We start from the raw sequence: 57,671 nt of genomic DNA, 5'->3' as shown, positions 1-57,671 counted from the left end.
GCGCCCGGTAGCTGCGGGTGAAATACGACGGCGACTCAAACCCGCAGGCAATACTCACTTCCAGCACGCTCATGTCGCTCTGGCGCAAGAGCTGCCGGGCTTTTTCCAGGCGCAGGCCGAGGTAGAAGTTGCTGGGGGTATCGTTCAAATGCAGACGAAACAGGCGCTCCAGCTGGCGGCGGGTCACTTTGATCGCTTCCGCCAGGGCCAGGGTGCTCAAGGGCGGCTCAGTGTGCTGCTCCATCTCACCAATCACCTGCACCAGCTTTTTGTTGTTGATGCCATAGCGTGTGGCGATCTGCATGCGCTGGTGGTCTTTGCGCGGGCGGATGCGGCCGAGCACGAACTGTTCGGACACCTGGATCGCCAGTTCCGGGCCATGGGCCTGGGCGATCAGGTCGAGCATCAGGTCGATGGAGGCCGTCCCGCCGGCGCAGGTGATGCGGCGGCGGTCGATCTCGAACAGTTCCTGGGTCACGGTGAGCTGTGGATAAGATTCCTTGAAGGCGTCGATGGCTTCCCAATGCAGGGTCAGGCGGTGGCCGTCCAGCAAGCCCGCTTCGGCGAGCACGCAAGCGCCGGTGTCGATGGCGCCCAGGGTCACGCCGTCGTGATCGAGGCGGCGCAGCCAGTGTTCCAGGGCGGGTGTGGCGAACTGCAACGGTTCGAAGCCTGCCACGACTAACAACGTCGCGCCCTTTTTCAGCGGCTCCAGCGCAGCGTCGGCGTTGACCGACATGCCATTGCTCGCCAGCACCGCGCCACCGTCGGCACTCAGCACATGCCAGCGGTACAGCTCGCCACGAAAGCGGTTGGCCACCCGCAGCGGTTCCAGCGCAGAGATAAAGCCAATGGCCGAGAAACCCGGCATCAGCAAAAAGTAGAAATCCTGGGACATGGTGGCGCTCTCGTAGGACGGGCAGCGTGGCACTGTGATACTCCCGTTCTCGGGTGGATTCAAGGGGGCAGGTCGCTGCAGTGCAAGAGCTGGTCGCCGCCGTGCGTTTTGTCGCCCCCAAAGCTACGTAACTTGGCATCACGGCGCACAAAGACGCCGGACCCCACAATAACGACCTGCCGAGGGATCCACCATGAACCGACTGATCAGCCGCTGCGTGCTCGCACTCAGCGCCAGCGCCATCTTGAGCACCAACGTACTGGCCGCCGACGCGGCGTCCTGCCAGAACGTGCGCATGGGCGTGGTGAACTGGACCGACGTAATCGCCACCAGCGCCATGACCCAAGTGTTGCTCGACGGCCTCGGCTACAAGACCAAACAGACCAGTGCCTCCCAGCAAATCATCTTCGCCGGCATCCGCGACCAACGCCTGGACCTGTTCCTGGGCTACTGGAACCCGCTGATGACCCAGACCATCACGCCGTTCGTCGACGCCAAGCAGGTCAAGGTCCTCGACAAGCCGAGCCTGGAAGACGCGCGCGCCACCCTGGCCGTGCCGACTTACCTGGCCGACAAGGGTTTGAAGACCTTCGCCGACATCGCCAAGTTCGAAAAAGAACTGGGCGGCAAGATCTACGGCATCGAACCAGGCTCGGGCGCCAACACCCAGATCAAGGCGATGATCGCCAAGAACCAGTTCGGCCTGGGCAAGTTCCAGCTGGTGGAGTCCAGCGAAGCCGGCATGCTCGCCGCCGTCGACCGCGCCGTGCGCCGTAAGGAAGCCGTGGTGTTCTTCGGCTGGGCGCCGCACCCGATGAACGTCAACGTCGCCATGACCTACCTCACCGGTAGCGACGACGCCCTGGGCCCGAACGAAGGCATGGCCACGGTATGGAGCGTGACGTCGCCGACCTACGCCGAACAGTGCCCCAACGTGCACAAACTGCTGACCAACCTCACCTTCACCGCCGCCGACGAGAGCCGGATGATGCAGCCGTTGCTGGACCACAAGGACGCCATCGAGTCCGCCAAGCAGTGGCTCAAGGATCACCCGCAAGACCAGGCCCGCTGGCTGGAAGGCGTGACCACCTTCGACGGCAAGCCGGCCGCCGCCAACCTGCAATTGACCAGCAAATAACCTGATTCGAATCACCGTTTCGCAGCCGCTCCTGGCTGCGAACGGCACCACTACGCCCGCCTGTAAGGAACCGCCTCATGAACCACGACGTCATCATCACCTGCGCACTCACCGGTGCTGGCGACACGACCAGCAAAAGCCCACACGTGCCGGTCACTCCCAAACAAATCGCCGCCGCGGCGGTAGAAGCCGCCAAGGCCGGCGCCACGGTTGTGCACTGCCATGTGCGTGACCCGCAAACCGGCAAGTTCAGCCGCGACGTGGCCCTGTACCGCGAAGTGATGGAGCGCATCCGCGAGGCCGACATCGACATCATCGTCAACCTCACCGCCGGCATGGGCGGCGACCTGGAGATCGGCGGCGGCGAGAACCCGATGGAGTTCGGCCCCAACACCGACCTGGTCGGCCCATTGACCCGCCTGGCCCATGTGGAAGAGCTGCTGCCGGAAATCTGCACCCTGGACTGCGGCACCCTGAACTTCGGTGATGGCGACACCATTTACGTCTCCACCCCTGCGCAACTGCGGGCCGGCGCCAAACGCATCCAGGAGCTGGGTGTGAAGGCCGAGCTGGAAATCTTCGACACCGGGCACCTGTGGTTCGCCAAGCAGATGATCAAAGAAGGCCTGCTGGACGACCCGCTGTTCCAACTGTGCCTGGGCATCCCATGGGGCGCACCGGCCGACACCACCACCATGAAGGCCATGGTCGACAACTTGCCGGCCAACGCCGTGTGGGCAGGCTTCGGCATCGGCCGCATGCAAATGCCGATGGCCGCGCAAGCGGTGCTGCTGGGCGGCAACGTGCGGGTCGGCCTGGAAGACAACCTGTGGCTGGACAAGGGTGTGCTCGCCACCAACGGCCAGCTGGTGGAACGCGCCAGTGAAATCCTCAGCCGCCTGGGCGCACGGGTCATGACCCCGGCCGAAGGGCGCGTGAAGATGGGCCTGACCAAACGCGGCTGATACCTGTCACAACCGAATCGAAATGTGGGAGCGGGCTTGCTCGCGAATGCGGTGAATCAGTCGATACATTGGATGACTGACACTGCGCATTCGCGAGCAAGCCCGCTCCCACATTGGGTTTTTGGTGTGTTTGTCAGAGCGGGTAGTTTTTCAGTTCCCGGGCAATCACCATCCGCTGAATCTCGCTGGTCCCTTCGTAAATCTGCGTGATCCGCGCATCCCGGTAGTAACGCTCAACCGGGTAATCCTCCAGGTACCCATACCCGCCGTGAATCTGCATGGCCGAGGAGCAGACCTTTTCGGCCATTTCCGAGGCAAACAATTTGGCCTGGGACGCTTCCGACAGGCACGGCTTGCCGGCGCTGCGCAGGCGCGCAGCATGCAGGATCAGCAGGCGTGCGGCATTGAGCCGGGTCTGCATATCGGCCAGCAGGTTGGCAATGCTCTGATGCTCAATGATCGCCTGGTTGAATTGCACACGGTCGCGGGCGTAGGCCAACGCAGCTTCGAAGGCGGCACGGGCGATCCCCAGGGCTTGGGCGGCAATGCCAATGCGACCGCCTTCCAAGTTGGACAGGGCGATGGCCAGGCCTTTGCCACGCTCGCCCAGCAGGTTGGCTTCGGGCACGGTGCACTGGTTGAGGGTGACGGCGCAGGTGTCTGACGCCCGAATACCCATTTTGTGTTCCGTTCGGTCGACCACAAAGCCCGGCGTATCCGTTGGCACCAGGAACGCCGAGATGCCTTTCTTGCCCAGATCCGGGTCGGTGACCGCAAACACGATGGCCAGCTTGGCGCGCTTGCCGTTGCTGACAAATTGCTTGGCGCCGTTGATCACCCATTGGCCGTCGCGCAGTTCGGCGCGGGTGCGCAGGTTGTGGGCTTCGGAGCCGGCCTGGGGTTCGGTGAGGCAGAAGCAGCCAATCGCCTGGCCACTGGCGAGGTCAGCCAGCCAGGTCTGTTTCTGCTCGGTGGTGCCGTAGTTGAGGATCGGCCCGCAACCCACTGAATTATGGATACTCATCAGGGCACCCGTAGCACCATCGCCGGCTGAAATCTCTTCCACCGCCAGGGCATACGCCACGTAGTCGACATAGGTGCCGCCCCATTCCTCGGGAACCACCATGCCCAGCAGGCCCAGCTCGCCCATCTTGGCAACCAGCCCATCGTCGATCCAGCCGGCTTTTTCCCAGGCTTGGGCGTGGGGGGCAATTTCGCCACGGGCAAAGTCGCGCGCCATGTCGCGAATCATCACTTGTTCTTCTGTGTATTCAATGTCTTGCATGTCTTATTGAACCTTTTGCGCGAAGTCGTGAAAGAAGCTCTCGACGTGGGTGGCGTCCAGCCCGTGCAACGTGGGCGGGTTCCAGCGCGGGGTTTTGTCCTTGTCGATGATCAGGGCGCGAACGCCTTCGATCAGGTCGCCGCGCTCGAACCACTGGCGATCCAGGTGCAGTTCCAGGGCGAAGCACTGTTCCAGCGGCAGACGGCGGCCACGGCGGAGCATTTCCAGGGTCACGGCCATGGCCAGCGGGGAACGGGTTTGCATCAGGTCGGCAGTGGCCAGCGCCCATTCGTGGCTGTCGGCAACGGTGACGGCACGCAGTTGCTCGACGATGCTCGGCACGTCCGGCAACGCGAAGAAGTGGTCGATGACGGGGCGCAGGGCGGCGAGGGGCGCGTCCGGCAGTTGTTGCACGGCGAGCTTGGCGAGTACGCCTTGCAAGTCCTTGAGGGGAGAGTCGTGCCACTGCAGGCGGTCGAGTTTCTGGTCAAGCTCGGCGAGTTTGGTGCTGTCGAGAAACCAATCGGCCAACCCGCAATACAGGGCGTCTGCGGCACGAATCTGCACGCCGGTCACGCCGAGGTAAATGCCCAGTTCACCCGGGATACGCGGCAGGAAGTAACTGCCGCCCACGTCAGGGAAGTAACCGATGGCGACTTCCGGCATCGCCAGGCGGCTGCGTTCGGTCACCACCCGCAGGTCGGCACCTTGCACCAGGCCCATGCCGCCGCCGAGGACAAAGCCATCCATCAGGGCCAGCACGGGTTTGCGGTAATGATGGATAGCCAGGTCGAGGGCGTACTCCTCGACGAAGAAGTCTTGGTGCAGGGTGTCGCCACCTTTGAAACTGTCGTACAGGGAGCGGATGTCGCCCCCGGCACAGAAGGCTTTTTCGCCGGCACCGCGCAGGACCACGGCGTACACCTGCGGGTCATCGGCCCAGGCCTGCAGCTGCCGCGTCAGGCTGCGCACCATGTCCAGGGTAATGGCGTTCAAGCCCGCCGGGCGGTTGAGGGTGAGGTGGCCGATATGGTTGCGAACGTCGGCCAGTACCTCGTCTTGAAGAATGTCGGCGCGGCTTGCTTCGGATGAAACCTGAGCAGTCATCTCTAACTCCCTGCTTTTATTGTTCTTTATCAAGATGTTCGTAGGCGAACTCTCTCGCGATCGTACCAGTGCAAATTTGCCCAGTACAACCGTGAATCATGCAGGTCGTTTTTGCATATTTGCAGGGAACTCAAGCGGCCCGATGGGCCAGCACTTCACCGATGCTGCGCCGCCGCGCATGACCTTCAGCCGCGTGGATCAACTGCTCAAGCTCGGTGGGTTCGATGTCGTAGAACTGCTCCATTTCAGCCAGCGCCAGCTTCAGATCAACCGCCGTGATCGTGGGGTCGGTGGCGGGCGCCGGGGTGCCTAACACAACGGCGGGCGATTCTGCGGCGCCTTTTGGGTAGCGTGTACGGGTGGCATTGTTGTAGGCCAGCGCGCACACCAGCAAGGCCGCGGCACCGAGCATGACCGCTGGCAGTTCGTACCAGCCAAGGCTGGCGGACGCCGGGTCGGCCAACACCAGGGTCATGGCCAGCCCGCCTGCGGGTGGGTGCAGGCAACGCAGCCAGCACATCAGCACCACCGTCATGCCCGCCGCCAGGCAGGCGCTGCCCAAGGTGCGCCCCAGCACCCGTGCCACCAGCAGCGCGACAACGGCGGCACACAAGTAGCTGCCGATGATCGACCACGGCTGCGCGAGGGCGCCGGACGACACCGCGAACAGCAGCACTGCCGAAGCCCCGAGAGGCCCGAGCAGGTGCATCGCCACCTCCATGCCAAACACGTGGGCGCAGGCCCAGACACTGAGCATCGTGCCCAGGGCCATGCCGATGGCGGCGCGGCTCCATTCGGCAGGGCGCGTATTGATTGCAGCGGGGATCAGGCGAGCGAGCATTGAAGAGGGTCCATAAACAGCGGGCGAAAAAAAAGGCTTGCCTGGTTTCCCGGAAAAGCCCTTTGAAAGTTCCAACATTTGGGGGAGGAACTTGTGCAGTGTGCCGACCCTGCGAGCAGGGCGCCAATGCATATTAATGAGGGTTCAATGCAATAATAATGCAGTTAAAGGGCCGCACCAAACGGAATCAGGCGTACGCTGTGCAAGGTTGGAATGTTTACCTTGCCCAGTACCCGTCTATCCGTTTCTTCGTTGAACAGGTGTTTTTGCAGGTTTTCCCTGAGTTCTGGGTCATCCGCCAACGGCCCCTTCAACGCCACCAGAGCATCGCGCAAGCCCATCAGGCGATCCAGCGAAGGCACCGGCAGGGTCACTCGTTCATCTCCCACAGTCTTCTCCTCTCAGTCAAAAACCATCACGGCAGGGATGGCCTACAGCGTCCTTGTTGTTATGCGGGTGCGCTAAAACAGGCCCATCGAGAGGCTCTCTTATGGCCGGGTGGTAGATAGTTAAGGCACCTGGCGAAAGAGTCTACAGCCGGGTTTTGGGTGCCGGAAGAGGCGGGTCCCCAGCCATTACGCATAGGGCTGTAGGATGATTCTTGGCGATAAGAATGCAAAACGCCCACTCCGTGAAGAGTGGGCGCTGTTTCTCACAGAGCCACAGGAAACGCCTTTATGGCGGAGTGGTTTTAGCCAAGTGCAGCAACACATAAGGGTTCTTGTCGAACTCCCCGGTGAGCGTCGGCGTGATGGAGCGAAAGCGCGGATCTTGCAACTCCTCGTAATCCTCCTGGCTCATCACCAGCCAGGCCGGGCCTTGCACCGGTGCGAGCTCGGCAGGCAACTGGGTGAACAGCGGCACCCGGTCGCAGTCGAGGTTGACCATCAGCTTGATGGCCTTGGCATCTTTACCCAGGGCATGCAACACCACCGGCGCCGGCTGGCTGTTGATCTGCGCCTTGACCGCCAGGCTGAAGGTGCGCGTGTCATAGAGGCTGCGCTCAAGGGGCTCGACCACCACGATATAGGTCGCCCAGATTGCCAGTACCGCCGCCAACGCCGGGCCTGCCGGGCGCAGCCGAGCCTTGAACAACGCCAGCAATGCGAGCACTTGCAGTACGCCAAGCACGGCCAAGATCGGTGTCAGGCTACCCAGCTGCTCTGCGTAACGGCGACGCGCAACCAGCAGGCCGATGGCCAACAGCGCGGGCAACAACGTCCAGATACCCAGCATCAGGTTGCGCAACCCGGCAAACAGCCGCCCCTGGGTGACCTGGAACGGGTACGCCGCAATGATCGCCGCCATGGGCAGCATTGGCAGTATGTAGCGGGCTTTCTTCGCTTGGGGAACCGACAGGCCGAGCATCACCAGCAAACCTGCTGCTGCGCAGTACAACACCAGCTGCAGCGCCGGATCGGGTGCCCGTCGCCCACTTGCCGCCACCGCCAGCAGCACCAGCAGCGCCACCGGGTAGGCCAGGGCGTAGTTGCCGATCGAGCTGGTGAAGTAATACAACACACCGCTGGAGCCTTCGGTGCCGTCCATGCGCCCCAGAAACTGCATGCGAATCACATCCCGCATGAAGTCTTCACCGCCGCTCATCTTGGCCAGCAGCAACAGCAGGCCGACACAGGCCGCCAGCAGGGCCAGGGCCAGCAGGCCGAAGCTGAACAACTGACGCCATTGGCGGTTGATCAAGTAATAGCTGCACAGCACGCCGGTGGGAATCACCAGGCCGATGGGCCCACGGATCGCAAAGCCGACGATCAGCAGCAGGAACAGCCAGTGCAGGCGTTTGCCCGCGCCGAAGTGGTCATGGGCGTAACCCAGGTAGAACACCGTCAACGCCACGGCCGCGAGCATCTGGTCGAGGGACACCGCACGGGTTTCGCTGATGAAGGTGCTGCTGAGCAGCAACATCGCCACGCTCAGCAGGCCCCAACGCGGAGAGTAGGGCGCCGTGAGGCGGTACACCAGCACCACGATCAGCGCCGAAGCGATGGCCGTGGGCAACCAGGCCGTAAAGCTGGTGACCTGCCCCAGGGGCAGGGAGAACAGCCATGTCAGCAGGGTCGAGGTGGCCAGGTAGTCGGCGTAGGGTTGTCCGTAGGTGGTCGGGAAAAAACTGGGCCCATGGCGCAGCATTTCCTGGGCGAACACCACAAAGCGTGAGTCGAACCCGATGATTGCCTGGTGCCAGTTACCGGCAATGAACAGCAGCAGCGCCAAGAGCCCGAGCCCCAGCGACTGGTGGCGGACCGTGGCAGTGAGCCGGGACGGATGAGCTTTGTTCACGTATCAGGCTTCCTGAACCTGCGGCACCCACTGTTGCTGGGGGATTGGCAATTCACAGGAGTCACCACGCCCAATCGGGAAGTACTTGAAGCCTTTGCGCGACAGGCGCTCGCCGTCGTACAGGTTGCGGCCGTCGAAGATCACCGGGGTTTTCAGGCGCTGGTGGATCAGGTCGAAGTCCGGGGCCTTGAACTGCTGCCATTCGGTGCAGACGATCAACGCGTCGGCGCCGCTCAGTGCCGATTCCGGGGTGCCCAGCAGCGTCAGGCGCGATTCGTCGCCGTAGATGCGCTGGGTTTCCTGCATGGCTTCAGGGTCGAAGGCACGTACATTGGCGCCGGCGGCCCACAGGGCTTCCATCAGCACGCGGCTGGGCGCATCGCGCATGTCATCGGTGTTGGGCTTGAACGCCAGGCCCCACAGGGCGAAGGTCTTGCCCTTCAACTCGCCTTTGAAATAGGCGTTGATGCGTTCGAACAGCTTGCTCTTCTGGCGCTGGTTGATGGCTTCGACGGCTTCCAGCAGGTCGCTGGAGCAGTTGGCCTCTTTGGCGCTGTGGATCAGGGCGCGCATATCCTTGGGGAAACACGATCCGCCGTAGCCGCAGCCCGGGTAAATAAAGTGGTAGCCGATGCGCGAGTCGGCACCGATGCCCAGGCGCACGGCTTCGATGTCGGCGCCCAGGTGCTCGGCCAGTTCAGCGATCTGGTTGATAAAGCTGATCTTGGTGGCCAGCATGCAGTTAGCAGCGTACTTGGTCAGTTCGGCGCTGCGCAGGTCCATGAAGATGATGCGGTCGTGGTTGCGGTTGAACGGCGCGTACAGGTCGCGCATCACCTCGCGCACCTCTTCACGCTCACAACCGATGATGATCCGGTCCGGACGGCGGCAGTCGGCAACGGCCGAGCCTTCCTTGAGGAATTCCGGGTTGGAGACGATATCGAAGTCCAGGTGACGACCGGCCACGCGCAGGTTCTTCTCAATGTGCGCGCGCAGGGTGTCGCCGGTGCCCACGGGTACGGTGGACTTTTCTACCAGGATCACCGGTTCCACACGGTGACGGGACACCGCGTCGCCGACCGACAGCACGTACTTCAAGTCGGCCGAGCCGTCTTCGTCGGAGGGTGTACCCACGGCGATGAACAGCACTTCACCGTGTTCCACGGCGAGTTTTTCGTCGTGGGTGAAATGCAGGCGCCCGCTTTCCAGGTTTTCCTTCACCATCGCGGCCAGCCCCGGCTCGAAGATGGTCACATGGCCTTTTTGCAGCGATTCGACCTTGTTCTTGTCAACGTCCATGCAGATGACATCGTGACCGACTTCGGCCAATACGGTGGCCTGCACCAGACCGACGTAACCACTACCAAATACACTGATTTTCATGGGGCATTCCTGGGACTTGTGGTGCTAGCACGACGAGAGTTAATAACCAGTACACCGAGGATGACCAACGCCACCCCCAGGGTTTTTGAAAGCGAGAAATGTTCGTTGAACACCGGCAGGCTGGCGGCCAGCAGGTACACCAACGCGTAGCTGATGCTGAGCAGCGAATACGCACGGCCCAGGGGCAGGTCCTTGAGCGCGCCGAGCCAGCAGAGCATGGACAGCGCATAGGCGATGATCGCCAGGATCACCACGCCCAGGGCACCAAGGTCGATGGCATTGGTGCTGAAGGCCGTCAACCATTCGGTCGGCAGGGGCAGGCGTGTCATGCTCCAGCGCATGCCCAACTGGGCGGCGCTGACCAGGCCGACGCTGCCCAGGGCCAGGGCAAAACCACGAACCCGGCTCATACCTGACGCCCCAGCAACACGACCCCGGCGATTACCAGGGCCACACCCAGCCAGTGGCGGCCATCGATGTGTTCGTGGAACACAAAGCGTGCCATCAGCGTGACCAGCACAAAGTTCAGGCTGAGCATGGGGTAGGCAATGCCCACTTCCAGGCGCTGCAATACCAGCAACCAGACCAACAGGCCCAGGCCCAGGCAGATCAGTGCCGACCACAGCCACGGCGAGCGCAGTTTCAGCGCCCAGCCGTCGGGCTGATCACGCCAGCTTTCTACGGCAAATTTTTGCGAAACCTGACCCATGCAGGTGAGCAGGCAGGCGCCCAATAGCAGCAACAGTGTGATCATGGTGCGACCTGAGGGAAGATCAGGATCACGATGTTGCCTTGCTCGTAACGCTTGCCATCCTGGGGCAGCAAGTTCACCTCAGCGACTTCATCGTCACCCTTGACGCGCATCACCACGCCGACCGGGCCTTGTTTGCGCGCCTCGCTCATCCATTGCTGGACCTGGCTGATGTCCACCTTGCGATGGGCCGTGTCTGCGAAAGCAAGACCGTATTTCACTTCACCGACGGTGTTGTAGAGGGTTACGTCCGGACGGTGCAGGCGCCATGCCAAGGCCGATGCGGCGCCCAGGTCATTGCTCAGCAGTGCGGTGGTCGGTTGCAGTTCCTGCAGGTGATCAATGATGAATGGGTCCGGGGTCTTGTTGTACACCACCGAATGGGGCAGTGCGGCCGGCACCAGGGCCACCAGCAGCCAGCTGCCGATGGCGGGTGCCGCCCAGAGTTTCAAGGGGCGCGCGGCGTGCAGCAGGTTGACCAGGATCCAGCCGAACAAGAAGGTAAACACCAGCACCAGGCTGAGGGTTTCCTGACCGTGCTCGTACACCGGCTTCTTCATTTGGAACCAGCTGAGGGCCAGCATCGCCACCAATCCAATCACCAGGTTCAACCAGCCGTTGATACACAGCACGCGGCCACGGTTCTGGGCCAGCTTGTCGGCCAGGGTCGAACCCATCAACAACGCCAGGGGCAACAGGCACGGCATGATGTAGGAGGGCAGCTTGCCCTTGGCCAGGCTGAAGAACGCCAGGGGCATCAACAGCCACAGCAGCAGGAAGGCGGTTTTTGGCAGGCGCTTGTCGTGCCAGGCCTGTTTGACCGTGGACGGCAGCAGCGCCACCCAGGGCAGCGAGAACGCCACCAGCAGCGGCAGGTAGTACCAGAACGGCTCGGCATGCTGGGCGTCTTCACCGGCAAAGCGTTGGATATGCTCGTGCCAGAAGAAGAAGTTCCAGTAGTCCGGCTCCTGCAGGTGCACGGCCAGCGCCCACGGCAGGCTCACGACAATCGCCACGACCACCGCCACCAGGCCGTAGCCGAGCAGTTCACGGAAACGCTTCTGCCAGATGGCGTAGGGCAGGGCGATGAGCACCGGTAGCAACCAGGCCAGGAAACCCTTGGTCATGAAGCCCATGCCACAGGCAAAACCCAGCAAGGCCCAGGCACCCAGGCGGCCACGGCGGGTGGTGTTGTCGAAGCAGAACCACAACGCGACGCCGGTCAGGTTGACCCAGAAGGTGAACTGCGGGTCGAGGTTCGCATAGCCGCCCAGCAGGGCCACACTGGCGAAACTCATGTAGAGCACGGTGCTGACCAGGCTCTTGCGCGGGTCATTCCACAGCCGGCGCGACACCAGGTACACCAGCAGAATGCTCAGGCCGGTGCTCAAGGCGGAGGCAAAGCGCACGCCGAACAGGTTCTGCCCGAAGATCGCCTGGCCCAGCGCGATCATCCAGTAGCCGGCGGCGGGTTTTTCAAAGTAGCGGATGCCCATGAAGTGCGGCGAGGCCCACTTGCCGGTCAACAGCATTTCCTGGCTGATCTGCGCGTAGCGGGTTTCATCCGGGATCCACAGGCCATGGGTGGCCAGCGGCAACAGGTAAAACACGCCAAACGCCAACAGGAGCAGGGGCAATGCCAGGCGCCGGATCATGCTTGTTGCACTCCGAGCCAACCCTCGCGCCCAGGCAGGGCGCCACGCACCAGCTGTTGCTGGGGCAGGGTGGTCACATCGGCGGGCAACAGCTCGCCCAGCGGTTTGAAATCGATGCCGCGCTGCCCTGCCTGGGCAAGCAACTGGCGAAAATCGTTAGCCATCAGAATCCCTTCTACTTCAGCGTGAATCGTGTAGACGTTCAGCTTGGACTCGGCAAAGCGGTCCAGAATGAAGCCGTTGAAGTCTTTGGCAGCCACGACCGGCCCGACGACTTCGTCGAAGGTCGGCAGGTCTACCGGAATTTGTGGGGTGCCCGCGCTGCCATCGGCCAAGGTTGGACGAAACAGGCTGGTGCCCCGGCAATCACTGTTGTAGCGAAAGTTGAAACCTTGCTTGGCTTGCACCACGCGTTCATCGGCGCGCCAGCCGGCGGCCGCTGAACAATCGATACGCTCGCCGAGGATGTCGCTGAGGGTGTCGACGCCACGGCGGATCTGTTCGATCAGCTGTGCCTCGCTCCAGCGCCCGGTATTGGCTTGCCAGCCGTGGTGGTCCCACGCGTGCAGGCCCACTTCATGCCCGGCAGCCTTGGCCTGGCGCATCAAGTGCCCCAGGTCGCGGCCAATCGGCTTGCCTGGCCAGGCGGTGCCGGCCAGCAAGATGTCCAGGCCATACAGACCGACGGCGTTGGAGCGCAGCATCTTCCACAGGAACTGCGGGCGGATGAGGCGCCACAAGTGGCGCCCCATGTTGTCCGGCCCAACGCTGAAGAAGAATGTTGCCTTGACCCCGGCTTCATCCAGGGATTCAAGCAACCGTGGCACACCTTCACGGGTGCCACGGTAGGTGTCGACGTCGATGCGAAGGCCTGCCTGCATTACTTCTTGTCCGCGATTTCGAGCATGGCTTCTTTCAGGAAGAAGTCCAGGGTGTTACCGATGGTCTCGCTCATCTCGACGGTCGGCTCCCAGTTCAGCAGGCGCTTGGCGTTTTCGATGCTTGGCTTGCGGTGTGCCACGTCCTGGTAACCAGTGCCGTAGAACGCCTTGCTTTCCACGTCGCGGAAACCGGCGAACGGAGGGAAGTTGCTACGCAGCGGGTGCGCCTCGAACTGACGCAGCAGTTCTTCGCCCAGCTGACGAATGCTGGCTTCGTTTTCCGGGTTGCCGATGTTGACGATCTGGCCGTCGCACACGCCGTTTTCGTTATCAATGATGCGTGCCAGGGCTTCGATACCGTCGGCGATGTCAGTGAAGCAACGTTTTTGCTCGCCGCCGTCGAACAGACGGATCGGAGTACCTTCCACCAGGTTCAGGATCAACTGGGTAATTGCACGGGAGCTGCCGATACGCGCCGAATCCAGGCGGTCCAGTCGCGGGCCCATCCAGTTGAACGGACGGAACAGGGTGAATTTCAGGCCTTTGTCGCCGTAGGCCCAGATCACGCGGTCCAGCAGTTGCTTGGAGACCGAGTAGATCCAGCGCTGCTTGTTGACCGGGCCGACCACCAGGTTGGAGGTGTCTTCGTCAAAGTACTGGTCCTGGCACATGCCATACACTTCGGAGGTCGACGGGAAGATCACGCGCTTGTTGTACTTCACGCAGTAGCGAACCAGCTTCAGGTTCTCTTCGAAGTCGAGCTCGAACACGCGCAGCGGGTTACGGGTGTATTCGATTGGGGTAGCGATGGCCACCAGTGGCAGCACCACGTCGCACTTCTTGATGTGGTACTCGATCCACTCGGTGTGGATGCTGATGTCGCCTTCCACGTAGTGGAAGTTCGGGTGGCTGCGCAGGCGCTCGATGGCGTCGGAACCGATGTCCAGGCCGTAGATTTCATAGCGGTCGTCACGCAGCAGGCGCTCGGACAGGTGGTTACCGATAAAGCCGTTCACACCCAGGATCAGTACGCGGGTACGGCGTGGCTTGCGACCGGACTCAGCACCGCGCAGCACGGAACCGTCTACCAGGCCCAGGGCATCGGCCAGGGCAGGGCCGGCCAGGAACAGGCCGTCGGCGTTGCGTTGGCCGAACTTGACCACAAGGGAGTCTTCGCCGCAGGCAATGCGCAGCGGGTTGACGCTGATCACACGGCCTGGCGCCAGGCCTTCGTTGCCCTTGACCACGTCGGCTTGCCACACGATCAGCTTGTGCTCGCCCACGGCGCAGAAGGCGCCCGGGTACGGTTGAGTCACGGCGCGAACCAGGTTGAACAGTTCTTCAGCCGGCTTTTTCCAGTCCAGTTTGCCATCAGCCGCGGTGCGGCGGCCGAAGTAGCTGGCCTGGCTTTCGTCTTGGGCGGTTTCGCTCAGTTTGCCGGCAACCAATTGTGGCAGGGCATCGCGCAGCAGGTTGGCGGCGGCGTCACGCAGCTTGGCGTGCAGGGTCAGGCCGGTGTCGGTGCGGTCGATGATGACTTTTTGCTGGGCCAGGATCGCGCCGGCATCGGCGCGCTTGACCATGCGGTGCAGGGTCACGCCGGTTTCGGTCTCGCCATTGACCAGCACCCAGTTGGCCGGGGCGCGGCCACGGTATTTCGGCAGCAGAGAACCGTGCAGGTTGAACGCGCCTTTCTTGGCGGTGGCCAGCAGCGCTTCGCTCAGCAGGTTGCGGTAGTAGAAGGAGAAGATGAAATCCGGGTTCAGCTTGGCGATGCGCTCGATCCACAGCGGGTGGTTGGCGTCTTCCGGTGCATGCACCGGGATGCCGTTGCGGGCGCAGAGTTGGGCGACGGAGCCGTAGAAGTTGTTTTCCTTGGGGTCGTCGGCATGGGTGAACACGGCAGCAATGTCGTAGCCGGCAGTCAGCAGGGCTTCAATGCCTGCACAGCCAATATCGTGGTAAGCGAAGACAACGGCTTTTGAATTCATGACGAAACCTGATCGGAAGGAGAAGTAGAAGTGGAGGTATGGGAAGACACCAGGCCGTCAACGACGACCACGGGTGCCGGTGCTGCCGGTGTGTTGCGCAGCACTTTTTCGATAAAGAAGCGCGGGCGGGCCCGCACGTCGCTGTACATGCGGCCCAGGTATTCACCCAAGAGGCCCATGCCGATGAACTGGCCACCGGTGAACACGAACAGCACCGCAAACAATACGAACATGCCGTCGCCGGCCCATTGCGCGCCGAAGGCCAGGCGCAACACGATCAGGGCAATGGCGAACAGTACGCCGAGGGCCGCCAGGCTGAAGCCGACCACGGAGAGCAGACGCAATGGCGTGGTGGTCATGCAGGTCAGCAGGTCGAACATCAGGCTGATGAGGCGCATCGGGCTGTATTTGGACTCGCCGTGCTCGCGCTCGGCGTGGTGCACCAGGATTTCCGTGGTGTGGCGGGCAAAGCCGTTGGCCAGGATCGGGATAAAGGTGCTGCGCTCGCGGCAGGCGAGCATGGCGTCGACGATGGTGCGGCGGTAGGCACGCAGCATGCAGCCGTAGTCGGTCATGGCCACGCCGGTGGAGCGTTGCACGGCCAGGTTGATCAGGCGCGAAGGCCAGCGGCGGAAGGCCGAGTCCTGGCGGTTGTTGCGCACGGTGGCGACCACGTCGTAGCCCAGGGCGGCTTGCTCGACCAGGCGGGGGATTTCTTCGGGCGGGTTCTGCAGGTCGGCGTCGAGGGTGATCACCACCTCGCCACGGCACTGCTCGAAGCCGGCCATGATCGCCGCGTGCTGGCCGTAGTTGCGGTTGAGGATCACCGCCACCACGTTGCTGCCGTCTTCTGCGGCAGCGTCTTCCAGCAGTTGGGCCGAATTGTCGCGACTACCATCATCGACCAGGATGATTTCGTATTCGTAGGCCAGTTGCTTGCAGGCTGCCGTCGTGCGACGCAGCAATTCAGGCAGGCTCTCTTGTTCGTTGTAGACCGGGATAACGATCGACACGCAATGAATAGGGTAGGGTTTCAAAGATTCATGACCTCGGGGCTAGAGCAGGTTGGAGCGTGAAAACGGCAGTAACCAGTGGCTGAAACTCAGTGAACTGATTAAACATGGCGTGGGGTTGCGGCATTCATTCGACGTTCCTGAGGACGGGCATTGGTTTCTTCCATGGGCTAGCTGAGTAAAGACGAAAGTTGTGAAAGGTAAAGCGTAATCAACAGGTTAGTCGTAGAACACGCGGCTTGTTCTCAAGTCCTGGGGCAGAGATTAAGCGGAAAAATGTTGAACGAATATGAAAGGCTGATGAAAAACTCGTTTATTTGACAGGTAGACAGCTAGGGTTCAGCTAAGCGACTGACACGCCAACGGATACTGTTTGCGGGCAAAACCCGAGGGTTTTCCCTAGGGCGTCGAGTGCTCGTTGTTTTATTCAACAATCTTCTCTGCATTGGCCTTCAAGTGCCGGTAAAGTAAGCCATCTCTTGCCAGGGTACTCGGATGAATAGCGTGCAGCTTTTGCGCGGCCAGTTGCGGCCGGCGTTGATGGGATTGTTGATGGCCGTGGCCTGTGTCACCACCGTGCGGGCCGATGACGGCGTGGCGCTGACCAGCATCGACCAGGTGCCGGACGGCGTGGAAGTCCGTGGCAAGCAGGTCGCGGCCTACACCTGGGACGACCATCAGGGCAAGAACCTGTTGGTGCTCGCCGAGCAGGTCAGCGAGCGCGACGATGACGGCACTCAATCGGCGTTTGTCTACGCGGCGCAGTACCTGCTGAGTGGCGACCATCCCAAGCGCGTCTGGATGCTCTACGACGACGTGCAACACTGCCAATTCGATGCATCGTTGCGCTTTGACATGGCGGCCACCAAGGTCACCGACCTCTCCGGCGACGGTATCACCCAGGCCACCGTGGGCTATTCACGCACCTGCACCAGTGACGTCAGCCCCAACGAATTCAAGTTGATCATGCACGTGGGCAAGTCCCAGAAGTACCGATTGCGCGGTGTCGACCGCGTGGGCGCCAGCTGGTGGGATGAGGAGGCCGGCGCCCTGCGCGGCATGCCGCTGCCCAAGGATTGCAGCGTGGCGGCGCAACAGGCGCTGGTCAGCCAGTACAAGGAACAGGGCACCGAATTGCCGCTGCCGGGCTGCTACAGCGAAGAGAAGGATTTCGCCAAGGCGCCGGAGGGTTACCTCACGTTCATGCGCCAGCACTGGTTTGCACTGATGCAGAAACAGGACGCCGACTGGAGCCAGTCCCAGGCTCAGCCGCAGGACCCGACCGACGACGAAGAGTAAGCCGTGATTTTGTGCCAGGGCTGATCGTGGGGTAGACTCGGCCCTCGCCAATTCACTAAATACCTCTATTAAACAAAGGCTTGTTAGAGGTATTTAATCCAAAGGCTGATCTACCTTGACTGAGTCTATCCGCAACCCGCTGACCCTTTACCTCACCCGCCTGGCGCCCTCCAGCCAGTTGACCATGCGCTACGTGCTGCAAGATGCGGCCGACCGCCTGGGCTTTGAAGACATCAACCTCGAAGACATCGACTGGCATTTGCTGCAGCCAGAGCACGTGATTGCCCTGGTGGCCGCGCTGCGCGAGGACGGCTATGCGCCGAACACCTCGTCGCTGTACGTTAACGCGGTGCGCGGCGTGATGAATGAGGCCTGGCGGATGAGCCTGATCAGCCAGGACCATTTGCTGAAAATGCGCTCGGTGAAGGCGGCTCCCGGCACTCGCCTGGGCCAGGGCCGCAACCTGCGCCGTACGCTGATCCGCGAAATGATGGCAGCCTGCGCCGCCGACCCGCGTCCCCAGGGCCTGCGGGATGCTGCGGTGATCGGCATCCTGTATGGCTCGGGCATGCGCAAGTCGGAATCGGTCAACCTGGACCTGGCCCAGGTCAACTTTGACGAACGCAGCCTGCGGGTGACCGGCAAGGGCAACAAGGAATTGATCAAGTATGCGCCGGCCTGGGCCTTTGAAAAGCTGCAAGCGTGGCTGGCATTTCGTCGCGAACAGCTCAAGGAGGGGGAGCAGGACGATGCTTTCCTGTTCAACCGCATTCGCCGGGGCAGCCACATTACCCGCGAGCGCATCACCAAGCATGCGATCTACTACATTGCCCGCCAGCGCGGCGAACAGGTGGGGGTGAAGATCATGCCTCACGATTTCCGCCGTTCCTTCATCACCCGGGTGATCGAAGAACACGACCTGTCGATCGCGCAGAAACTGGCGCATCACACCAACATCCAGACCACCGCCAGCTATGACGTGCGTGAGGACAACGAGCGGCGCCGCGCCGTCGACCGGTTTGACCTGTAGTGCGGATCAACCGTGCTGGCAGGCGTTGCCGACGCGCACGTAGTCCAGCTCATGGCGCACGCCCTGGCTGTCCACGTACACCACGTGGCCCTTGACCGGCCCGCAGGCGGTCGATGCCGCGCTGGTGTTGCGCACGGCCTTGGCGATGTCCAGGTCTTCGGAATAATCGTCGGCCTGGGTGGCCGGCGCGTTGGCCCCGGGGCTGGGCGCATCCTGGGCGGCGGCGACGGTGCTGAACAGGCTCAGCACAGCGGCAATAAGCACATAACGCATGATGACCTCCAGCACCGATCGATAACGGTTTGACTGTGATCGTCATTCTATAAAGCCCGCCTATACGCCAGAAGGCATTGCGGCCGATACCGGACATCAGCCAAAACAATAGAAGTTTAAGCTTATGCATAAACGGTATTTCCATGCCGATGCTTAGGCTTCTTAAGATCACGTCATAACTCGTTATGACAAGTGACCTTGATGAACGAATCCGCCGTTGCCTTATCCCCGCTGTCCAGCATTCCCCTGCATGCCCAACTGCGTGATTTGTTGCGCAGCGGCATCCTGGATGGCCAATACGCCCCCAATACGCAGATGCCGTCCGAAGCCGAGTTGGGCGCGCGCTTCAAGGTCAGCCGGATCACCGTGCGCCAAGCCTTGGGCGACCTGCAGAAAGAAGGGCTGATCTTCAAGATTCACGGCAAAGGCACCTTCGTGTCCAAACCCAAGGCCTACCAGAACGTCAGCACCCTGCAAGGCTTGGCCGAATCCATGACCGAACGCGGCTATGAAGTGATCAACCGCTTGCGCAGCTTTCGCTTTGTGCCCGCTGACAAGCAAGTGGCCGAGCGCCTCGGCTTGGAGGAGGGCACCACGGTGGCGCAGATCAAGCGGGTGCGCCTGATCAACCGCGAGCCGGTGTCCCTGGAGATCACCTACCTCAACCAGGCAGTGGGCGAACGCCTGGAAAAAGCCGACCTGGTCACCCGCGACATCTTCCTGATCCTGGAAAACGACTGCGGCCTGCAACTGGGCCATGCCGACGTCGCTATTGATGCAGTCCTGGCCGACAGCGACCTGACCCAGGCGCTGAACGTTGAACCCGGCTCGCCGATCATGCACATCGAGCGCCTGACCCACACCGCCGACGGCCAGCCCGTGGACTTCGAGCACCTGTATTACCGTGGCGATGCGTTCCAGTACCGCCTGCGTATCGACCGCGAGCGAGGAACCCGCCCATGAGCCGCCAGACCCTGGAACTGGAATACGACATCGTGGTGATTGGCGGCGGTACGGCCGGCCCCATGGCCGCGATCAAGGCCAAGGAAGCCAACCGCGACCTGCGCGTGCTGCTGATCGACAAAGCCAACGTCAAGCGCAGCGGCGCGATCAGCATGGGCATGGACGGGCTGAACAACGCGATCATCCCGGGCCATTCGACGCCCGAGCAGTACACCAAGGAAATCACCATCGCCAACGACGGCATCGTCAACCAGGCGGCGGTGTATGCCTACGCCACCCACAGTTTCGAGACCATCGAGCAACTGGACCGCTGGGGTGTGAAGTTCGAGAAGGATGAGACCGGCGACTACGCGGTGAAGAAGGTCCACCACATGGGTGCCTACGTGCTGCCCATGCCCGAAGGCCACGACATCAAGAAAGTCCTGTACCGACAGCTCAAGCGTGCCCGGGTGAACATCACCAACCGTCTGGTGTGCACGCGCCTGCTGACCGACAGCGAAGGCGCGGTGAATGGGGTGATGGGCTTTGACTGCCGCACGGCGGACTTCCAGGTGATCAAGGCCAAGGCGGTGATCCTCTGCTGCGGCGCGGCCGGCCGCCTGGGCCTGCCGTCTTCGGGCTACCTGATGGGCACCTATGAAAACCCCACCAACGCCGGCGACGGCTACGCCATGGCCTACCACGCCGGGGCGGAGCTGGCGAACCTGGAATGTTTCCAGATCAACCCCCTGATCAAGGACTACAACGGCCCGGCCTGCGCCTACGTCACCGGCCCGTTGGGCGGTTACACGGCCAACAACAAAGGTGAACGCTTCATCGAGTGCGACTACTGGAGCGGCCAGATGATGTGGGAGTTCCACCAGGAGCTGGAAAGCGGCAACGGTCCGGTGTTCTTGAAGCTGGACCACTTGGCCGAGGAAACCATCCAGAACATTGAGCAGATCCTGCACAGCAATGAGCGCCCCAGCCGGGGCCAGTTCCACGCCAACCGGGGTACGGATTACCGCAGCGACATGGTGGAAATGCACATCTCCGAGATCGGCTTTTGCAGCGGGCATTCGGCCTCGGGCGTGTGGGTGAATGAACGTGCGGAAACCTCGGTAAAAGGCCTGTATTCGGCGGGCGACATGGCGGCGGTGCCGCACAACTACATGCTCGGCGCGTTTACCTATGGCTGGTTTGCCGGCACCAACGCTGCGCAGTACGTGGCTGAGCGAGAGTTCAGTGCGGTCAGCGCTGAACAAGTCGCCGCCGAACAGTCCCGGGTGTACGCGCCACTGGACCGCGACACCGGGCTGCCACCGGCCCAGGTCGAATACAAGCTGCGTCGCTTCGTGAATGACTACCTGCAACCGCCCAAGGTCACCCGCAAGATGGAGATCGGCCTGCAGCGCTTTGGCGATATCCAGCGCGACCTGGACCAGATGAAGGCCCACAACCCTCACGAATTGATGCGCGCCATGGAAACCAGTGTGATCCGTGATTGCGCCGAGATGGCTGCCCGCGCTTCGCTGTACCGCGCCGAAAGCCGCTGGGGCCTGTACCACCATCGTGTCGATCACCCGCTGCGCAATGATGCCGACTGGTTTTGCCATTGCCACCTGAAAAAGGGTGAAGACGGGCAGATGGTCAGCTTCAAGAAGCCGGTAGAGCCCTACGTAATCCCCCTGGACGCCGACGAGCTGCAAGCCTATGACCGCCTGCGTGTCGGTGCCGCCTGAGGCAATCCGTAATACCTGCAGAGAGCGCAAAAGCGCCAAGGACACCGTGAAATGGCCTACCAGCCCCAGGAAATATTCTTCCGCTCCAACGCGCCGGTGACGATCGACGAAGACAAGTGCATCGCCGAAAAGGGCTGCACGGTGTGCGTCGACGTGTGCCCCATGGACCTGCTGGCAATCAACCCGGCCACGCAGAAGGCCTACATGGCCTTCGACGAGTGCTGGTACTGCATGCCCTGCGAGAAGGATTGCCCCACCGGCGCCGTCAAGGTCGAGATCCCGTACCTGCTGCGCTGAGTGTGTTGATTCAAAGCCATCCGCCTACACCGGACGCCCATGCTGCACCCCCTCGTTTCCCACCGTGCCCGATCACGGCGGAGACGATCCTATAACCATGATTCGAGGGGAAATACCCAATGTTCTTGCGCGCAACCGTTGCCAGCCTGGTGCTGGCCTCCCTGAGCCTGTCCGTGCAGGCCCAGACCATCCGGGTGGCCATCGGCACCCAGGACACCACCATCAATTGCGCCGCTGGCGGCCTGCTGATCCGCGAACTGGGGCTGCTGGACAAATATTTGCCCCACGACGGCCAATACAAGGACGCCACCTACGATATCCAGTGGAAGAACTTCACCAGCGGTGCGCCACTGACCAATGAAATGGTCGCCGGCAAGCTCGACTTCGGCGCCATGGCCGACTTCCCCGGGGCGTTCAACGGCGTGGCCTATGAAACGGCGGGCAAGCACAGCCTGTTTATCAGTGTGCTGTCGGGCAATATCAAGGGCAGCGGCAATGGCATCGTGGTGCCGGCAGGGTCTTCGGCCCAGTCCCTGGCAGACCTCAAAGGCAAGACCCTCTCCGTGCCGTTCGCCTCCACGGCCCACGGCATGCTGCTGCGTGCCGTGGCTGCCCAGGGCTGGGACCCGCTCAAGGACGTGAACATCATCGCCCAGGCGCCTGAAGTCGCCGGGTCGGCGTTGCAGGCTGACAAGATCGACGCTCACGCCGACTTTGTGCCGTTCGCCGAGTTGTTCCCCAACCGTGGCTTTGCCCGCAAGATCTACGACGGCTCGCAATCCAACACCCCGACTTTCCACGGTGCCCTGGTGGATGAACGCTATGCGCGCCAGTACCCCGAAGTGGTGGTCGCCTACCTGCGTGCGAGTATCGAGGCCAATCAATTGCTCGCCGCAGAGCCTGAAAAGTACAGCGAACTGATCGAAAAAGTCACCGGCGTGGAGGCCGAGGTCAACTACCTGTTCCACGGGCCGCTGGGTGTGCAAACCCGTGACCTCAGCTGGAAGCCGGAATACCGCCAGGCCGTGGGCACGGCCATCGACACCCTCAAGCTGCTGAAAAAGGCCGACCGTGGCCTGGACCTCAACACCTTCATTGACGACCAGTACATCCGCGCTGCCTTTAAGGCGTCGGGCCTGGATTATCAAGCGCAACTGGCCAACTACGCCCAGGCGCCGCTCAAGGCCAACGATGCGCTCACGGGCAAGCCCATCACCGACTGGACCCACGTCGCGCAGATCTGGGTCAAGGGCGAGCCCAAGGTACGTGACTACGCCTCGGCCGAAGCGGCGTTCAGCGCACTGGCCAGTTTGAAAAAAGACGGCAAGGCCGTGCGTGCGGTGTACGCCCAGGCCCAAGACAGCGGCATCAAGCTATTGGCCAGCCAGGCCTGGTTTGCCAGTGATCGCCAGGGCAAGTTGAGTGCCTTCCTGCTCAAGGGCCAGGCGCAGCAATTCGCCGATGCCCAGGGCGGCCAGGTGTTTGACTTCACTCGCGCCGGCGCCCAAGCCGTCGCCGGTCGCTGACAGGAACATGCCCATGCCAACTGCCGCTTATCGCTGGCTGCCCCGGGCCAGTTCCTTGCTGGTGTGCCTGCTGTTCTGGCAACTCGCCGCCAGCCATCACTGGAACCTGTGGCTGGTGACCTTCGCCAATGTGCCCACGCCTGGCGCCGTGCTGGAGGCGGCGCTGGCCCTGGTGGACTCGGGCAAGCTGGCCCGGCACCTGGGGGCCAGCCTGGGCCGGGTGTTTGAAGGTTACTTGGTGGCGGTGCTGGTGGGCATCGGGTTGGGGATCGCCATCGGCCGCTGGAAGTGGGCCGAAGATGTCTTGCTGCCGCCGCTGGAGGTGATCCGCCCGATTCCTGCGGTGGCGTGGATTCCCCTGGCGATCCTGATGTTCCCGTCGTCGGAACTGTCGATGGTGTTCATCACCTTCACCGGCGCGCTGTTTCCGATTTTGCTCAATACCGTGCATGGCGTTGAAGGGGTGGACCCTCGATTGATCGCCTCGGCACGCAGCCTGGGGGCAGGGCGCGGTGCCATCCTGCGCGAAGTGATCGTGCCGGGCGCTGCGCCGAGCATCATCACTGGCCTTGCCATTGGCATGGGCACGTCGTGGTTCTGCCTGGTGACGGCCGAGATGATCTCGGGGCAGTTCGGTATCGGTTACTACACCTGGGAGTCATACACCTTGCAGAACTATGCCGACATCGTGGTCGGCATGTTGTTGATCGGCGTACTGGGCATGGGCAGCAGTTGGCTGGTCAAGTGCCTGGGCGCGGCATTCACCCCTTGGCATCGCCTGCGAGGTAAAGCCTGATGGAAGGTCGTATAGCAATCAGCGGGTTGTCGATTGTGCTGGGCGAAAAAGCCCAGGCTTTTGAGGCGGTCAAAGCACTTGATTGCAGCATCGAGCCGGGCCAGTTCGTGTGCATCCTGGGCCCGTCGGGCTGCGGCAAGTCCACCTTGCTGGGGGCGCTGGCTGGCCACCTGGTGCCGAGCCAGGGCACTTTGCACATGGACGGGCAGGCGGTGTCCGGGCCGTCCCAGCAGCGTGGCATGGTGTTTCAGCAACACACGCTGTTCCCCTGGCGCAGTGTGCGTGAGAACGTCGCGTTCGGCCTGAAGATGCGCGGCGTCGGCAAGGCCGAGCGGTTGGCGGCGGCGGATGAAATCCTCGCACTGGTGGGGCTGGAAGGCTTTGCCGAACGCTGGCCGAATCAATTGTCGGGCGGTATGCAGCAACGGGTGGAAATCGCTCGGGTGCTGATCAATCGCCCGCGCCTGTTGCTGATGGACGAACCGTTTGGCGCGCTGGACGCGTTGACACGCATGAAGATGCAGGCGTTGTTGCTGGATATCTGGACGCAGATCCGCACCACCGTGGTGTTTGTCACCCATGACATCGATGAAGCGTTGTTCCTGGCCGACCGCATTCTGGTGATGAGCCCGCGCCCAGGCCGCATTATCGAAGACTTCACCCTGGACTTCCCACGCCCGCGCCACACCGGGCTGATGACCACCCCTGAATTTACCCACCTCAAGCGCCACTGCCTGGAACTGCTGCACCACGAAGATGGACGCCAGTTGCCCCGGTTGAACCCGCTTGGGTTGCCCATTGATCATTCCATACCGCGATTTGCCATATGACCTATAACCCCGAAATAGAAGCCCTGCGCCCGCGCCTGCAGGCATCGGACGCTGCCATGCGACGCATTGCCCTGATCGACCTGGCCGACCTGGAAGAACCCGACGGCCTGGCATGGCTGGTGGACAGCCTGCGCCAGGACCCGGCCGTGGAAGTGCGCGCCCAAGCCGCCGCCTTGCTGGAAGCCTGGGAAGAGGATGAGGTGGTGCAGGCACTGTGCGAGGCGCTGACCGATGCGGAACCTGCGGTGCGCGAGGCGGCCGCGCAAAGCTTGAGCGTCTTGAAGACGGCCCAGGCAGGCGCGGTGTTGTTGCCCTGGGCCGAGCACGCCGACGTGAGCGTGCGCACCGCCGTCTTTCGTGCCTTGCGCGAGTTGCGCCTGGAGGCTGCTGCGCCTTCGGCGTTGCGGGCGCTGGCGGACGCCGATGCGGGTATCCGCCGCGAAGCCGTGGGTGTGCTCGGTTGGCTCAAACACCTGCCCGCGCTGGAAGCGTTGGCCAGATTGGCCAGCAGCGACCCGGACACAGAAGTACGCCGCGCTGCCACCGGTGCCCTCGGCCTGGCCAGCGATGAGCAGGTGTTGCCAGCGTTGTACCGGGCCCTGCTGGACCCAGCGTGGCAAGTGCGTGAAGAGGCGGCGACCACCCTGGGCAAAGTCGGCAGTCACAGCGCCGGCGAAGCACTGGTTGGCGCATTGAGCGATGAATACTGGCAAGTGCGCTTGCGGGCCACCCGCAGCCTGGGGCGGTTACGCTATGCGCCGGCGCTCGACGCACTCGTCCAGGCGTTGGGCCACAGCATCAGCAACCTGCGCAAGGAAGCGGCGTTGTCATTGGGTGAGTTGGGCGATCGCCAGGCGTTGAGTGCCCTGCGGGATGCGGCCGACGACGCCGACCCGGAAGTGCGCAAGGCGGTGCGGATCGCCCTGGCGCAACTGCAATGACCACCGCTCCCAGCGGGATTGGCAAAGGCGCTGACGGGCGATTGCGCCTGGAGTGGGCCGACGGCACCCAGTGGATCGAGCACGCGCGATTGCGTCGCGAATGCCCGTGCTCACAATGCCGGGCGTTCCGCTTGCGCGGCAGCCAACCCAGGGTGTCGGACGCCGTGCGTGTGCTGCAGATCCACCCACAGGGCTATGGCGTGCAACTGGTGTTCAGCGATGGGCACGAGCGTGGTATCTACCCGTGGGCGTACCTGGCCGGCCTGGGCAGCGACGCCTAGCGCAGCCGGCAGATACCGGCCTTGTCGATCAAGTGGTCGAGCACCGCCAGGGCGGCGATCGACAGGGATTTACGGTTCGGGTACACCGCATAGAACCCCTCGGTGGGCAGGTAGTATTCCGGCAGTACGCGTATCAGGTCCTTTTGATCGAATTGGGTGGTCACGTTGTTCAGCAGGGCAATTCCCAAGCCCTGGTGGGCCGCGTTGATCAGACCCAGCATCGAGTCCGAAGAAAACCGGCCACGAATAGGCACGCTGTGGGTTTCATCGCCACGCATCAGCGTCAACAGGTTTTCGTGGGTCTTGCCCAGGTACTGCAAATGTTCGTGGCCCATCAAGTCATCCAAGGTGTGCGGCGTGCCCTGTGTGGCCAAGTAGTGCGTGCTGGCATATAAACCCAAGGTCACGTCGCGCAACTTGTGTATGACATAACTGGTTTTTTTCGGTTTACCTACGCGCAGCAGTAGATCGATACCTTCTTCAGTCAAGTTGGGTTCTATATCCGAGACGATCAGCTCCAGCTCGATCACCGGGTACTTGTCGAGAAAGACTTGCAAGAAGTTAGTGTCGGAGTATTCAAAGAAACTGGTGGACACATGCACCCTAACTTTGCCACGGGGTTCGCCGTCCATGTGTTTGATGGATTCTATCGCGGCATGAAGGGCGTCGATATTAGTGCAACTGTGCTGGTATAACCGCTCGCCGGCTGCGGTGCAGCGCAGGGCGCGGGTAGAACGGAACAACAGCGGCGTGCCCATCATCTGCTCCAGGCTGGCCAGGCGGCGCCCCAGTGTATTGGCGGGCATGTCCAGTTTTTTACTGGCCAGCGCAAGGCTGCCGCTGCGCACGATTTGAACGAAGATAGCCACATCATCCAGCATAACGACCCTAGGCGCTCAGGTGAGCGAAATACGTAAGACGCCAAGCAGTACGCTATAGCGGAATTAGTTGTAATCGATGAAGTTTCAGGGGCCGCGATAGTACGGTTTGAGCGTCTAATAATAAATACCTAAATATGGATTTCACTCCTCCATATTTGGATTTTTCATGTTTCGTTTATTCTTTGTTCAGCCAATGATATTGTGCGATGGCATTTTGACTCATCGCCAAGTAACAGCCTGGTTGTTTATCGAGCAAAGTGCTCCATTAACTTAAATCTGCCCCCAGACGCTATCGCACACCTGCGAGGCGTCGGCGTTTCTGCGCGCCGAGCAAACGGGAGCAACGAGGTTGTTACTTATGTCGCGTGGATTTGCCCTGGAACATCTGACTGTGCGCCGCAAGCTGGGCTTGGGCTTTGGTTTGCTTTTGGCATTTGCGGTGCTGCTGGCACTGACGGGGTTGTACGCCTTGCGCAGCGACGGCCAATCGCTCAAGCGCATCAACCGGCTGGGCAATCTGTTCGACCAGACCGTGTTCTCCCGTGACGCCAACTTTGTGTATGCCTTGACCGCAGACGCCACCCAATTGACCCGACACGATGCCAGCCTCGGGCAGATGGAAAAGCTGCTCGCCGGGATCGTCGCCGACGTGCACGCCGGGCAGTGGCCCCAGGAAGACCTGGCCAAGATCCGCCGCCTGGATGACAAGCTGCGCGCTTACATGAAAGCCCATGATGCGGTGGAAGTCGGCGTCAATGCAGGCCCCACGGTGCTCAAGTTGAATGCCGATCTAGCTGCCCTGCAAGATGAAATCAATGTGCTCTACGACGTTGAAGCGGTGCGGGCCAAGCGCCGTGTCGAAGCGGTGGTGATCGTGCTCGGCTCGCTGACGTTACTGGCCTTGCTGTTCGGCGGGTTGCTCGCGTGGCGCATTGGCCGGCAGATTGTCGCGCCATTGCAACAGACCCTTGAGGCGGCCGAACGCATCGCCAATGGCGACCTGACCGTGGAACTGCACAGCGAGCGTGCCGACGAACTGGGCCAGTTGCTGCGTTCGATCAACCATATGAGCCACCGCCTGCGCGACGTGATGGCACTGATCGGCGGCAGTTCTCATCGGCTGGCCGCATCCGCCAGCCAGTTTGCCGCAATCACCGTGCAAACCCGCGCGGGCATCCATAGCCAGAAGACCGAGACTGACCAGGTGGCGACCGCCATGGCCGGGATGACCACCACCGTGCTGGAAGTGGCACGCCATTCCGAACAGGCCGCCCAGGCTGCCAAGGAGGCCGACACCCAGGCCAGCAGCGCCTTGCAGGTGTCACAGCAGGCCGTGGAGCAGATTGAAACCTTGGCGCGGGACGTGGGTATGTCGGCCGAGTCGATGACCCGTCTGTATAAAGAGAGCGAGCGCATTGGCGGCGTGCTGGATGTGATCAAGACGGTGGCCGGGCAAACCAACCTGCTGGCGCTCAACGCGGCCATCGAAGCGGCCAGGGCAGGGGAGGCGGGCCGCGGTTTTGCCGTGGTCGCCGACGAGGTACGCAGCCTGGCCAAACGCACCCAGCAATCCTCCGAAGAAATCGAGAACCTGATTGCCGGGCTGCAACGCATTGCCGAGGAAAGCTCGCGGCGCATGCAGGCCAGCGTGGTGCAGACCCAGTCTACGGTGATCGGCGTGCGCGACACCGGTGAAGCACTGGCGACCATTACCCGCCAAGTGGCGGGTATCCAGCACATGAGCCTGTTGATCGCCACGGCGGCGGAAGAGCAGGCCAGCGTGGCGGACACCATCCAACGCAGCGTCATGACCGTGCGCGAAGTGGCCGACCAGTCGGCGCAGGCCAGCGCCGAGATGGCCGATTCCAGCACCGACCTGGCCCAGTTGGGCGGCGAACTGCAGAACCTGGTCAAGCGGTTCAAGGTGTAACCCATGGCAGAGGCGCTCGAACACCGCAGTTGGCTGTTGCCCGACGATGCACCCGTGCGCAGGCATCGGCTGCGTGCCTTGTCCCGGTTGGGCAAGGTGTCCCTCAGTTTTGTGCTGATTCACCTGCTGGTGACCCTGTTGTTTACCGTCAGCGGTTATCGCTTCAAGGCCGCGGCCGATGACGCGCTGCTGGGTACGCGCCTGAGCGCCATTGTGCAGGCGCTGCCGGTGGTGATCGGCGATGACTACCTGGGCGAACTGCTGGGTGACGGACCGTTCGATGAGCCACGCTACCAGGCGATGTTGCAGCGCCTGGACGGCTACGCCAAAAAAGCCGGGGTGGATTCGATCTACGTGCTCACCCAGCGCGGGGGCCACACGCTGTTCGTGATGGACTCGGCCAATACCGCCGAGATCGCCAGCGGGCGCTACGGCCAGCATTTGGGCCACTACGACAGCGCGCCGCCAGAACTTAACGAAGTGTTTGCACAACGCCGCAGCCGGTTTGTGGAATACAGCGACCAGTTCGGCGATTTTCGCTCGCTCTTCCTGCCCATCAGAGGGCCGCACGGCAGTCAATTGGTGCTGGGCGCGGACGTCAGCCTGGAGGCGATCAAGGCCGAACGCCGCGCGTGCCTGTTGCTGTTCCTCGGCATCGGCTTGACCACCTTTGTGTTGGGCTTGCTGGTGATTGCCAGCCGCGAGTTGCGCATCTCCGAGTTGGCGTTTGAAGACCCGCTGACCGGGCTGCCCAACCGCACGCGGTTCATCATGGACGTCAACCGGGCCATCGCTGCCGGCCATAGGCCGCTGTCGGGGCTGACCGTGGCGATCTTCGACATCTGCGACGTCAAGCGCATCAACGCGCTCTACGGCTACGGCGATGGCAACCTGCTGCTGCAAGGCGTGGCAAGAAGGCTGGCGGCGGTGCTGGGGGAGGGCGAGTTGCTGGCACGGCTGCCGTCGGACGGCTTTGCCTTGCTGCTGCGCTGCGACCAGGACATCTGCCTGGCGCGGCTGGCGCGCACCTTGGACAAACCGTTCAGGCTCGGCGGCCAGCACGCGGTGATGGTCAAGGCACGCCTGGGGTTGGCGCGCTACCCGATCCACGGGCGCAGTGTGCAGGACTTGTTGTGTTACGCCGAAGTGGCGCTGGATGCCGCCAGTCACCAGGCGGTGAGCCATGTGTTCTATGACCCGGAACTGGAGCAGCGGCGTTTGCAGTCGATGGCGTTGCTGGATGATTTCGACCAAGCCATCGAGGCCGGTGAATTGCGCGTGTTCCTGCAGCCCAAGGCGCGTTTGAGCGACGGCCATATCGGCGCAGCAGAAGCGTTGGTGCGCTGGGAACACCCGCGCCTGGGCCTGATTGCCCCGGGTGTGTTCCTGCCGATCATCGAGGACAACGGTCGGATCTGCGCCCTGAGCCTGTGGCTGTTGCGCGAGTGCATGCAGTTGAGCCGGGCATGTGACCTGCGCATCAGCGTCAACTTGAGTGTGCAGGATTTGGAGTCGCCGACGTTCCCGACTCAGGTCCAGGCCTTGCTGGCACAGACCGGCGCCGATGCGGCGCAGTTGTGCCTGGAGATCACCGAGTCCAGCGCCATGCGCAACCCTGAGCAAGCGTTGGTGACGCTGACCCAGTTGCGCCAGTTGGGGTTCTCGCTGGCGATCGACGACTTTGGCACCGGCTATTCATCGCTGGCTTACTTGTCTCGGCTACCGGTGGACGAACTGAAGATCGACCGCTCGTTCATCACCCAGTTACACCAGCCCGAGCAACAGGAAATCGTGCGGGCCATTATTCAACTGGGCCTGATCATGAACCTGCGGCTGGTGGCCGAAGGGGTCGAAGACCGGCAGGTGTGCACGCTGCTGGCCAGCTTTGGTTGCCATGAAGTCCAGGGTTACGTGATCGCCCGGCCGATGCCGGCCCAAGTGTTTCTCACTTGGCTGGCGGTACGTGCCGGGCATTGGACGCCAGATGCGCTGGCAGACGGCGCAAGGTCCACAGCGTAACCAGCATCGCCGCCAGGGCACACAGCGCAATGCCCACCACCATTGGTGCCGGGGTGTGGTCGGCAAACACGCCAACCACACTCATGCACGCCGCCGCCGTGATCATCTGGATCGCGCCCAGCAGGGCCGACGCCGAGCCAGCTACCGCACCGTGATCCTCCAGGGACAACACGCCGGCTGCCGGCAACAGCAGGCCGAGAAAACCGAAACCGATGAACAGCAGTGTCATCATCACGGCCAGGCTGTTGCCCCACACCAGGGTGACAGCCAACACCGCCATCACCGCCGCCACGGCCATCACCGAACTGCGGATCACCCGCGCCAGGCCAAAGCGCGCGCTCAGGCGCGCGGTAAGTTGGCTCATGGCGAAGAACGACGCGGCGTTGAGGGCGAAGCACAGGCTGAACTGGGTGGGCGTCAGGCCGTAGTACTCGATGTACACGAACGGCGCGCTGCCGATGAACACAAAGAAAGTGGCCAGGCCAAACCCGCTGACCACTGCCAGCCCGATAAACACCGGGTCGCGCAGCAATGCGCCGTAGCTGCCGATGGCCGAGCCGAGGGTCTTGCCCAGGCGCCGCTCGGCCGGGTGGGTTTCGGGTAACTGCACGGCGGTCATGACCAGGCACAGCACCGCCACGACAGCCAGCGCCACAAACACTTCACGCCAACTCCACAACGAAATCACCACGCTGCCGGCCAACGGCGCAAGGATCGGCGACACGCTCATCACCAGCATCAGCAGCGCCATCAGGCGCGCGGCCTCATGGCCGGTGTACAGGTCGCGCACGATCGCCCGGGGAATCACCATCCCGGCACACGCGCCGAAGGCCTGCAAGGCGCGAAAACCGATCAACACTTCAATGTTGGGTGCCAATGCACAGCCGACACTGGCCACGGTAAAAATCACCAGCCCCGCATAAATCGGCAGCTTGCGCCCGAACACATCGCTGATCGGCCCGTAGAACAACTGGCACACGCCGATGACCATGAAGAACACGGTAAGGCTCATCTGCACGGCGGCCGGCGAAGCCTGCAGGCTGGCGCCCAGGGTGGGCAGGGCAGGGAGGTAGCTGTCGATGGCGAACGGGCCGATGGCGGTGATCAACCCCAGGAGCAGGGCGAGGTGTGCGATGCTTCGAGACATGGGACATCCGGGGCAGGGCGACAAAAAAGAGTGCCAGCTTAGGGGGCGTACCGGGTGCATACAAGCGCCATTGACGTGGGGGCGGCCCTGACGTTGAAGAAGGCCGACGCAAAAGCATTGGGATGTTCAATTAATGTAAACCAGGAACTGAAAACTATTTGGCCAGTGGGTTACTTTTAGTGGGAGCAAAAACACACCGCTGCTCTTGGCTCAGTTTTAACGGAGGATTAGTGAAGACTCGGCCGCAGTAAGTTTCTTTGAGATAAAACGTCCGATCCGATTGAGTCGGGGCGGCCTGAATCATTTCGGAATTTGTGGTTGCGAAACAGTATTTAGATACGTTCGCAATGTGATCCCTGTCGAGCTGTACATATTTAGCAGGACAAAGCAGTAGGGTTTCGCCGAATTTGAACAGCGGAAAGGCCAAAATAGTAATATTTTTTCCTTCATCATTTAATTCCTTGAGCTTCCAGAGCTCTTTATCCAGCGTCGCCTTAGGGTATTTCTTACTGACGATATATTCAGAGACTTGCGGGTTGCGTAACTTGACTGCCGATGCGGCCGAATAAGCAACCAGCCCGAATAGAGAGGGTGACATCACAAGGAATGCAAAGATCGCAAAACAGACTGCCTTGAAGGTGTTCAAAACTTTTTTTGTAAGATCGCCCTCCGTGTTGTAGTAGGTAATTGTTGGAATGCAGAGTAGGACCATCCAAGCAACCGAGATGGCCATGATGAGATACTCTCCTGATTGCGTCGAGCCCTCTGGATGCGACCAAGAGATAAACGTTGTAGGGTATATTCCCATTATTACGGTAAGCAGAAAGAGTATCGATGCGCCAATAATCATGGTGGCTGCCCGGACGGAGTACCAGCTTTTTCCTTCTATTTTTTTTAGATAAATTGACCTCTTCAGGTGTGTACCTGCGACCATAAAAGATATACCCAAAAATCCGAGCAGCCACACCACCAAAAATGACCAGGCGAAATTTTCTGAAGTGAGTTTATACGCGCCCAGAATCATAACGCCAAACCCTCCCGCCATAAGGAAAGCTAGACGGGGTGTTAGCTTCGCTGCGTCGCTGGTTGATAGGCTGAAAAGCGAAATCATTCCAGTAAACACAACCGCTGGTGTGATAACACATAGCAATGCCGCCATCAGAATTAGAGCCCCGCAGGCTAACCAAGTGAACATTGCAGGGCTTACTGCAACCGAGGGCATAAATAAATCCACTCGCTGAATGACGTAAAGATAAATATATAAAGTGAGAATAGCTGCGCCTAAAGCGTAAAGGGATATCGCGCCAGCGATGATTTTCCAATACTTCGGTGCCTTCCGAAGTATTTTACGCATTAACTTCTTTGTTTCAGAGGGCTGGCCAGGGGTTTCTGGCAGGCTGAATGCGGGTTGGTTCAAGGACTTTTCCTCTGGTTGAATTATCGATAGGTCGGTTAGGGCACATTGATCGAGAGAACAGATAAACCGGGCGTACGGCCCGTATGCAGAATAATCGGCAGCATCGAAACAAACTTTACTCACAAGCATTAAAACGTCGCGACATTTTCATTTCCATGGGGAGGGACCGCTCCCTCATACAGGATTCCTGAATCCGCTTCATGTAGAGAAGGGGGTTACCCATTGATAGAGTCGTATGGCACAGGCTATTCGGAGAGTGTGTATTAGCGAGACAGATGGGTGATTGGAGTGAGGTTTCCGGGCCCGGCGCGATGATTTTTCTAGGTGCAGATAATTAGCGCAGGGTTTTAGCGTAACGCTAAGTCTGCTCTTAATCAGTCAACCAATTCTCTGAAGTTCATGTCATGAGCACCCATAATTTTGTGCACAGTTTCTGCTCGGCCCATACCGAATAATTGAAGATAACTCAACTAAATAGTCATTTAGTTGAGTTGGCTATCACGGCAGGGGGCTCAAGGCTGGGAGAGGGCGGCAGTACGTCGTTCAGCGATGCGTTCAACGGTTTGCATATGCTCCGTTCCCCATTGGCAAAGCGCCCCCAGCGCCGTAGCCAGGGAATGCCCGAAAGGGGTCAGCGAGTACTCGACCTTGGGCGGTATTTCCTGGAAATCCACGCGAGAGATGATCTCGTCGCGCTCCAACTCCTTGAGTTGCTGGATCAGCACCTTATCGGTTACGCCGCCAATCGCGCGTCTTAATTCACCGTATCGATGAACATTTTGCGCCAGGTTGAACAGCACCAGGGGCTTCCATTTGCCGCCAATCACCGCCAAGGCGGCTTCGAGCCCGCAATTGAATGAGTTATTGGCCATGATCGAGAAGGCTCCACATAGGGTACTTACTAAAAGGTGCATACTATTCAAAAAAATAGCGCAGATCTACAGTTGGGCCTCAACCTTATTCTTTGGAGTTCACCATGAGCAGGCTCAACGGAAAAATCGCAGTCATCACCGGCGGCAACAGCGGCATCGGCCTGGCAACCGCCATTCGTTTTGCGGCGGAAGGCGCCCAAGTCGTCATTGTAGGACGCCGGCAAGAGGAGCTGGACAAAGCGCTGCAACTGATCGGTCCTGAAGCCATTGCCATACAAGGCGACATTTCAAAACTGGACGACCTTGATCGCGTGTTTACGCGAGTCAAAGCCGCCAAGGGCCGAGTTGATGTGCTGTTTGCCAACGCAGGCCTGGGGGATTTCCAGCCGATCGGCGCGATCACAGAAGAGTCGTTTGACCGAACCTTCGGCATCAATGTCAAAGGCACGCTATTCACCGTACAAAAAGCCTTGCCACTGATGAGCGCCGGCAGCTCGGTGATCCTGACCGGATCGACCACAGGCACCATGGGCACACCGGCATTCAGTGTGTACAGCGCGACAAAAGCGGCGCTGCGTAATTTTGCCAGGAGCTGGGCGCTGGACCTTAAAGGCACGGGCATTCGCGTCAACGTGCTGTCGCCAGGGCCAATCTCGACACCAGGCTTGGACCTCGCGCTTTCAGGCACAGGCCAGAAGGAAGCGATTATTAACGACATGACCGCGCAGGTACCGTTGAACCGCATTGGCAAGCCGGAAGAAGTTGCAGCGGCAGCCTTGTTCCTGGCATCGGATGAGAGCAGCTTCATGACGGGCAGTGAAATGTTTGTTGATGGCGGGTTTGCTCAGGTTTGAGGGAGATGGGGGTTTTGCCTGTTGAAATCTGACGGGCACTGCCTCTGATTACGCAACACATAATTACGCATAATGTATATTATGTTAAATCATATGTCATATTGGAAATGTTCACGAGCCTCATAAGGTACTGATTCGACAAACCCGCTTCTGACGTCCAATCTCTCAACGGGCCATGTTCTTCGTGTTCATGGCGAGCCATTAAATGAGGTGGCTGCCGATGAAGCTGATTCAGTGCCATTAGCGTGTACCGCTGTTCGTGCAAGCTGGCAACGCAACCCCTTTCATCTCAGTCATTCCGCTCATCTGCATTCAAATCAAACTCAGGCACCGAACGCACAGTACAACACTGCTATGGCAAATCTGCGCGCGATTCGGGCTTTTTACACATACTCCGAAAGCAGAGCCCTAAAGTTCATCTGTGTCCTGCAAATAGAGCTCGATGAGAATGTGCGGGAGCACCAGCTTCATTTCAGGATAAGAAAGTCACCCAGAACCTCGGTGTTGAACCAGTGAGGATTCAGCTCTTCCAGTACTCCTTTGCCACCGATCCGTCCACTGAGCGCCAATGATCAGCGGTAAAGCTTTGCAAACACAGCACCCGCAGATATGGCGCTTTGATGGCGCGCATGTCTGATGATATAAACGAAGCGGTACGTTGTCGACTTCCTCGTACCCTGCTGTATGCCCCTACTTTCACTACTCCACCAGACAACCTAACGCATAGGATTTCGCATGGCCACTCCCTACTACCCAAGTCGTAAAGCATTTATCGAATCATTGGGTGCTACATGTAAAAACTGGACTTGGAGCTGGTCGTTTGTGAATCACCAAGAACGCAAGGTCATATTCGGCGCTTGGGATATTCATATAAACAGCGACCGTACACTCATACTTTGCGAAAGTTGGAAAATTGAGAATGGGCGCCGCAACAATGGCTACGAGCAGAGCGTCGAGCATCTCAGGCTAGTCACCGAGCAGGGATACGAGCTTTATGCGTTCAAAATTATGCACTCGGACGAACTCCAGGACGAGGACGGCGCAGGCCCCGCAAAGATCAAAGACTTTGAACGATTTATCACTCGTAAATGGCTGCTTCAGCAGAAAGGTCAATGGTACGCGTGTGAGGCACCACCAACACCTGCAATCCCTGAAGAGGTCAGTCAGCCAGAACTCTACCTAGAGGGAGCGCTGCGAGAGGTAAAGGTTAACGCATACGAGCGCAATGCTCAGGCCCGGGAAGCATGTATTCAGCATCACAAGGCCGTGTGCGCAGCTTGTAAATTTGACTTCGGCTCTGTCTATGGCGAGATTGCCAAAGAGCTTATCCATGTTCATCACATCGTACCTCTGGCCACGATCGGAGAGGAATACAAGCTCGATCCAATAACCGATTTGATACCGCTGTGTCCGAACTGCCATGCAGTCGTACATCGCGGGGCCGAGGTTTTGAGCATAGATGAGCTAAAAGAAGTCTTAGCCACAGCAAATGCAGGGATGCCTGGTCTTGTAGCAATCAATAATACGCAGCACTGCCCTGAACAGTGATTTAGGAATGAAACTTCGCCACTGTTTCCACCCTAGGTAATAATGTCATTGTCCGTTTTAAGATTCGCATGGTCTAAAATTCGCGACCATCAGGTAAGTAAGTACGCCCTACTATTGATTGCTCCTGTCGTTGTAAAACCGTTGGATTTCACCCCTACTAGGAGGCCGATCCATTTGCGGCTGAAGGGGCTTTGGGGGTTGCCTCTGGTTGTTGCAGGGGTGTGGGCGACCTTGGCCGGCATCAGCCTAGAGTGGGCCTATGGAAGCTCCGCTGAGCCTGGAGCATCGATTCCCGATGCATTGAAGATCCTTGATCGCCTCAAAAATATGACCTGGCTGCTAGTCACTACTTCTACTGTAATCTTGCTATACAGCATTAGCATTCTACGTTGGGGATTCCACTGTGCTGCGATCCGGCTGCTGAGGAGATGGTTTCCCACTATTAGCCTGCCGCACTGTCTTTTCTTTGTCGTCAATACATCAGGATGGGGGATGTGGCTCGCCATCTACGGATTTGGCATATTTCAAGCGATCAAATGGTGGGTAAGTGCAGGCAAACCTACCTATGTGTTGGACGCCAGTAACTTGACCGAATCGTTGTTACACCTAGCCGTTCTTTGTGCCTTGGGTGGGTTGCTTAATCTGACAACCCGAAATAGTAATGCAGGGTTGCGAGCGCTTTATGGAGGGCATCGAGGACTCAGCTTTTTGGTCACCCTCGTAGGTATCCTTATGATGTTCCTCATTGGCAGTAGCCTATTAATACTCGGTCAGCTTCAGCGGTAGAGTGAAGAACTGTGTGCACGAATTGTACATGCACCCTCCTCTGTAACCTGGACTGTCCGAGCGTAATCTATTAGCTCATTACTAGGAGCACGCCCCAAATATGGAAACTCAAGTGCTCAGCACCTATGCCAAAGGAGACCGATTCGAAGCGCGGGTCTTTGAATTCCTCTCTCGTGAAATTAATGAAGGTCGCTTTTATACCTTCCGACCTGATTGCTGCAAAATTTTCAGGAAGAAAGGCTACTATTCGCGTGACCGAGAAGACTTGATTATCTTTGACATTTCGGTCGAAGTGTTCCTGCCTGGCTTTGAGACTCCATCATTACTCGTGCTCATAGAGTGCAAGAATTACAGCGGCACAGTGTCTGTAGGGGATATCGAAGAGTTCGGATCTAAGATCAGCCAAGTGGCCGGCTTCAATGCCAAGGGTATTTTTGCGTCCGCAAGTGCTTTTCAATCCGGGACGTTCAACGTCGCTCGAAACCGAGGCTTCGGTGTTTTGCGTTACTTCGATCAATCTGAGTTTCGATGGGAACTTCCTCGCGCCTTGCTAACCGGCGAACGCAGCGCTAAAGCCCGTAAGCGCGCAGAGATTGAATATGCCTTAACCCAGACGGATTTTCGGCCTACCGTTTATAGCGCCTATGCTGTAACTCATACTGGTTTTGCCGATGGTTGGGAGGGCATCTGGAAAGGTCTCGACTTGGAGAGTGCTTTTAGCAAGAACGACCTTAGCCTGATTCGTCAGCCCACATTTATTTCAACACCTAGGGTTGCGTTCATTTCGCGTGACAAAATAGATCGCTTGGCTCAGCAGGCTTTGAAATCCATTTCATACATCCGGGGAGAGGTCGATCTTACTAAGCTAGTGTCTAGGGAGGCTGATGTCAGCGGACTGTCCGTGAGCTTCTTAGAGGACTCGGGCTCAGCGCTCGGCAGTATCACGTTCAGCCCGCTTGAAATCAAAATCTTCGCAGTAGACTCCCAATCCCACTTGGCCCGATTCACACTAGCCCATGAGTTGGGACATCACGCTCTAGGCCATAAACGCTACATGACACGAGAAGCCATCCGAGCCCAGGACATTGACCAGAGTCAGCTCATCACCATCCCTAAGGGGGAAGTTGAGCGGTTAGAGTGGCAAGCAAATACGTTTGCTTCATGTCTCTTAATGCCTAAAGACGAATTTCAGGCTGCGTTTGGGTTGTTACTACAGCATCTTGGTATCCGGAACCGTGGTCACGGCCTTCTGTATCTAGACAGTCAGAGGGACAACGTCATCCAGTTTCATGCCGTATGCAACTCACTGAGCAAGTATTTTAACGTTTCGAAGACAGCGATACGTTTGCGCATGTTGGCATTAGAACTGTTGGTAGAGGCTGGTCGGCAGGCCTGAAAGATTTGCATCGGAAGGGAAATCTATGTCCCGTGTTTGAGCGGTGCTTGGCGTTAATCAAGACTGCGATACAACGGAAAATGACGATCAGCAGAACTCAGTATGCATATGCTTGGCGAGGTGAAATACGGGACAACTCTTACGATAAACCGCAACTCTCCCCTGTATCCAACAAGCTACCAAAGGAGTACCGGTCAGGCGACCTACGACGCCACAGCTACCCAATCACTCCAAAACATCAATCACCCGAATCACCCGATCATCCACCCCCTGCCCACTCCCCTTCTTCTCCCTACGATCATTAATCCACCCCCCAACCTGAGCAGCAAACTCCGCTGGCGACTTGCGCCCAACCTTCCGCGCAAGATCAAGAATGGTCTGTTGGGCCAGCGCGTCTTCCATACGCTTCTGCGCCGTCATCATGGCCGCATGGACTGAGCAATGACCCTCCAGCGCCCACGCCGGTGGCGCACCCTCAAACAACGCGCAGCGCCCGCGGATCTCGCGGCAATTGAAGATGAGTTTCTGGCCGTCGATTGCGTTGACGATATCGAGCAGGCTGATTTCGTCAGACGGCCTGGACAGCTTGAATCCGCCGCGTACGCCTTCGGTGGCCACGACCAGTTTGGCCTTGGCCAGCTTGGTGAAAATCTTCCCGAGGTAATCCAGGGGCACACCTTGCAACTCTGCGAGGTCGCGCACGCTGGCCTCTCGGCTTTCGCCGCCATCGCCCACCAGGAAAATCAGGCAATGAATGCCGTATTCGACGCCCGCGCTGTAAAGAGACATGCCAATCTCCGACTTAATTAGTCGCACAACCTAACAGAAAACCGTGGGGCAATCCAGCTCACAACGCGTTAAACCACTGTTTTCCAGACACCAGACCGCTATGCCAAGAGCCCCATTTCGTAAGGCTTTGGAGACTTTTCCCTCGTCGTTTAAAGCACAGCCTCGCAAAAAATAACCTTGCACGGATTAACTACGACAAATATAGTCGCCGTTATCGAGCCACCCATCACCTCACCCTCAAGGTAAAAAAATGAAGCAGCACATTCTGATTATTGGCGCGGGTTTCGGCGGACTGTGGACGGCACTGAGCGCGACGCGCCTGTTCGACATCCATGACCGCAATGACATCGACGTAACCGTATTGGCCCCGCAAGCCGAGCTGCGCATCCGTCCGCGCTTTTACGAACCGGATGCTCACCAGCTGTTCGCGCCGATTGGCGAGCTGTTCGACGCGGTAGGCGTGACCTTCATCAAGGGCGCGGCCGAGACCATCGACGTCGAACAAAAACACGTCGGCTACCTTGATGCCTCCGGCAATCGGCAAGCGCTCAACTACGACAAGCTGGTGCTGGCCACCGGCAGCCGGCTCGCCATGCCAGGCACACCGGGTGTGGCGCAGCACGCCTTTGATGTCGACCAGATAGAGCAAGCCGTACGCCTGGAGACCCACCTCAAAGCGCTGGCAGACCGCCCCTACAGCAAGGGCCGCAATACGGTGGTTGTGGCTGGCGGCGGCTTCACCGGCATTGAAACGGCAACCGAAATGCCCGCACGTTTGCGCGCTATCCTGGGTGAAAACGCGGATGTCGAGGTGATCATCGTCGACCGCAGCGAAGCAATCGGTGCGTCGATGGGCGCTGAAATCGGCCAGTCAATCGCTGAGGCCAGCGCGGAGCTGGGTGTGAAGTGGCAGTTGAAATCCTCGGTGGTTGCCGTCGATGAAAATGGCGTCACCCTGGACAATGGCCAGCATCTGGAAGCCAGTACCGTGATCTGGACCACCGGCGTGCGCGCCAGCTCGCTGACCGAGCAGATCCCCGGTGAGCGGGATGCGCTCGGGCGCCTGCACGTGGATGCAAACCTCAAAGTCATCGGCCAACCCGATGTCTTCGCCACCGGCGATGTGGCTTACGCCGCCACCGATACGCTGGGCAACCACGCGTTGATGACCTGCCAGCATGCGATCATGCTGGGCCGTTACGCCGGCAATAATGTCGCCGCGCAGGTTCTGGGGGTGGATCCGACACCCTACAGCCAGCCCAAGTACGTGACCTGCCTGGACCTGGGTGGCTGGGGCGCGGTGTACACCGAGGGTTGGGATCGCCAGGTCAAGTTGACTCGCCAGGAAGGCAAATCGCTCAAGACCCAAATCAATACGGTGTGGATCTACCCTCCGGCTGCCAACCGTGAAGCGGCGTGGGCGGCGGCGGATCCATTGATCCCGATTGCCTGACAGGCCTTTGACGAGAGTGGCCGGTACCCATCCCGGCTCACCTCTCAACTAACAATCACCGCAATACGCCATAGATCTCAGCAACCACCTGCCTCGTCGCCTCCTCGATCGTCCCTTCATTACGGCATAACACCCATCCATGCGCGGCAGCCGCTCGCTCGAATGCCTCGGTACACGCGGTATGTTCTTGCAGCGAATGGATCACGGTACTGCCCAGTCCACGCCCGCGTGCGGCAGCCCTTGCCCACGAGATCTCGGGTGCAGTGACGACCCCGACATGCAGATCCGGCACTCGCACGTTTCGCTCGATGTTCAACCGCAGGATCTCTTCCATCGGGACGCTGCGGCGAAAGGCGGCATCCGACGGATACCAGCGGTCAATCAAGACAATACTGCCTGCTGGCTGCTTGGGCAGCACGTGTTGGGAGATCCAGGCGCGACTCTCCGCGAAACGCTCGCACACCGCCCACTCCAAATCCCGCCCCGGGTGTCTAGCGAGGGTGTTAACCAGGGCCATTGCTTCACTTCTATCGGGATCGTTATTTCGCTCGCACAGCCGGATCACCTTGTTGTTGTCAGCCCGAAGGGCTTTGGTAACGGCTTCCAACAGCGTGGTTTTACCCGTGCCCTTGGGCCCATCCAGAGAAATGAACAGTGATGGTTTCACTCATTGACCAACGATTGATAAAGGCATTGACGGACTCTAACTGAATTTCTGGAAAAGGTACGGCACGCCCATTCCGTCCCGGAATAAACGTTAGTCCCATTTGCGTACTACAGACGCTTCATTGCGCCCTTTAGCGTGCCTGCTTCGACGCCCACCAACGCCCCGCCAGTAAGGAACCCTTGATGCACAGACTATTCCGGACGATCCTCGTTTTCTCAGCACTGTCCCTGTCCATAGGGTCTGCTTTTGCGCAGTCGGTCGACACCACCCAACCGCATTCCAGCGAAGTCACCCTGGTCGATATTCCCGTCAGTCCGTCCCACAAGATCACCGTCGAGCGTCGCGGCAAGATCGTCCTGATTGGCATCAACCGGCCCAACATCCAGAACAGGCTTGATCCGGAAGCCTATCTGGCCCTCGCCAAAGCCTATTACGATTACGACCATGACCCTTCGCTGCGCGCCGCTGTGTTGTTCGGATACGGCGATAACTTTTCCCAGGGCGTAGACGTTGAGGGCTTCAAAGCCGTTGCCAGTTCGGGCGGCGTCACGCTCGGTGACGGACTTATCGACCCTCTCGGCAAGAAGATGCCTTTGCTCACCAAACCCTTGATCGTGGCGGTGCACGGCGACACCTGGAACCTGGCGCATGAGCTGTTTTTGGTTGCCGACATACGGGTCGCCGCGAACAACACCGACTTCGGGCAAGACGAAAACACTCACGGCCGTTTCCCGGGCGGTGGTTCGACGGTGCGCTTCGTGCGCGAAGCCGGCTGGGGCAACGCCATGCGCTACATTTTGACGGGCGATCATTGGACGGCCCGTGAGGCTTATCGTATGGGCACAGTCCAGGAGATTCCCGATCCACAGTCAGCGCTCGACAAGGCGATCGAGCTTGCGAACAAGATCGCCGCCAATGGGCCATTAGGCATCAAAGCCTCGCTGGTCACTGCGCATCGCGTGATCGACCCGGTGCAAGCTGAGGCGTTGTCCGGGTTGGATACGCAACGGGCAGCACTGTATAAATCCGAGGATTTCCAGGAGGGTCGCAAGGCCGAGGCTGAAGGGAGAACGCCGGTCTATCAGGGAAAATAGGTCCGCAATGGGAGCGCGCGGTTAAGCCCTTCGCACGCTCCGTCATTCAAATACACGCAGTATTTCTTCCAGCGTTTTCCCATTGTTTGCCCTAAAGGATCCCGCTTCACCAAAGATCACCTGAATGTCGGCCTTCGCGAAGAAATCCCCTGCGAGGAAGTCAGGCGACGTACTTTCCGGCAATACCAGATAAAGCCTGGTGTCAGTCGTACCGAATCGATGCTTGTAGTACGCCAGCTGGCCAAAAGCGGTATAGAGCTGGGGTGACATTGATGCGCTGGTTTTGACCTCAAAAATTGCTTTAGCTTTGTTAGACACCTTGTCTACCAGCGCTAGATCGACTTGGTGCTTGCCCACCTCCAGACCAGGGTAGCCGTCAACAAGGAGGTTCAACTTGCGATCGAGTGCGTTGCACAGCGGGCCATGTAAATACACGTAGTCAATCGTGTCAGCGTTTGGGGTGTAGGATTTGTCACCTTCGTACTCTTCGTTGGTTCGCCAGCCAACGTCGGGCTCTACGCTACCCTCCGGAGAAGAATCGGCAGCAGGATCATTCTGCGCATCCGCCTTCACACGTTCTTTCAGGCGTTTCACCTCATGGACAAATTCGGCGATGTCATTACGAATTGAGGGAGAGTCGGTCGACGTCACTGCGATCATCTCCGATGTGCGGTCGCTGTCATCGACCTCATGCAGCCAAAACCGGAAATGCTCAAGCGAAATTTCTCGTGGTACCCGCCCACGATAGGCAGTGAAAGTACCGCGATGGAAAACCATAGTCATTCCATCCTCGTTGGTCACAAGCACTCCGGAGATTCTGCGGTTCAGCTCGTATGGGATGTTAATTTCCGCATCGGGAAAAAGAGTTCCTCCCTCATGATTCAACTTGAACAAGTGAGCTTGGCGTCCCTCCCAAGGCGCGGGAATAGCGAACAACATTTCGCCCAGATCGGTCTCTAACGAGTAGGTGGGACAAGTGGCACGGTCCCCGCCGGGAAACGCCCATTCACGCTCAGACTCTGACTGGGCCAAAGCAATGAGTGTTTCTTGCAGCGAGCGGGTTCCTTTCTGAAGCTGATTGTTTGCAGTGATCGTCTTCACGTTCCAGCACCTCCCTGTAGACCATCGGATCATGGTGGGCGGCTTAGGCGCGCCCACCGATGGCAAAATGCCGATGATAGCACTTTGATGCACAGGCATTGAGGGGTGGACAATACAGATTCAGTTTCTACCCGTTGCGCCCAAACCTCTTAATCCCCAACCCCAAACTCTCTCGCAATGTCGTCCCCTCATACTTCGTCCGATACACCCCCCGCTCCTGCAACAACGGCACAACCTCCCGGGTAAACCGCGTGAACTGCTCCGGGTGCCCGATATAGATGTTGAACCCGTCCACCGCCCGCGCTTCAAACCAGTCCGCCATTTTCTGCGCCACGGTGTCCGCGCTGCCCACAAACGCCCCCGGGCGCAGTTGCCGGCCAAATTCCACGGCCTGGCGCAAGGTGAAGCCTTTCTCTCGCGCCTGATCAGCAATGCGTTTGGCCGCCGTGAAGAAACTGCTGCGCGCCGCTTCCAGGCTCTCCTGGGGAAACGGCGCATCCAGGTCGTACTGAGTGAAATCGTGCCAGCCAAAATTACGCCCGAACTCCTTCAACGCCAGTTCAAAGCTATGGTCGGCCTGATGGTAGTGCTGCTCGATTTCCCGAGCATGGGCGTCGGTATCGCCCACGTAAATCTCAGCGCCAGGCATGACCAGCAGTTGCCCGGGGTCACGGCCGTGCTGCTCTGCCCTGCCCTTTACCTCTTTATAGAACGCCTGGCCCTGCTCGATGCTGGCGGCATGGGTGAAGATGACATCGGCGGTGGCTGCGCCCAGGTCGCGGCCTTGCTCGGAGTCGCCGGCCTGGAAGATCACCGGCTGGCCTTGGGGTGAGCGTTGGATGTTCAACGGGCCGACCACGGAAAAATGTTCGCCCTTGTGGTTCAGGTTGTGCAGTTTGCTGGGGTCGAGGAATTGGCCGGTGCTGCGGTCGCGCACGAACGCATCGTCCTCGTAGGAGTGCCACAGTCCCTGCACCACCTGCACGTGTTCGGCGGCGCGGCCATAGCGAGTGTCGTAGTCGTAGTGTTCGTCACGGCTGTAGTTGCCGGCGGTACCGGCATCGCCACTGGTGACCACATTCCAGCCAGCGCGGCCTTTGCTGATCAGGTCCAGGGAGGCCAGGCGTCGGGCCACGTTATACGGCGAGTTATAGGACGTGGTCAGGGTGCCGACCAACCCGATATGCCGCGTGCTCACGGCCAACGCCGACAACAGCGTCAGCGGTTCCAGGCGATTGAGGTAATGAGATGGCGAACCGGGGGTGATGAACTGGCTGTCGACGATAAACACCAGGTCGAACAGCGCCGCCTCGGCCTGGCGGGCAATGTCGATGTACCAGTCGACGTTGACGCTGGCGTCGGCCGGCAATTGCGGGTCAAGCCACAGGTTGTGGCGGCCTGGCCCGCCGCAGCCCATGGTCAGGGCGCCGAGTTTCAGTTGTCGTTTGCTCATGTCAGGGGAATTCCTTGAGACGTTCAGGGCTGCTGTTGGGCGACGGCAGGTTGCAAGGACGCTGCAAAAGAGTCATCGAACAAGCTGGCTGCCGAGTACGACTTGACCAGGCCCTGGCCGGCGAAAAAGTCCACGGTTTTTTGCGCTTCCACCGGCGACTCGGCCGTCACCGGTTCCACCGTGGTGCGCGCCCGGGCAAACCAGGCGCGGGCGATGTCGGCGTCTGCTCGGGTGCGTTTGGCCCAGGCATCGGCATAAGCGTCGGCGTTGGCCGGGTTTTGGCGAGCCCACTCACGGGCTTTTTTCAGGCGCTGCAGGAAGTCGCTGATCGGTGCGCGCTTGGCGTCCACGGCCTTGGCGCTCGCGGCAATATAGCTCTGGGCGGGAATCAGGCCTTCGGCGGTGGCCAGCACGCGCGCGCCCTGCCGTTCCTGCTGTGTGACATAGGGTTCCCACGTGGCGATCACGTCCACCGAACCGCCCTCCAGGGCATGGGACGCATCCAGTGCGCTGAGGTAGCGCAGTTCCAGCGAGTCCACCGGCACGTTAGCGTTGGCGAGCGCCGTCAGCAGCAATTGCTGGCTCCAGGAACCTTTCCACACCGCAGCGCGCTTGCCGGAGAGGTCCGCCAGGCTGTGGATCGACGAATCCTTCTTCACCAGGATGGCCACGCCATCTAGGTTCTGCCGGGTAATGCCGATGACCTTGATCGGTGCGCCCAGTGCGCCGAGGAACAACACCGGCGCATCCCCCAGCAAGCCGATATCCAGGCTATTGGCATTGAGCGCTTCGGCCACCGGCGAACCGGCGGTAAATTGCTTCCACTCAAGGGTGTACGGCAGGTCATCCAATACCCCCGCCGCTTCCATCACGGCCTGGGCGTTGTAACTTTGGTCGCCCACCACCAGCGTTTGCGCGTTCGCGGCCAGGCACAGCAGTGCGGCGGCAAGCCCGGCCGCCAGTTTTGTCAGGTAACGCACGTTCGCTCCAGATGCCCTTTCGGGCACGTCAGGTCGATCCGCGTGCGCGGTCTCGGCAGTGTTGTAGGGCGGTCACAATGACGGCCAAACCCGCGCCTGTAAAATACTCATAATGCATATCCTAATTCTTTATAAATGCAGTAAATGCATTTTATGGCACTAGGCAGTCATCCTGACGCAGGCCCTCACATTGCGTAGCGCCAAGCACCACCTACACTGATTCAAACCCAGCGATTCCGGGCCCTTTTCTCACCGGGCCACGCCGATGCAGCTGCATTCATCGTTCAAAAAAACAGATCGATCAGAGCAACCATGAAAGAGCAGCCCCGGCAGCGTGCATCCAGCTCCAAACTGGTCGGTATTTCCCGACAGACACACCTTCTGGCGCCCTTGAGCCTGCTGTGCATCGCCTTGGCGGGCTGCACCGTCGGGCCGGATTTCACGCGACCGGATGTCCCTGCCGGTGCCGACTACCAACGCGAAAAACTCACCAGCACCGCCAAGGCCGACATCAATACCGGCGGCGCGGCCCAGCGGCTGGTGGCCGGCATGGATATTCCCGGGCAATGGTGGACGCTGTTCCGTTCGCCCACGCTCAACACCTTGATAGAAGAAGCCCTGCGCGCCAACCCGGACGTCAGCGCGGCGCAAGCCTCCTTGCGCCAGGCCAACGAGCTGGTCTACGCCGACCAGGCATCGCTGTTTCCCTCCGTCACCGCGAATGCCTCGAAAACCCGCGAGAAAGTCTCCGGCGTCACGGCGGGCTTGCCAGAGTCGCCCATCCTGACGGTCAGTTCAGCCTCCCTTAACGTGTCTTACGCACCGGACGTGTTCGGCGGCACGCGCCGGCAAATCGAGTCCACCACGGCGCAAGCCGACTACGAGCGTTTCCAGCTGGAGGCGACCTACCTGACGTTGACCGCGAATGTGGTCAACACCGCGATCAGCCTGGCCTCTCTACGCGACCAAGTCGCCGCCACCGAGGAAATCATCCGGTTGCAGGGCGGCCAGCTCGAACTGTTGCAGGCGCAGCGGCGACTCGGCGCCATCGGCGACAGCGACGTGTTGACCCAGCAGACCGCCCTGGCCCAAACCCGTGCGACGCTGCCGCCCTTGCAGAAGCAATTGGTGCAAACCCGCAACCAGTTGATGGCTTACCTGGGCCGGTTTCCGAACCAGGACCGTGGCGAGGCGTTCAATCTGGCGTCCCTGAACCTGCCGCAAGAGCTGCCGGTCAGCCTGCCCTCGGCGATCGTTGGTCAACGTCCGGATGTGCGCTCTGCCGAGGCGCAACTGCATCAGGCCAGCGCCAACATCGGTGTGGCGGTGGCCAACCAGTTGCCCCAGTTCAGCATTACCGGGTCCGTAGGGTCGACCGTGGCCAGCGGGACCAAACTGTTTTCTGCCGGCTCCGGTGTATGGAGCCTGGCCGGCGCCATCGCCCAGCCGATCTTCGATGCGGGCAAGCTGGAGCACCAGAAGCGCGCGGCCGTGGCCGCCTATGACGAGTCGGCAGCGCGCTATCGCGGCACCGTGATCACGGCATTCCAGGACGTGGCCAACTCACTGCGCGCACTCGACGCCGACGCCGATGCGCTCAACCAACAGGTGGTGGCCGAACGTTCCGCCCAGGCCAACCTTGATCTGGTGCAAGCCCAGTTCAAGGTCGGCGCCGTGGCCTACATCAACCTGCTCAACGCCCAGCAGACCTACCAGAACACCGTGCTGGCCCGGGTCAAGGCACAGGCGGCGCGCTACAGCGATACCACGGCGCTGTTCCAGGCCCTGGGCGGCGGCTGGTGGAACCGCACCGACGTCGATCCGGCCACCGCCGGCAAACCGGACCGGTTCGGCCTGCCCTCGTGGCAAGAAATCATGCCGGCCAAGAATGCGGCGCGCCTGAACTGAACCATTGAAACAGTGAGAACCTTCCATGGCTGACGTCAACACCGCCCCTGCCCTGCCCCACGAACCGGGCGCACCGCGCAAGCGCCGCTTGTGGCGGCCGATGCTGCTGATGATCCTGGTGGTGCTGGTGATTGTCGCGATCATCGCCGGGGTGAAGTACGTGCAGATTTCGGCACTGATCGCCCAGTCGAAAGTGCCCTTGCCCGCCGCCGTTGTGACCGCCCTGCACGTGCCATTCGAAGAATGGCAGCCCAACGTCTCTGCCGTGGGTTCGATGAAAGCGGTGCGCGGTGTGGACGTGACCACGGAAGTTGGCGGCATCGTACGCACCCTCGGCTTCAAGCCCGGGCAGGAAGTGGCCGCCCAGGCACTGCTGGTGCAGTTGAACGCCGACTCGGACATCGCCCAGCTGCATTCCCTTGAAGCCACCGCCGACCTGGCCGTGATCGTGCTCAAGCGCGACAAGGCCCAGTTGGCCGTCAACGCCATCTCCCAGGCCCAGGTCGACACCGACACCGCCGACTTGAAAGCCAAGCTCGCCGCCGCCGAACAACAACGGGCGCTGGTGGAGAAAAAATCCATCCGTGCACCCTTTGCCGGGCGCATCGGCATTACGGCAGTCAACCCAGGCCAGTACCTCAACCCCGGCGACAAGATCGCCACGTTGCAGACCTTTGACCCCATCTACATCGACTTCAGCGTGCCGCAGACCCAGCTGGAAGCCATCGCCATCGGCCAAGCCGTATCGGTCACGGCCGACGGGCTGACCAACCAGACCTTCACCGGCCGCGTCAGCACCATCGACACCCAGTTCGACGCCACTACGCGCAACGTCACCTTGGAAGCCACCGTCGACAACCCCAAGCAACGCCTGGTGCCTGGGATGTTCGCCCGCGCCGTGGTCAACGCGGGTAACCCGCAGCGTTACCTCACCGTGCCGCAAACTTCGGTCACCTATAACCCTTACGGCACCACCGTGTTCATCGCCACGTCGAGCAAGAACGACAAAGGCGAAGAGGTGCTCACGGCGCAACAGACCTTCATCACGACCGGACCGACCCGGGGCGATCAGGTGGCGATTCTGTCTGGCGTGAAGGAAGGCGACCTGTTGATCACCAGCGGCCAGATGAAGCTTAAAAATGGCTCGCCGGTGAAGATCGACAACAACGCCGCGCCGTTGAACGACCCCGCGCCGACTCCGCAAGAACACTAAGGGTGTCCCATGAAGCTTACCGATACCTTTATACATCGACCGGTCTGGGCGATTGTCGTCTCGCTGTTCATCCTGATCCTGGGGCTGCGCTCGATCTTCGAGTTGCCGGTGAATCAATGGCCGCGCACGGAAAACACCGTCGTCACCATCACCACCGCGTATTACGGCGCGGATGCGTCCACGGTCGCCGGCTTCATCACCCAGCCGCTGGAATCGGCCATCGCCCAGGCCCAGGGTATCGACTACCTGTCATCCACCAGTATCACCGGGGTCTCGACCATCACCGCCACCCTGCGGCTTAACTACGAGGCCAGCAAGGCGCTCACCGAGATCAACACCCAGGTCAACTCGGTCAAGAACCAGTTGCCGGCCCAGTCCCAGGAACCGGTGCTCACCGTGGCCGTCGGGCAAACCACTGACGCCATGTACCTGGGTTTCTACAGCGACACCTTGCCCACCAACAACATCACCGACTACCTGGTGCGGGTGGTCAAGCCCAAGCTGGATTCGCTGCAAGGCGTGCAAACAGCCGAAATCCTCGGCGGCCGCCAGTTTGCCCTGCGCGCCTGGCTCGACCCGAACAAGCTGGCGGCGCACAACGTATCGGCGCAGGACGTGTCCACCGCCCTGGCCAATAACAACTACCTGTCGGCCGTCGGCTCCACGCGCGGACAAACCGTCACGGTTGACCTCACGGCCGGCACCGATTTGCACACGGTGGATGAGTTCAAGCGCCTGGTCATCAAACAGAAAGGCGACGCCCTGGTGTACCTGGAAGACGTCGCCACCGTCACCCTCGGCGCCGAAAGCTACGACAGCAGCGTGGCGTTTTCCGGCAAGCGCTCGGTGTTTATCGGAATCAAGGCGGCGCCGAGTGCCAACATCCTGACCGTGGCCGAGAGCGTGCGTGAAGCTTTCCCGGAGCTGCAGTCCCAGTTGCCCAGCGGCGTACGCGGCGAGATCGTGTATGACTCCACGGCCTTCATCAACACCTCGATCTATGAAGTGGTGAAGACCCTGGTCGAGGCCATGATCATCGTCTCGGTGGTCATCTACCTGTTCCTCGGCTCGTTCCGCGCGGTGATCGTGCCGTTGGTGGCGATTCCGCTGTCGTTGGTCGGCACCTTTTTTGTCATGTACCTGCTGGGGTATTCCATCAACCTGTTGACCCTGCTCGCCCTGGTGCTGGCCATCGGGCTGGTGGTGGATGACGCCATCATCGTGGTGGAGAACGTCGACCGACATATCAAGGAAGAAGGCAAGAGCGTGCTGGACGCCGCGTTGACGGCGGCACGGGAACTGGGTGGGCCGATCCTGGCGATGACGGTGGTGCTGGTCGCCGCCTATGTGCCCATCGGCCTGCGTAGCGGCCTGACGGGTGCACTGTTCAAGGAGTTCTGTTTCTCGCTGGCCGGCGCGGTGACGGTGTCGGCCGTGGTTGCGTTGACCCTGTCGCCGATGATGACGTCCACACTGTTCAAGCCCGGGCAGGAAGAAGGACGCTTCGCCCGCCGCCTCGACGGCTATTTCGACTGGCTGCGCAAGCGTTACCACCGCGTCCTGTCAGGCGGGCTGGATATCTGGCCGGTGCTGGTGACCTTTGGGTTTGTGCTGTTCCTGCTGGTAGCCGCCAGTGGCATGACCGCCAAGAGCAAGCTATCACCCACCGAAGACCAAGGCCTGGTGTTCATGCAGATCAAAGGCCCGCCCACCGCCTCGCCGCAGCAGATGGAGCGCATTGCCGACCAGGCGTTCCAGATCGCCAACAAAGAGGCTGAATACGCGCAGATGTTCCAGCTGACCGGGTTGCCGATTCTCAACCAAGGCCTGGGCGGCGTACTGCTCAAGACCTGGGACGACCGCACCCGCTCCCAGGCCCAGTTGATCCTGGAACTGCAGCAAAAGTGGAACCAGGTGCCGGGCGCAACCATTGCCGCGTTCCCGCTGCCGTCGCTGCCAGGCGCCCAGGGCTTGCCCGTGCAATTCGTGATCACCACCACCGACTCAATCGAGAACCTCAACGAGGTGGCCCAGGCGGTAATGGCCGAAGCGCAGAAACAACAGCTGTTCTACTTCTCCGACATGGACCTGAAACTCGACAAACCCCAGGCCCGCCTGGTGGTCGACCGTGAAAAAATCGCCGCCCTGGGCATGACCCAGGCCGACGTCGGTGCCGCGTTATCCGCCGCCTTGGGTGGCAACTACGTGAACTACTTCTCCACTGCCGGGCGCTCGTACAAAGTGATTCCCCAGGTGTTGCAAGTCGACCGCCTGAACCCGGAGCAGATCCTCGATTACTACATCCGCACGCCGTCGGGCAGCATGATCCCGGCGCGTACGGTGGCGCATATCGAAACCTCCACGCAGCCGGAGTCGATCAACCACTTCCAGCAGCTCAATTCGGCAACCCTTTCGGGTGTGAGTGGCGTGGCCCAGGGCGAACTGCTGGCCAAACTCAACACCATCCTGAAAAACGTCGCGCCGTCGGGCTACACCTCTGATTTTTCCGGCGAATCGCGCCAGTTCATCCAGGAATCGGGAGGGTTTGTCGGGCTGTTGCTGTTCTCGATCCTGATCGTCTACCTGGCCCTGGCGTTCCAGTTCGAAAGCTTCCGCGATCCGGTGGTTATCCTGTTTTCGGTGCCTCCTGCCCTGTTTGGCGCGCTGGCTTTTATCACCATGGGCTACGCCTCGATCAACGTGTACACCCAAGTGGGCCTGGTGACGTTGTTGGGCTTGATCACCAAGCACGGCATTTTGATCGTGCAATTTGCCAATGAACTGCAACGCGCCGGGCGCAGCAAGCGCGAGGCTATTGAAGAAGCTGCAGCGGTTCGGCTGCGGCCCATTTTAATGACCACCGCCGCAATGGTGCTGGGCGTAGTGCCGCTGGTGTGGGCCTCCGGCGCTGGCGCGGCGGGCCGGCACGACATGGGCCTGGTGATTTTCAGCGGGCTGTCGATTGGTACCCTGCTGACGCTGTTCATGGTGCCGGCGATGTATATGTTCATTGGTGCCACGCACCATCACGAAGCAGAACAGCCAGTGCCGGAGTACCCGGTGCGAGGTTGATTGAGCACTTCAGCACAATCATCGAGCGCTTCAGCACAGCCCTCTATTCGGGGGCTGCCTAGAATCGACGCTCACCTCCCACCTGGACGCCTCCTGGATGAAACTCAACGCCTTTGTGCCCGCACTCGCCATCGCCCTGTCAGCCAGCAGCCACGCTGCCAGCTTCAGCCTCAGCAGCCCGGACATCGCTGACGGGCGCCCGCTGACCAAACAGCAAGAGTTCAGCGGCTTTGGCTGCAACGGTGACAACCTTTCCCCGGCGCTGGCCTGGAGCAACGCTCCCCAGGGCACTAAAAGTTACGCGATCACCGTCTATGACCCTGACGCTCCCACGGGTAGCGGATGGTGGCATTGGACGCTGGTCAATCTCCCGGTTTCCGTAAACAGCCTGCCGCGCAATGCCGGCATGCACCTTCCAGCCGGCGCCGTCGAAGGCCGCACGGATTACGGCAAGCCCGGTTTCGGCGGCGCATGCCCACCCGTGGGTGACAAACCCCATCGTTATCAATTCACGGTATGGGCGTTGAAAGTCGATAAGCTGCCGATCGACAATCAGGCCAGCGGTGCCCTGGTGGGCTACATGCTCAACGCCAACAGCCTGGCCAAGGCCACCCTCACGTCGCCCTACGGACGCTAGCCACGATGGATGCACACGACGCCCTGCAGCACCGCGAAAACATTCTCGAAAGCTGTGTGATCCAGGCCCGGCACCTTCACACCCTGCGGCGGGTGCCGATCTTCATGACGGCGTTGTGTCGTGTGCGCCAAGGGCAAAAGCGCTTGCAGTGGGACGAGCAGGAAATGCTCGCCGGCCCGCAGCATCTGGTGCTGATGCCGGCTGGACGTGAGCTGGGCGTGTCGAACTTCCCGGGGGCACAGGGTCACTACATCGCGGATGTGGTGTCGTTTCCGGTGTCGGTGTTGCGTCAGTTCATGGCCCGCTACGGCGAGCAATTCGCCCGTTCCGCGCCGGGGCATGTGAATACCGAGTTGTGTGTGCGCCTGGATAAACAGACCCGGCAAGCCTGGGATCAACTGTTGGTTGCACTGAATTCGGGCGCGCCCGCCGCGTTGTGCACGCACTATGGCGAAGCGGTCCTGCTGTGCCTGTGCTTGTCCGGCCAGGCGGGCCCGTTGTTGATGGGGCGCAATGATCCGCTGTCCGAACGCGTGCAGCGACTGATGATGAGCAATTTGTCCAAGGACTGGACGATTGCTGCCGCGGCCCATCAGTTGAATGTGGGTGAGTCCACGCTGCGCCGCCAGTTGGCCAACGAAGATGCGAGCTTTCGCTCGATCCTCGAAAATGTGCGGCTGGCAGCGGCCTTGCAGCGTTTGCAAACCTCTTCCGATCCGATTGGCGAGATCGCCAGCGCCTGTGGCTACGCCTCGCCTTCACGCTTTGCCGTGCGCTTCAAAACCCACTACGGGCTTTCACCAAGGGCACTGCGCGCCGCGATTTGACGGCGTTTCGTCTTGTCCATCGACTAACTGTGAACCCTGGATCCATGTGTTTGGCACATGCCTCATGCTCAAACGTCATAATCCCTTGTTCACCTGCATGGTAATCTCGCGCCACCACGAATAGACATTGATCGTCACAAGACGATGACCAGAGCCAGGAAACAACATGCCGAAAATCTCTCACTCAGCACTGCGCCGTAATTTCCGTGAACTGCTTGCAAAGCCGATCTGCGTAGAAACCGCCTCCGTCTTCGACCCCATGTCCGCCCGTATCGCGGCCGACCTGGGCTTTGAAGTCGGCATCCTCGGCGGTTCGGTCGCATCCTTGCAGGTACTGGCGGCACCCGATTTTGCGCTGATCACCCTGAGTGAGTTCGTCGAGCAAGCCACGCGGATCGGCCGTGTGGCCCAACTGCCATTCATTGCCGACGCCGACCACGGCTACGGTAACGCGTTGAACGTGATGCGCACCGTCGAAGAGCTCGAACGTGCCGGCGTCGCCGCGCTGACCATCGAAGACACCCTGCTGCCCGCACAATTCGGGCGCAAATCCACCGACCTGATCTCCATCGATGAAGGCATCGGCAAGGTCAAGGCCGCGCTGGAAGCCCGCGTCGACCCGGCGTTGTCCATCATCGCGCGCACCAATGCCGGCGTGCTGCCGACCGAAGACGTCATCGAACGCACCAAGGCCTACGAAAAAGCCGGCGCCGACGGGATCTGCATGGTCGGTGTCAAAGACTTCGATCACCTGGAGCAGATTGCGCAGAACCTCACGGTGCCGCTGATGCTGGTGACCTACGCCAACCCCAAGCTCAACGACAGCGAGCGCCTGGCCAAGCTGGGCGTGCGCATCGTGGTGGCCGGCCACGGCGCCTACTTCGCCTCGATCAAGGCCACCTACGACAGCCTGCGTGCCCAGCGCAACATCACGTCCAGCACCTCGAACCTCAGCGCCACCGAACTGACCCACACCTACACGCTGCCTGAAAGCTACGTGGCATGGGCCGAAGAATTCATGGATGTGAAAGAGTAACAACCCCGCCCTGCTCTCCTGCCAATGGCAGGAGAGCCCGCATCACTTCGTGAACATCCGGGCCACACGTGTGACGAATCTGGGCGCGCCGAAGATAGGCGCGTGAATCAGATGCCCTGGCCGCCAGACACTTCGATACGCTGGGCATTGACCCAGCGGTTGTTCTCGGACAACAGGCCGGCGATCATCGGGCCGATGTCATCCGGTACACCGGCACGCCCCAGGGCGGTCATGTCGGCGAAGATCTTGTTCACTTCCGGGTTGTCGCGCACCGCACCGCCGCCAAAATCCGTCTCGATGGCGCCCGGTGCCACGGTATTCACCGCAATCCCGCGACCGCCGAATTCCTTGGCCATGTACACCGACAGCACTTCCACCGCCGCTTTCACCGCCGCATAGGCCGCGTAGCCGGGGAACGATACGCGGGTGAGCCCGGTAGACAGGTTGACGATACGCCCGCCGTCGGCGATCAGCGGCAACAACGCCTGGGTGAGAAAGTAAACGCCCTTGAAGTGCACGTTGACCAGCCCGTCGAACTGCGCCTCGCGGGTGTGTTCGATCAGCGCGTAGTCACCGTGGCCGGCGTTGTTCACCAGGTGATCGAAACGGTCGCGCTGCCAGTGATGGCGCAGCACGTCAGCCAGCTCGCTGGCGAACGCGGCAAAACCGCTGACATTGCCAGTGTCCAAGGGCAGCGCCACGGCTTTGCGGCCCAAGGCCTGGATCTCGGCGACCACCGCCAGCGCATCGTCTGCACGGCGCTGATAGGTGACGATGACATCGCCGCCCTGGCGCGCAATGCTCAGGGCAGTGTTACGACCGAGACCGCGGCTGGCGCCGGTGACGAGGGTGATGTGGGTCATGGCAAGGCTCCTCTGTGGGTGTGGGCCCATGATAGGAAGCTGCCTGGCAGAAGGCGTTGCCGGAAACTGGAGGTTGTTTGCCTATTGCTGCCAATCAGGCCGAGGCCATGGCCCCGCCTTTAGCCGCCTCAACCTCCTTGATCGGCGGCAGGCCGAACATCCGCGCGTATTCGCGGTTGAACTGCGACACGCTTTCATAGCCCACATTGAACGCCGCGCTACTGGCCGAGGCCCCTTCGGCCATCATCAGGCGACGAGCCTCGATCAGGCGCAGGTTCTTCTGGAACTGCAGGGGTGACAACGAGGTGATCGCACGGAAATGCCGGTGGAACGACGACGGGCTCATGCCCGCCGTTGCGGCCAGTTGATCAACCGGCAGCGGTTGCTTGAAGTCTGCCCGCAGCACCGCGACCGCCCGTGCTACGCGATGGGCCTGGCCTTCTGCCCAACCCAACCTGCGGATCGCAGCGCCGTGACGGCCCACCAACAGCCAGTAATGCAGCTCACGTACCCGCTGTGCATACAGCACTGGAACGCACTCGGGAAAGTCGAGGGTACGCATCAAGCGCAAGGCGGCATCGACCACTTCGGCATCGGTGCGCTCGGCGGCTTTGAGCGGCGTGTCGACGCTCGACGGTTGCGGTTTCATCTGCAACGACAATTCGGCAATGACGGCCGGGTCCAGGTCGAGCACGATCGACAGGTAAGGCTCTTCGGCACTGGCCCGGGTGATCTGGCTGACGGTTGGGACATCGGCGGTGATCAACAGCGAGTCGCCCGCCTGGAAGGTATGGGTCTGCGTGCCCAGGGTCACGTCCTTGGCGCCCTGCAGCACCAGGCAGATCAGGGGGTTGGGCATGGCGTGGATCAGGCCGCTGGGCGTGGTCGAGCGAATGGTCGTCAAACCGGGAACCGGGGTCTGGGCGACACCTGCAGCGTCGGCGTTGGCCTCGACATACTGGCGCACAGCGTCGAGCAGTGTATGGGGCATCGGGATCATCCGTCCTGTGTCAAAACGCGCCGCGACTGAAAGTATGCGGCCAGACACAGATTAAGCGAAACGATGCCCTGCGTATCCACCTGCACCGACCAGGTCGGCACAGGTGACCCACGGTCAATAATTGGCGTTGGGGTTGCCCACGTCCACATAGCCATTTTTCGGTGCGATGATCACCTCCAGTGGCGGCGGCGTCACGCCGAAGCCCTTGAACTGGTCCGACAGCCCCTTGTACCAGTCCTCCTGTTGTTTCTTGCGTGCATTGTCAGCCTTGATATCGGCAATGATCGCGTAGATCAGCCCACCCACCGCCGCAATCCCGCCCACGGCGCCCGCCAGTGCACCGGCTGCGCCGCCGATGGCGCCGGCTGCTTCTGCCACGCCGGCTGCGACGGTGGTGATGCGCGGCACCACATAGGTGGCCACTTCTACCGCGCCGGCCACAGCCGACAACCCATTGAGACCGGCAAACGTGCCCTGGAAACCTGCCGCCACCTTGTCACCGCTTTGCGCCGCGTTCTTCGCCGAAATCGCCCCGGTAACCAACCCCAGCACGTTGCCCGCGACA

51 protein-coding genes (1 of these 51 running past the window's edge) are annotated in these 57,671 nt (G+C 60.4%); 25 read left to right on the top strand and 26 right to left on the bottom strand.

Features of this window, described 5'->3' with window-relative positions; genetic code table 11:
• On the bottom strand, window positions 1-898 hold the 5' portion of the coding sequence (locus HX803_RS09560) for a GlxA family transcriptional regulator (RefSeq protein WP_016977789.1). 47 nt of this gene lie to the left of the window's left edge; only the first 898 of its 945 coding nucleotides appear in the window; its start codon is at window positions 896-898; its stop codon lies beyond the left edge, outside the window.
• A gap of 193 nt (window positions 899-1,091) precedes the next feature.
• Here HX803_RS09560 and HX803_RS09555 point away from each other — a divergent pair, with 193 nt between their 5' ends.
• Window positions 1,092-2,036 carry a choline ABC transporter substrate-binding protein gene (locus tag HX803_RS09555; protein WP_178920178.1) on the top strand — a complete coding sequence of 315 codons (945 nt, stop codon included), beginning with the start codon at window positions 1,092-1,094 and terminating at the stop codon, window positions 2,034-2,036.
• Window positions 2,037-2,113: 77 nt separating this feature from the next.
• The gene (locus HX803_RS09550) at window positions 2,114-3,001 is read left to right on the top strand and encodes a 3-keto-5-aminohexanoate cleavage protein (protein ID WP_176996685.1); all 888 of its coding nucleotides are present in this window, start codon (window positions 2,114-2,116) and stop codon (window positions 2,999-3,001) included.
• 133 nt (window positions 3,002-3,134) lie between these two features.
• On the opposite strand, the gene HX803_RS09545 is transcribed toward HX803_RS09550, so the two are convergent.
• The 12 genes from HX803_RS09545 to arnC form a co-directional block, all read right to left on the bottom strand.
• Entirely contained in the window at window positions 3,135-4,286 is a 1,152-nt protein-coding gene (locus tag HX803_RS09545) for an acyl-CoA dehydrogenase family protein (protein WP_178920177.1), read from the bottom strand.
• A gap of 3 nt (window positions 4,287-4,289) precedes the next feature.
• Window positions 4,290-5,393, bottom strand: a complete 1,104-nt coding sequence (locus HX803_RS09540; RefSeq protein ID WP_178920176.1) for an enoyl-CoA hydratase/isomerase family protein — start codon at window positions 5,391-5,393, stop codon at window positions 4,290-4,292.
• A 130-nt stretch (window positions 5,394-5,523) separates the two neighbouring features.
• Window positions 5,524-6,234, bottom strand: a complete 711-nt coding sequence (locus HX803_RS09535; RefSeq protein ID WP_178920175.1) for an HPP family protein — start codon at window positions 6,232-6,234, stop codon at window positions 5,524-5,526.
• A 164-nt stretch (window positions 6,235-6,398) separates the two neighbouring features.
• Window positions 6,399-6,602, bottom strand: coding sequence for a type VI secretion system contractile sheath small subunit (locus tag HX803_RS09530; RefSeq protein WP_256732835.1), 204 nt, complete (start codon window positions 6,600-6,602; stop codon window positions 6,399-6,401).
• Window positions 6,603-6,909: 307 nt separating this feature from the next.
• Window positions 6,910-8,532 carry a glycosyltransferase family 39 protein gene (locus HX803_RS09525; protein ID WP_178920174.1) on the bottom strand — a complete coding sequence of 541 codons (1,623 nt, stop codon included), beginning with the start codon at window positions 8,530-8,532 and terminating at the stop codon, window positions 6,910-6,912.
• Between the two features lie 3 nt (window positions 8,533-8,535).
• Window positions 8,536-9,915 carry a UDP-glucose/GDP-mannose dehydrogenase family protein gene (locus HX803_RS09520; protein WP_178920173.1) on the bottom strand — a complete coding sequence of 460 codons (1,380 nt, stop codon included), beginning with the start codon at window positions 9,913-9,915 and terminating at the stop codon, window positions 8,536-8,538.
• Window positions 9,912-10,325, bottom strand: coding sequence for a 4-amino-4-deoxy-L-arabinose-phosphoundecaprenol flippase subunit ArnF (gene arnF, locus HX803_RS09515; protein WP_178920172.1), 414 nt, complete (start codon window positions 10,323-10,325; stop codon window positions 9,912-9,914). The genes HX803_RS09520 and arnF overlap by 4 nt, the downstream gene beginning before the upstream one ends.
• Window positions 10,322-10,669 carry a 4-amino-4-deoxy-L-arabinose-phosphoundecaprenol flippase subunit ArnE gene (arnE, locus tag HX803_RS09510; protein ID WP_178920171.1) on the bottom strand — a complete coding sequence of 116 codons (348 nt, stop codon included), beginning with the start codon at window positions 10,667-10,669 and terminating at the stop codon, window positions 10,322-10,324. The genes arnF and arnE overlap by 4 nt, the downstream gene beginning before the upstream one ends.
• A complete protein-coding gene (gene arnT / locus HX803_RS09505) occupies window positions 10,666-12,321 on the bottom strand; it encodes a lipid IV(A) 4-amino-4-deoxy-L-arabinosyltransferase (protein ID WP_178920170.1) in 1,656 nt (551 codons plus the stop codon). Before arnT ends, arnE begins: the two co-directional genes overlap by 4 nt.
• Window positions 12,318-13,202: a 4-deoxy-4-formamido-L-arabinose-phosphoundecaprenol deformylase gene (gene arnD, locus HX803_RS09500; protein ID WP_178920169.1), complete on the bottom strand. Its 885-nt coding sequence runs from the start codon at window positions 13,200-13,202 to the stop codon at window positions 12,318-12,320. Before arnD ends, arnT begins: the two co-directional genes overlap by 4 nt.
• A complete protein-coding gene (gene arnA, locus HX803_RS09495; protein WP_178920168.1) occupies window positions 13,202-15,193 on the bottom strand; it encodes a bifunctional UDP-4-amino-4-deoxy-L-arabinose formyltransferase/UDP-glucuronic acid oxidase ArnA in 1,992 nt (663 codons plus the stop codon). Before arnA ends, arnD begins: the two co-directional genes overlap by 1 nt.
• Window positions 15,190-16,230: an undecaprenyl-phosphate 4-deoxy-4-formamido-L-arabinose transferase gene (gene arnC, locus HX803_RS09490; protein WP_176996095.1), complete on the bottom strand. Its 1,041-nt coding sequence runs from the start codon at window positions 16,228-16,230 to the stop codon at window positions 15,190-15,192. Before arnC ends, arnA begins: the two co-directional genes overlap by 4 nt.
• A 471-nt stretch (window positions 16,231-16,701) precedes the next feature.
• On the opposite strand from arnC, the gene HX803_RS09485 reads away from it, so the two are divergent.
• A complete protein-coding gene (locus HX803_RS09485) occupies window positions 16,702-17,505 on the top strand; it encodes a M949_RS01915 family surface polysaccharide biosynthesis protein (RefSeq protein ID WP_178920167.1) in 804 nt (267 codons plus the stop codon).
• Between the two features lie 115 nt (window positions 17,506-17,620).
• Entirely contained in the window at window positions 17,621-18,535 is a 915-nt protein-coding gene (gene xerC, locus HX803_RS09480; RefSeq protein WP_178920166.1) for a tyrosine recombinase XerC, read from the top strand.
• A gap of 6 nt (window positions 18,536-18,541) precedes the next feature.
• On the opposite strand, the gene HX803_RS09475 is transcribed toward xerC, so the two are convergent.
• Complete coding sequence (locus HX803_RS09475; protein ID WP_178920165.1) at window positions 18,542-18,808, bottom strand: DUF2790 domain-containing protein; 267 nt, start codon at window positions 18,806-18,808, stop codon at window positions 18,542-18,544.
• 201 nt (window positions 18,809-19,009) lie between these two features.
• Here HX803_RS09475 and HX803_RS09470 point away from each other — a divergent pair, with 201 nt between their 5' ends.
• The 8 genes from HX803_RS09470 to HX803_RS09435 all read left to right on the top strand — a co-directional run bounded on the left by HX803_RS09470 (window position 19,010) and on the right by HX803_RS09435 (window position 26,163).
• Entirely contained in the window at window positions 19,010-19,771 is a 762-nt protein-coding gene (locus tag HX803_RS09470) for a GntR family transcriptional regulator (protein ID WP_178920164.1), read from the top strand.
• Window positions 19,768-21,492, top strand: a complete 1,725-nt coding sequence (locus tag HX803_RS09465) for a fumarate reductase/succinate dehydrogenase flavoprotein subunit (protein WP_178920163.1) — start codon at window positions 19,768-19,770, stop codon at window positions 21,490-21,492. The genes HX803_RS09470 and HX803_RS09465 overlap by 4 nt, the downstream gene beginning before the upstream one ends.
• 51 nt (window positions 21,493-21,543) lie before the next feature.
• Window positions 21,544-21,789, top strand: a complete 246-nt coding sequence (locus tag HX803_RS09460) for a ferredoxin family protein (RefSeq protein WP_028616162.1) — start codon at window positions 21,544-21,546, stop codon at window positions 21,787-21,789.
• 119 nt (window positions 21,790-21,908) lie between these two features.
• On the top strand, window positions 21,909-23,315 hold the full coding sequence (locus HX803_RS09455; RefSeq protein WP_178920162.1) for an ABC transporter substrate-binding protein: 1,407 nt from the start codon (window positions 21,909-21,911) through the stop codon (window positions 23,313-23,315).
• Window positions 23,316-23,328: 13 nt separating this feature from the next.
• The gene (locus tag HX803_RS09450; protein WP_178920161.1) at window positions 23,329-24,111 is read left to right on the top strand and encodes an ABC transporter permease; all 783 of its coding nucleotides are present in this window, start codon (window positions 23,329-23,331) and stop codon (window positions 24,109-24,111) included.
• A complete protein-coding gene (locus HX803_RS09445; protein ID WP_178920160.1) occupies window positions 24,111-24,941 on the top strand; it encodes an ABC transporter ATP-binding protein in 831 nt (276 codons plus the stop codon). Before HX803_RS09450 ends, HX803_RS09445 begins: the two co-directional genes overlap by 1 nt.
• Complete coding sequence (locus HX803_RS09440) at window positions 24,938-25,882, top strand: HEAT repeat domain-containing protein (RefSeq protein WP_178920159.1); 945 nt, start codon at window positions 24,938-24,940, stop codon at window positions 25,880-25,882. Before HX803_RS09445 ends, HX803_RS09440 begins: the two co-directional genes overlap by 4 nt.
• The gene (locus HX803_RS09435) at window positions 25,879-26,163 is read left to right on the top strand and encodes a gamma-butyrobetaine hydroxylase-like domain-containing protein (RefSeq protein WP_178920158.1); all 285 of its coding nucleotides are present in this window, start codon (window positions 25,879-25,881) and stop codon (window positions 26,161-26,163) included. The genes HX803_RS09440 and HX803_RS09435 overlap by 4 nt, the downstream gene beginning before the upstream one ends.
• Here HX803_RS09435 and HX803_RS09430 read toward each other — a convergent pair.
• Window positions 26,160-27,032 (bottom strand): LysR family transcriptional regulator, encoded by an 873-nt coding sequence (locus HX803_RS09430; RefSeq protein ID WP_178920157.1) that lies wholly within the window; start codon window positions 27,030-27,032, stop codon window positions 26,160-26,162. The two genes, HX803_RS09435 and HX803_RS09430, sit on opposite strands and share 4 nt — an antisense overlap.
• 370 nt (window positions 27,033-27,402) lie before the next feature.
• On the opposite strand from HX803_RS09430, the gene HX803_RS09425 reads away from it, so the two are divergent.
• Both HX803_RS09425 and HX803_RS09420 read left to right on the top strand, forming a co-directional pair.
• Entirely contained in the window at window positions 27,403-28,974 is a 1,572-nt protein-coding gene (locus HX803_RS09425) for a methyl-accepting chemotaxis protein (RefSeq protein ID WP_178920156.1), read from the top strand.
• A gap of 3 nt (window positions 28,975-28,977) precedes the next feature.
• On the top strand, window positions 28,978-30,993 hold the full coding sequence (locus tag HX803_RS09420; RefSeq protein WP_178920155.1) for a bifunctional diguanylate cyclase/phosphodiesterase: 2,016 nt from the start codon (window positions 28,978-28,980) through the stop codon (window positions 30,991-30,993).
• Here HX803_RS09420 and HX803_RS09415 read toward each other — a convergent pair.
• The 3 genes from HX803_RS09415 to HX803_RS09405 all read right to left on the bottom strand — a co-directional run bounded on the left by HX803_RS09415 (window position 30,920) and on the right by HX803_RS09405 (window position 34,429).
• The gene (locus tag HX803_RS09415; protein WP_178920154.1) at window positions 30,920-32,140 is read right to left on the bottom strand and encodes a multidrug effflux MFS transporter; all 1,221 of its coding nucleotides are present in this window, start codon (window positions 32,138-32,140) and stop codon (window positions 30,920-30,922) included. The two genes, HX803_RS09420 and HX803_RS09415, sit on opposite strands and share 74 nt — an antisense overlap.
• Before the next feature lie 154 nt (window positions 32,141-32,294).
• Window positions 32,295-33,557, bottom strand: a complete 1,263-nt coding sequence (locus HX803_RS09410) for a hypothetical protein (protein ID WP_178920153.1) — start codon at window positions 33,555-33,557, stop codon at window positions 32,295-32,297.
• 512 nt (window positions 33,558-34,069) lie between these two features.
• Window positions 34,070-34,429 (bottom strand): helix-turn-helix domain-containing protein, encoded by a 360-nt coding sequence (locus HX803_RS09405; protein WP_178920152.1) that lies wholly within the window; start codon window positions 34,427-34,429, stop codon window positions 34,070-34,072.
• 104 nt (window positions 34,430-34,533) lie between these two features.
• Here HX803_RS09405 and HX803_RS09400 point away from each other — a divergent pair, with 104 nt between their 5' ends.
• The 3 genes from HX803_RS09400 (at window position 34,534) to HX803_RS09390 (ending at window position 39,013) form a co-directional block, all read left to right on the top strand.
• Window positions 34,534-35,283: an SDR family NAD(P)-dependent oxidoreductase gene (locus tag HX803_RS09400; protein WP_178920151.1), complete on the top strand. Its 750-nt coding sequence runs from the start codon at window positions 34,534-34,536 to the stop codon at window positions 35,281-35,283.
• 735 nt (window positions 35,284-36,018) lie between these two features.
• On the top strand, window positions 36,019-36,831 hold the full coding sequence (locus HX803_RS09395; RefSeq protein ID WP_178920150.1) for an HNH endonuclease: 813 nt from the start codon (window positions 36,019-36,021) through the stop codon (window positions 36,829-36,831).
• Window positions 36,832-37,717: 886 nt separating this feature from the next.
• The gene (locus HX803_RS09390) at window positions 37,718-39,013 is read left to right on the top strand and encodes an ImmA/IrrE family metallo-endopeptidase (RefSeq protein ID WP_178920149.1); all 1,296 of its coding nucleotides are present in this window, start codon (window positions 37,718-37,720) and stop codon (window positions 39,011-39,013) included.
• A 225-nt stretch (window positions 39,014-39,238) separates the two neighbouring features.
• Here the strand turns inward: HX803_RS09390 and HX803_RS09385 are convergent, their stop codons facing one another.
• The gene (locus HX803_RS09385; RefSeq protein ID WP_178920148.1) at window positions 39,239-39,802 is read right to left on the bottom strand and encodes an Rrf2 family transcriptional regulator; all 564 of its coding nucleotides are present in this window, start codon (window positions 39,800-39,802) and stop codon (window positions 39,239-39,241) included.
• A 250-nt stretch (window positions 39,803-40,052) separates the two neighbouring features.
• On the opposite strand from HX803_RS09385, the gene HX803_RS09380 reads away from it, so the two are divergent.
• Window positions 40,053-41,255, top strand: a complete 1,203-nt coding sequence (locus HX803_RS09380) for an NAD(P)/FAD-dependent oxidoreductase (protein ID WP_178920147.1) — start codon at window positions 40,053-40,055, stop codon at window positions 41,253-41,255.
• 55 nt (window positions 41,256-41,310) lie between these two features.
• Here HX803_RS09380 and HX803_RS09375 read toward each other — a convergent pair whose 3' ends face one another.
• Entirely contained in the window at window positions 41,311-41,922 is a 612-nt protein-coding gene (locus tag HX803_RS09375) for a dTMP kinase (RefSeq protein ID WP_178920146.1), read from the bottom strand.
• A gap of 182 nt (window positions 41,923-42,104) precedes the next feature.
• Here HX803_RS09375 and HX803_RS09370 point away from each other — a divergent pair, with 182 nt between their 5' ends.
• Window positions 42,105-43,016: an enoyl-CoA hydratase-related protein gene (locus HX803_RS09370; RefSeq protein WP_178920145.1), complete on the top strand. Its 912-nt coding sequence runs from the start codon at window positions 42,105-42,107 to the stop codon at window positions 43,014-43,016.
• A gap of 42 nt (window positions 43,017-43,058) precedes the next feature.
• On the opposite strand, the gene HX803_RS09365 is transcribed toward HX803_RS09370, so the two are convergent.
• From HX803_RS09365 to HX803_RS09355, 3 genes are all read right to left on the bottom strand, one after another.
• A complete protein-coding gene (locus HX803_RS09365) occupies window positions 43,059-44,117 on the bottom strand; it encodes a hypothetical protein (protein WP_178920144.1) in 1,059 nt (352 codons plus the stop codon).
• Window positions 44,118-44,244: 127 nt separating this feature from the next.
• Window positions 44,245-45,570, bottom strand: coding sequence for an LLM class flavin-dependent oxidoreductase (locus HX803_RS09360; protein ID WP_178920143.1), 1,326 nt, complete (start codon window positions 45,568-45,570; stop codon window positions 44,245-44,247).
• Between the two features lie 23 nt (window positions 45,571-45,593).
• On the bottom strand, window positions 45,594-46,550 hold the full coding sequence (locus tag HX803_RS09355) for an ABC transporter substrate-binding protein (RefSeq protein ID WP_178920142.1): 957 nt from the start codon (window positions 46,548-46,550) through the stop codon (window positions 45,594-45,596).
• Window positions 46,551-46,862: 312 nt separating this feature from the next.
• Between HX803_RS09355 and HX803_RS09350 the strand changes: the two genes are divergently transcribed.
• From HX803_RS09350 to HX803_RS09325, 6 genes are all read left to right on the top strand, one after another.
• Entirely contained in the window at window positions 46,863-48,458 is a 1,596-nt protein-coding gene (locus HX803_RS09350) for an efflux transporter outer membrane subunit (protein ID WP_178920141.1), read from the top strand.
• 25 nt (window positions 48,459-48,483) lie between these two features.
• Window positions 48,484-49,671: an efflux RND transporter periplasmic adaptor subunit gene (locus HX803_RS09345; RefSeq protein ID WP_372339905.1), complete on the top strand. Its 1,188-nt coding sequence runs from the start codon at window positions 48,484-48,486 to the stop codon at window positions 49,669-49,671.
• 9 nt (window positions 49,672-49,680) lie between these two features.
• Window positions 49,681-52,743, top strand: a complete 3,063-nt coding sequence (locus tag HX803_RS09340; protein ID WP_178920140.1) for an efflux RND transporter permease subunit — start codon at window positions 49,681-49,683, stop codon at window positions 52,741-52,743.
• 97 nt (window positions 52,744-52,840) lie between these two features.
• Window positions 52,841-53,380, top strand: coding sequence for a kinase inhibitor (locus HX803_RS09335; RefSeq protein WP_178920139.1), 540 nt, complete (start codon window positions 52,841-52,843; stop codon window positions 53,378-53,380).
• A 5-nt stretch (window positions 53,381-53,385) separates the two neighbouring features.
• Entirely contained in the window at window positions 53,386-54,207 is an 822-nt protein-coding gene (locus tag HX803_RS09330; RefSeq protein ID WP_178920138.1) for a helix-turn-helix transcriptional regulator, read from the top strand.
• Between the two features lie 166 nt (window positions 54,208-54,373).
• On the top strand, window positions 54,374-55,243 hold the full coding sequence (locus HX803_RS09325) for an oxaloacetate decarboxylase (protein ID WP_176996135.1): 870 nt from the start codon (window positions 54,374-54,376) through the stop codon (window positions 55,241-55,243).
• A 107-nt stretch (window positions 55,244-55,350) separates the two neighbouring features.
• Here the strand turns inward: HX803_RS09325 and HX803_RS09320 are convergent, their stop codons facing one another.
• The 3 genes from HX803_RS09320 to HX803_RS09310 form a co-directional block, all read right to left on the bottom strand.
• Entirely contained in the window at window positions 55,351-56,106 is a 756-nt protein-coding gene (locus tag HX803_RS09320) for an SDR family NAD(P)-dependent oxidoreductase (protein WP_178920137.1), read from the bottom strand.
• A 94-nt stretch (window positions 56,107-56,200) separates the two neighbouring features.
• Window positions 56,201-57,097, bottom strand: a complete 897-nt coding sequence (locus HX803_RS09315) for an AraC family transcriptional regulator (RefSeq protein WP_178920136.1) — start codon at window positions 57,095-57,097, stop codon at window positions 56,201-56,203.
• A gap of 123 nt (window positions 57,098-57,220) precedes the next feature.
• Window positions 57,221-57,671: hypothetical protein (locus HX803_RS09310; protein ID WP_178920135.1), on the bottom strand; the 451-nt coding region annotated here is incomplete at its 5' end.

The organism is Pseudomonas sp. P7548, assembly GCF_013386585.1.
Classification (GTDB): domain Bacteria; phylum Pseudomonadota; class Gammaproteobacteria; order Pseudomonadales; family Pseudomonadaceae; genus Aquipseudomonas.
This window is presented reverse-complemented; position numbering and strand designations above follow the sequence as displayed.

What these genes read in the sequence shown, in the direction of transcription:
- HX803_RS09330 (WP_178920138.1), top strand. Translation starts at nt 53,386, where the DNA reads ATGGATGCACACGACGCCCTGCAGCACCGCGAAAACATTCTCGAAAGC.
- HX803_RS09475 (WP_178920165.1), bottom strand. Translation starts at nt 18,808, where the DNA reads ATGCGTTATGTGCTTATTGCCGCTGTGCTGAGCCTGTTCAGCACCGTC.
- arnT (WP_178920170.1), bottom strand. Translation starts at nt 12,321, where the DNA reads ATGATCCGGCGCCTGGCATTGCCCCTGCTCCTGTTGGCGTTTGGCGTG.
- HX803_RS09385 (WP_178920148.1), bottom strand. Translation starts at nt 39,802, where the DNA reads ATGTCTCTTTACAGCGCGGGCGTCGAATACGGCATTCATTGCCTGATT.
- HX803_RS09370 (WP_178920145.1), top strand. Translation starts at nt 42,105, where the DNA reads ATGCACAGACTATTCCGGACGATCCTCGTTTTCTCAGCACTGTCCCTG.
- arnA (WP_178920168.1), bottom strand. Translation starts at nt 15,193, where the DNA reads ATGAATTCAAAAGCCGTTGTCTTCGCTTACCACGATATTGGCTGTGCA.
- HX803_RS09380 (WP_178920147.1), top strand. Translation starts at nt 40,053, where the DNA reads ATGAAGCAGCACATTCTGATTATTGGCGCGGGTTTCGGCGGACTGTGG.
- HX803_RS09535 (WP_178920175.1), bottom strand. Translation starts at nt 6,234, where the DNA reads ATGCTCGCTCGCCTGATCCCCGCTGCAATCAATACGCGCCCTGCCGAA.
- HX803_RS09395 (WP_178920150.1), top strand. Translation starts at nt 36,019, where the DNA reads ATGGCCACTCCCTACTACCCAAGTCGTAAAGCATTTATCGAATCATTG.
- HX803_RS09455 (WP_178920162.1), top strand. Translation starts at nt 21,909, where the DNA reads ATGTTCTTGCGCGCAACCGTTGCCAGCCTGGTGCTGGCCTCCCTGAGC.
- HX803_RS09350 (WP_178920141.1), top strand. Translation starts at nt 46,863, where the DNA reads ATGAAAGAGCAGCCCCGGCAGCGTGCATCCAGCTCCAAACTGGTCGGT.
- arnE (WP_178920171.1), bottom strand. Translation starts at nt 10,669, where the DNA reads ATGATCACACTGTTGCTGCTATTGGGCGCCTGCCTGCTCACCTGCATG.
- HX803_RS09435 (WP_178920158.1), top strand. Translation starts at nt 25,879, where the DNA reads ATGACCACCGCTCCCAGCGGGATTGGCAAAGGCGCTGACGGGCGATTG.
- arnF (WP_178920172.1), bottom strand. Translation starts at nt 10,325, where the DNA reads ATGAGCCGGGTTCGTGGTTTTGCCCTGGCCCTGGGCAGCGTCGGCCTG.
- HX803_RS09485 (WP_178920167.1), top strand. Translation starts at nt 16,702, where the DNA reads ATGAATAGCGTGCAGCTTTTGCGCGGCCAGTTGCGGCCGGCGTTGATG.
- HX803_RS09400 (WP_178920151.1), top strand. Translation starts at nt 34,534, where the DNA reads ATGAGCAGGCTCAACGGAAAAATCGCAGTCATCACCGGCGGCAACAGC.
- HX803_RS09450 (WP_178920161.1), top strand. Translation starts at nt 23,329, where the DNA reads ATGCCAACTGCCGCTTATCGCTGGCTGCCCCGGGCCAGTTCCTTGCTG.
- HX803_RS09540 (WP_178920176.1), bottom strand. Translation starts at nt 5,393, where the DNA reads ATGACTGCTCAGGTTTCATCCGAAGCAAGCCGCGCCGACATTCTTCAA.
- HX803_RS09520 (WP_178920173.1), bottom strand. Translation starts at nt 9,915, where the DNA reads ATGAAAATCAGTGTATTTGGTAGTGGTTACGTCGGTCTGGTGCAGGCC.
- HX803_RS09335 (WP_178920139.1), top strand. Translation starts at nt 52,841, where the DNA reads ATGAAACTCAACGCCTTTGTGCCCGCACTCGCCATCGCCCTGTCAGCC.
- HX803_RS09345 (WP_372339905.1), top strand. Translation starts at nt 48,484, where the DNA reads ATGGCTGACGTCAACACCGCCCCTGCCCTGCCCCACGAACCGGGCGCA.
- HX803_RS09340 (WP_178920140.1), top strand. Translation starts at nt 49,681, where the DNA reads ATGAAGCTTACCGATACCTTTATACATCGACCGGTCTGGGCGATTGTC.
- HX803_RS09445 (WP_178920160.1), top strand. Translation starts at nt 24,111, where the DNA reads ATGGAAGGTCGTATAGCAATCAGCGGGTTGTCGATTGTGCTGGGCGAA.
- HX803_RS09425 (WP_178920156.1), top strand. Translation starts at nt 27,403, where the DNA reads ATGTCGCGTGGATTTGCCCTGGAACATCTGACTGTGCGCCGCAAGCTG.
- HX803_RS09390 (WP_178920149.1), top strand. Translation starts at nt 37,718, where the DNA reads ATGGAAACTCAAGTGCTCAGCACCTATGCCAAAGGAGACCGATTCGAA.
- HX803_RS09415 (WP_178920154.1), bottom strand. Translation starts at nt 32,140, where the DNA reads ATGTCTCGAAGCATCGCACACCTCGCCCTGCTCCTGGGGTTGATCACC.
- HX803_RS09465 (WP_178920163.1), top strand. Translation starts at nt 19,768, where the DNA reads ATGAGCCGCCAGACCCTGGAACTGGAATACGACATCGTGGTGATTGGC.
- HX803_RS09440 (WP_178920159.1), top strand. Translation starts at nt 24,938, where the DNA reads ATGACCTATAACCCCGAAATAGAAGCCCTGCGCCCGCGCCTGCAGGCA.
- HX803_RS09315 (WP_178920136.1), bottom strand. Translation starts at nt 57,097, where the DNA reads ATGCCCCATACACTGCTCGACGCTGTGCGCCAGTATGTCGAGGCCAAC.
- arnD (WP_178920169.1), bottom strand. Translation starts at nt 13,202, where the DNA reads ATGCAGGCAGGCCTTCGCATCGACGTCGACACCTACCGTGGCACCCGT.
- HX803_RS09460 (WP_028616162.1), top strand. Translation starts at nt 21,544, where the DNA reads ATGGCCTACCAGCCCCAGGAAATATTCTTCCGCTCCAACGCGCCGGTG.
- HX803_RS09545 (WP_178920177.1), bottom strand. Translation starts at nt 4,286, where the DNA reads ATGCAAGACATTGAATACACAGAAGAACAAGTGATGATTCGCGACATG.
- HX803_RS09320 (WP_178920137.1), bottom strand. Translation starts at nt 56,106, where the DNA reads ATGACCCACATCACCCTCGTCACCGGCGCCAGCCGCGGTCTCGGTCGT.
- HX803_RS09550 (WP_176996685.1), top strand. Translation starts at nt 2,114, where the DNA reads ATGAACCACGACGTCATCATCACCTGCGCACTCACCGGTGCTGGCGAC.
- HX803_RS09420 (WP_178920155.1), top strand. Translation starts at nt 28,978, where the DNA reads ATGGCAGAGGCGCTCGAACACCGCAGTTGGCTGTTGCCCGACGATGCA.
- HX803_RS09555 (WP_178920178.1), top strand. Translation starts at nt 1,092, where the DNA reads ATGAACCGACTGATCAGCCGCTGCGTGCTCGCACTCAGCGCCAGCGCC.
- HX803_RS09360 (WP_178920143.1), bottom strand. Translation starts at nt 45,570, where the DNA reads ATGAGCAAACGACAACTGAAACTCGGCGCCCTGACCATGGGCTGCGGC.
- HX803_RS09470 (WP_178920164.1), top strand. Translation starts at nt 19,010, where the DNA reads ATGAACGAATCCGCCGTTGCCTTATCCCCGCTGTCCAGCATTCCCCTG.
- HX803_RS09325 (WP_176996135.1), top strand. Translation starts at nt 54,374, where the DNA reads ATGCCGAAAATCTCTCACTCAGCACTGCGCCGTAATTTCCGTGAACTG.
- HX803_RS09405 (WP_178920152.1), bottom strand. Translation starts at nt 34,429, where the DNA reads ATGGCCAATAACTCATTCAATTGCGGGCTCGAAGCCGCCTTGGCGGTG.